Source organism: Acinetobacter shaoyimingii, from assembly GCF_011578045.1.
GTDB lineage: Bacteria > Pseudomonadota > Gammaproteobacteria > Pseudomonadales > Moraxellaceae > Acinetobacter > Acinetobacter shaoyimingii.
In genome coordinates, this window is the sequence record NZ_CP049801.1 from 2018498 (window position 1) to 2076168 (window position 57671).

The window sequence follows — 57671 nt, forward strand, 5'->3', positions numbered from 1 at the left end:
TGAATATCATTAAATACAAAATCAGCAATTTTTTGCACTGATATATTGGGATGAGGCGTCGAAAACTCGATTAAATGTGGATTTTCCTCAGCAATATTGACTTGCACTAAACCATCGGCAATCGTGATTTTCTGTTGTTCTTCATGCACGACAAATAGATTATCAGGCGTCAATGACCAGACATAAAACCACTGATCTTGAAAAATTTGCTTCAGTGTTGGTGAAAGCTCCAGCAATTTTTGAGCTGTTTGCTGATGATTCTGTATCTGAATTTTTTCTACATCCAAATCCATACTCGAGCCTTAACATAAATCATTGATTTAAAAATTAACTTAAGAATAGACCTAAAGCTAATTCACCACAAACAAAAGCTTGCAAGCATATCCCATTTCAGCACATCTAAATCATTGAGATTGATTGAGTACATAGCTTTATCTACGTTCTGCATCTACTGTAAAATTTGGCATTATAAAATGGTTCTACAATATTTTAGATTAAATTTGACAATTTACATTGTCCAGATTACAAATAAGCATGAATCACAAGGATAATCATAAAAATGAAAACCATCGTTATAACAGGTGCAAATACAGGTATTGGTTTTGCAACCGCTAAAAAATGTGTTCAAAGTGGTCATCATGTGATCTTAGCTTGTCGTAACCTTGAAAAAGCTAAACAAGCAAAACAGCAATTAGACACCCTTGCACAGCAACATCAGGCCAAAGTTGAGATTGTCCAACTTGAATTGAACAGTCTACAAAACGTGAATGATACTGCAAATGACATTTTATCTCGTTTCCACAAAATTGATGTTCTCGTCAATAATGCAGGATTACTTACACCTCAGCTTGAAAGCACACAGGATGGTTTTGAAAAACAAATCGGTGTGAATTATCTAGCTCACTATTTATGGACACTTAAGCTGTTACCTTTACTGAAAAAATCAGATGCCGGACGTATTATTCATCTTGCTTCACTTATGCATTTGGCAGGTTCTATTCAATTTGATCAATTCAAAGCAGATGATGTCACGCGATACAATGGTGTGAAGCGTTATGGCAATAGCAAATTAGCTAATCTTCTGATGAGTAATGTATTGGCAGAAAAGTTGAAAGATACACCAATAACCAGTAATGCAATTCATCCAGGTGGAGTCGATTCAGAAATCTATCGTGATTTACCCAAATACCAATATGCCGTGATTAAACTTTTTCTGATTCCCCCTGCAAAACCAGCACAGTTGATTCATGACATTGCGTTTGATCCTGCATGGGCAAATCGTTCTGGTGAATATATCAGTTTACAAACGCCTGCATTTAAATCAAGAAATGCCAAAGATATACAACTTGCAAGAAAGCTTTATGATGTATCTTATGACTATGTAAAACAGTATCTTGAATAATCTTTTTATCAAAGGATATTTGTATTTCCGATATGCGTTGCATTATTAAAAGCTTTGATGTTTCAACCGCTACGAAAAACAAACTCCTCCTGATCAAAAATCAAATAAGAATGATTTAAATTTAATGACATGGAGTCTTTATGAATCACGTTTTCAATCAATATCAAGCAGATATTTTAGGTCCAGGTTATGAATGCATGACCTTATCTTTCCCTGATGATTATGAAGGCTCTGTAGTTGCCAATTTGGTTCGTAAAAAAGCCAATGCGAAAACCTCAAAAGCGGTGCTCTATGTGCATGGCTTTATTGATTATTTTTTTCAAACTGAAATGGCAGAACAATTTAACCAACACGGTTATGATTTTTATGCGCTTGATTTAAGAAAATACGGTCGTTCCTTATTGCCTCATCAAAAACCTTATTTTGTTTTAAACCTTCGAGAATATGATGCTGAAATTACAGCTGCCTTAGAGATTATTGGCCAAGAAGAACATGAGCATGTGTTATTAAGTGGACACTCAACGGGCGGTTTAACCACTACACTATATGCAGCACATTATCCAGATCATCCATTGATCAAAGGTCTATGGCTCAACAGTCCTTTCTATGACTTCAATATGAATATCATTAAGAAAAAAATTGCCTTACCGCAACTGAGTCGCCTTGGCGCTAAATTTCCAAATCTCAAATTTCCGAGTGAATTAAACAAATGGTATGTACAAAGTTTACACCGTGATTTTTTTGGAGAATGGGAGTTCAATCTCAATTGGAAACCTAAAAAGTATCCAAAGGTATATATCAGTTTTGTACATGCTATTTATGAAGCGCAGAAAGAGATTCATCAAGGGATAAAATTAAATATTCCTGTACTTGTTATGCATTCAGACAAGACCAGAAATCCAAGATTATTCAACCGTGATGCACGTACCAGTGATGTGATTTTAGATGTTAAAACCATCCAAACCTACGCAAACAAGATACAAAGTGATGTCAATGTCATTACAATTAAAGACGGTTTGCACGATTTAGTGCTTTCAGCTGCCAATGTTCGTGAAAAAGTGTACACACAGCTTTTTGCATTTTTGAAAGATAAAAACCTCTAAGTATACTTTGGGGAGTAGCCCATTTTGAACACGAACATTGTTCAGTTTTAAAATGAGCGTTCTTTTATAAATCGTTTTTTAAAAGCATCTTTTAAAAAATCAAAGTTCATTGGCACTAGGCTCAATGGTCAATAAAAGCGCTTAAGTTGCACCATATTTAAATCTGCAAAATTGATCATATAAGGGAGAATTGAACAATAACGTCTCCTCTTACAACGCTTTTTCTCATCTGTTGAGTAACGAGTGAACACTGATCATCAATGTTTAATAATTGAATAATGTCTTAATAAAAGAAGTGTGCCCAAACCAATATATTAAAAGCGCAGGTCAACGTTTATTCTGAAAGCACATGATGATCATGACGAACTTTTTTTAATTTGAAATCCTCAGTAAAAAATTATCGTTCATCAATATAACGAATAAGCTTTTGGTATATTGGATTATCTGTTGGGATCAGTTCAATCAACCGTTCAATTGCGTCAAAAGCCTCGGGGGAATGCGCCAAATGTTTAAATAAGATGTCGGCATCTTTGGCTTTAAAAATAGCATCGCTCAGTCTAGATTCTAAACAATCCCGCCAAGCCATTAAAAATGGACTTTCTGTACGGGTTAAGAATACCCCTTTACATAAGTTGAGTGCCGTTTCGGTATACCCAGCATCGAGTGCTTGCTCAACTTGTAAAAAATCACCTTCAACTTGAGCATTGAGGCGGTAAGGACGTGAACTAAGCAGATTGCCTAAAATTTCACGTAAATGTGACATTTCGGCCTTTAAAGTCCCCATACTAATTTTACGCTCACCATATAAGGCTTGGTGTAATGCTTCTAAATTCAAGCCTTGCGGACATAATGCAAGGATAGTCAAAATTTCAATCTGACGTGGTGTGAGTACTACAATTTTGCCATTAAACAAAACTTGAGGGATGGAAAAAGCACGAATGAATAAGTGATGTTGTTGTGTTTCGATTAAAGCTGTTTGAATAATCGAGGCACAGCGTTCAGCAGCCAATAAGCCCAAACTGTTGTGATGATTCCAAGTGGTAGACAAGTCAATCACGCCCACAATTTGTTTAGAATAAGGATCGACAATGGGTGCTGCATAACATACCCAATCTTGCACAGAGGACATGAAATGTTCATTTGAAAACACACAACATGATTGCTTTGTTTTTAATGATAGTGCTAAAGCATTTGTACCCACCAATTCTTCACGCCACTGCCCACCTTGAATAAAATGAACACGCTCAGCTGCACTTTGCATTTGTCCACTTGATGCAGTCCAAACAATAGTGCTTCCAACATCACCTATAGCGACCACCATTGAAGATTGTTGGGCTAAACGTTTTAACTCATCTTGGCACATGGTCACTGCATGATGAAGTGCTGTTTGTTCAGTGCTTTTTTGTTTAGCTAAAGGTGCGGCATAACGATCTGTGGGTATAGATGCCATTTCTGAGCGTTGCCAAGAACTGACGATGCTTTGCCCAAGTTGATGTGCTTGACGTGATGACAGGCTGGTATTTTGTCTTAAGCGCTCAATCTGATCCCGTTGTTGAATTAAAGCTTGGGTATTGATCATAGAAACATCCTTTTATTTGTGCTTTGCCGATCACTGGCTTATTTTCTGAGCATTTCATTGCATCATCATGACATTTGCTAGCTGTTCAATTTATCTTAACGCAATCTCGTTATAAATAAGAAACAATTCACATTTAGAAATGATTTTGTGCATTTCATAAAGATCGAATATGTTAACTTTTTTATAGGCTTATGCCGATAACTAAAATGACCAACCTTTTTCCAACCTTAGCTTGCCTATGCTCAAATTGAATATAGGTGTAAAGCATCAAGACTGAAATCTTGGTTCAGCATCATCATGGATAATAACTGAATAGGGATAAGATTATGCGCTACGCAGACCCAAATACTGATGGCTCAAAAGTACAATTTAAATCACAATACGAAAACTTTATTGGTGGCAAATGGGTAGCACCCGTCAAAGGTCAATATTTTGACAATGTCTCTCCTGTCAATGGTCACCCTTTTACTAAAATACCGCGTTCGAGTGTTGAAGATATCGAATTAGCATTAGATGCTGCACATGCAGCGAAAGACAAATGGGGCAAAACCTCTGCAACCGATCGTTCAAATCTACTTTTAAAAATAGCAGATCGTTTAGAAGCAAACTTAGAATTACTTGCTGTTGCTGAAACATGGGATAACGGTAAGCCTATTCGTGAAACGCTTGCAGCAGATATTCCACTGTGTATCGATCATTTCCGTTATTTTGCAGGTTGTATCCGTGCCCAAGAAGGCGGAATCTCTGAAATTGATGAAGATACCATTGCCTACCATTTCCACGAGCCTTTAGGCGTAGTCGGTCAAATCATTCCTTGGAACTTCCCTATTTTAATGGCGGCTTGGAAACTTGCACCAGCTTTGGCTGCAGGCAACTGTATTGTTTTAAAACCAGCTGAACAAACACCAGTCAGCATTTTAGTTTTAGCTGAATTGATTCAAGATTTACTACCACCAGGTGTACTCAATATTGTCAATGGCTACGGCGTTGAAGTCGGTCGCCCATTAGCAACCAATCCACGTATCGCAAAAATTGCATTTACAGGCTCAACTGCTGTCGGACAGCTGATTATGCAATATGCGACTGAAAACATTATTCCAGTCACTTTAGAGCTTGGTGGTAAATCTCCAAATATCTTCTTTGAAGATATTATGGATAAAGACGATGAATTCTTGGATAAAACCCTTGAAGGCTTTGCTATGTTCGCTTTAAACCAAGGTGAAATTTGTACTTGTCCTTCTCGCGCATTAGTACAAGAAAGTATTGCAGATAAATTCTTGGAAATGGCAGTTGAACGTGTAAAACGTATTAAGACGGGTCACCCATTAGACACTGATACCATGATTGGTGCTCAAGCTTCACAAGAGCAACAAGACAAAATCTTGGGATGTATTGCCACTGGCCGTGAAGAAGGTGCGCAAGTGTTAACTGGTGGTGGAGAACGTCACGAAGTCGGCGAAGGTTTCTATATTGAACCGACCATCTTTAAAGGCAACAACAGCATGAAAACTTTCCAAGAAGAAATTTTTGGACCGGTACTCGCAGTGACCACTTTTAAAGATTTTGATGATGCAATCAAAATTGCCAATGATACGATTTACGGTCTAGGTGCAGGTGTTTGGTCACGTTCAGCACATACGTCTTATCGTGCAGGTCGTGCAGTTCAAGCAGGTCGTGTTTGGACCAATTGTTACCATATCTACCCTGCACATGCTGCGTTTGGTGGTTATAAAAAATCAGGAATTGGACGTGAAAACCACAAGATGATGCTCGATCATTATCAACAAACCAAAAACTTGTTGGTGAGTTACTCAACCAAAGCCATGGGCTTCTTCTAATTTAGAAATGAAGGAATTACGGTGGCAAGGCGTTGCCGTAATTCTCCTTATCTATTGAAAAATCGTAGTGATTACGTTCTAAGCCAGATAAATCCGTTTAATGATAAAAATATATGCATTCATACCGTGACAAAAAAACGTCATAGGATGTGGTATTGAAATTGCATTGATTGATGGATCAAACATAACAATATTAGGAGTTTATCATGTCTGATATCGACGCTGGACATTCAGCACCTCTCCCTCCCTCTGAAACACAACAAGAATACTTTGAAAAACGTCAACTCAAACAAGGCGCTGTCGGCTGGTTACTCCTAGTCGGTTTAGGTGTTGCCTATGTCATTTCTGGTGACTTTGCAGGATGGAATTTTGGTCTTGCGCAAGGTGGCTGGGGTGGTATGTTTATTGCCACGGTCGTGGTTGCCATCATGTATCTGTGCATGTGTTTATCCATGTCAGAAATGTCGACCATGCTCCCGACCGCTGGTGGTGGATATAGTTTTGCCCGTACAGCATTTGGCCCTTTTGGTGGGTACCTGACAGGAACAGCCATTCTCATTGAATATGCCATCGCACCTGCAGCCATTGCTTGTTTTATTGGTGCATATTGTGAATCACTTTTTGGCGTGGGTGGTTGGATCATTTATCTGATCTGTTATTTAGTCTTCATGGGCATTCATTTAAAAGGTGCTGGTGAAGCCTTAAAAATCATGTTTGTGATTACCGCTATAGCTGCAGTTGCTTTGTTTGTTTTTATCATTTCGATGATTCCGCATTTTAATAGTGCAAATCTATTTAACATTGCTGTAAGTGATAAAGCTGGCGCGAGCACCTTCTTGCCATTTGGCTATATGGGTATTTGGGCTGCTGTACCCTATGCCATTTGGTTCTTCCTTGCTGTTGAAGGTGTACCACTGGCAGCAGAAGAAGCCAAAAATCCTACTAAATCGCTCCCACGTGGTTTAATCGGTTCAATGTTAATTCTTGCTTCATTTGCCCTGTTAATTTTGTTCTTAGGCGCAGGTGCTGCAGGTGCAGATTTACTCAAAGATTCAGGCGCACCATTGGTCGATGCTTTGGTTGCGGTATATGGACAAAATACATGGCTTGCAAGCTTTGTGAACTTTGTAGGTCTGGCGGGTCTCATCGCAAGTTTCTTCTCGATTATTTATGCTTACTCTAGACAAATTTTTGCTTTGTCTCGTGCAGGTTATTTACCGACATCGTTATCGCTCACCAATAAAAATAAAGCGCCTTACTTAGCGATCATTATCCCAGGCATTATCGGTTTCTTGCTGTCGCTCACTGGTGAAGGTGATCTACTGATTTTAATGGCTGTTTTTGGTGCAACGATTTCTTATGTATTGATGATGCTCTCTCACATCAAACTTCGTATGAGCCGTCCAGATATGCATCGTCCATATAAAACACCAGGTGGCATTGTAACTTCTAGCATTGCATTGGTTTTAGCAGCAATCGCTGTAGTGGCGGGTTTCTTGGTCGATCCTAAAGTCTGGTTTATGGCAGCTGGGATTTATGTTGCATTTATCGCCTACTTTGTCTTCTACAGTCGTCATAAACTGGTGAAAGGTACACCTGAAGAAGAATTTGAAAATATTCGCAAAGCCGAACAAGAGCTTTAAAAGGATTGAGCTATGTCTTACAAAACATTAATTGCCCATCAGAATTATGTCTTTGCTGATTTAAAAACCCTGATGGCCAAAGCAACACCACTACGTTCGGGGGACGAACTGGCGGGGGTTGCTGCAAGCAATGCAACCGAACGAGTGGCTGCACAAATGGCGCTTGCCGATGTACCACTCAAGAATTTCCTCAATGAAGTTTTGGTCGATTACGAATCTGATGAAATTACTCGCCTGATCATTGATGAACATCGTGCCGATTTATTTGCCCCGATTACTCATTTTACCGTGGGTGATTTCCGTAATTGGCTGTTAAGTGAAGATGCCACCACAGAAAAATTACAACAACTGGCGATGGGACTTACACCTGAAATGGTCGCTGCGGTCAGTAAAATCATGCGTAATCAGGACCTGATTTATGTGGCGAGTAAATGCGAAGTCGTGACTCAGTTTCGTAATACCATTGGCTTAAAAGGTCATTTATCAACTCGACTACAGCCAAACCATCCAACTGATGACTTACTCGGGATTTCTGCCAGTATTTTAGATGGTCTCATGTACGGCAATGGTGATGCTGTGATTGGCATTAACCCTGCGACGGATAATCTGCATAACCTGTCTGAACTACTCAAATTGATGGATCATATTATTCATCAGCATCAAATTCCGACTCAGTCTTGCGTGCTGACCCATATCAGTTCAGGCATTCAACTGGCTGAAAAAAACGTTCCGATTGATTTAATGTTTCAATCCATTGCTGGGACGCAATTGGCCAATGAAGGTTTTGGCATTAGCCTAGATCTCTTACAGGAAGGTTATGAAGCTACACTGGCTTTAAAACGCGGAACTGTGGGACAGAACGTGATGTATTTCGAAACAGGTCAAGGCAGTGCCTTATCGAGCAATGCCCATCACGGGGTCGATCAGCAAACCATTGAAGCACGTGCTTATGCCGTCGCTCGTAAATATAAACCATTATTGGTCAATACCGTGGTTGGCTTTATTGGACCTGAGTATTTATATGACGGCAAACAGATTATCCGTGCAGGTTTAGAGGATCATTTCTGTGGAAAATTACTCGGCTTACCCATGGGCTGTGATATTTGCTATACCAACCATGCCGACGCTGACCAAAATGATATGGATGTCTTACTCACCTTGTTTGGTGCTGCGGGACTGAACTTTATTATGGGCATTCCGGGTTCAGATGATGTAATGCTGAATTATCAGACCACCTCTTTTCATGATGCGTTGTATTTAAGACAGTTAATGGGACTTAAACCTGCACCTGAATTTGATGCATGGCTTTCTGAGCAAGGCATTTTCAAACAGCAACAAGGTCAAATTCAATGGGCGGACAGCATGCCAAGTCAATTCTCAAAGTTATTGGCATAAGGGGATCAGTATGACTTTATTACCAAGTGAACAGTATCAACCTGATCATCATGCTGATCCGTGGGAAAAACTCAAACAATTTACCGATGCTCGAATTGCACTTGGTCGTGCAGGTTGCAGTATTCCCACCCAAGCGATGCTTGAATTTCAATTGGCACATGCCCAAGCACGTGACGCAGTTTATCAAGCTTTAGATGTTGCACAATTACAACAGGCTTTTAGTGCGATGAGCTTAACTTCATTACATGTACAAAGCCAAGCGATAGATAAAGAAACCTATTTAAAACGCCCAGATTTAGGACGTATATTGGATGATGATTCCAAACAAATTTTAAAAGATGATCGTCAAAATAATACAGGTGAATACGATGTCTGTATCGTGGTGGGCGATGGCTTATCTGCCCTTGCCATCGAGGAAAATGCTGTTGCCTTTGTTCAAAATTTAAAAGAACAGATTGATCTTGAAGGTTGGACACTTGCACCCATTGTCATTGCAACAGGTAGTCGTGTTGCTTTAGGCGATCAGGTTGCTGAAATCTTGAATGCTAAAATGTTGGTGATGCTGATTGGTGAACGTCCAGGACTCAGCTCGCCTGACAGTATGGGCATTTATTATACGTGGGATGCAAAAACAGGTTATCTGGACTCTAAACGCAATTGTATTTCCAATGTTCGACCTGCAGGACTGCCCATTGCTATCGCGACACAGCGATTAATGAATTTGATGCGAAATTCAAAAAAACTAGGACTCTCTGGTGTGAACTTAAAAGATGAGCATCAGATTCAGAACATCGAAAGTGATACACCATCAAGATTGTTGTTCTAATGCAGATGGGTAAATCCATTTTAGTGTTTTGAAATATTATTTTTTGAAATAATGCAAAGGGATCACGTTATTTAATTTCATTGATCATGGATACGCGTCCTTTTGCATTATTTGAAGATATATCAATACAGCCATACTCGCATATTTAGACTTTTTAACGCTAAAAACTAAATTAAGATTGATTAAAATCAAAGATATTTAATATTTACTTATATTTTTTAAGTGAAATATAAACTAATAATCAAATTAAAAACCAACATCCCATCAAAAAAAGCAATCTTCTTTAGATTAAAAAAATCATATTTCTAATATTTATAGTCTATTGATTAAATAGATTATTTCTAAATCATATTTATTCATAATATTATTCAATACATAGAAATATTTTAAAAATAACAGCTTATTAAGTACTTTACTTTCCATGTTATTGAATTGTAAAAAAGCTATAAAAAAAGCATAACCATGTTATTAATAAAAGCGGTTAAATAATCCTCTTTTATTTAGCCATTCATAATAAAGGAGTTTAATTATGAAAAATCGTAAAAAGAATGCAGAGTATCTAGGTACTCTATTGGGATAATATAAACATTTAAGTTTATATATAACACCTTAAAATCAGGAGCAATGATCATGAAGAATCGTAAAAAAAATGCTGAATATTTAGGCACCCTACTCGGCTAATCCATTATCCCTCCAAACTTACCATTAGCACATCAATACTGATGTGCTAATGCTTATTTTACTTTGTGACATTTTAATTTTTGCGGTAATGTTAATTTTAAGGTGAAAGATATGGACGTTTTAAATATTAGACCCAATTTTATTAAGACCTTTACCCAACCTGAGCAAGATTATTTTTGTGTAATAACCAATGAATCTCTAAAAGATCAAATTAAAATTACAGATGACTCGAATTATATTGAAAGTCAAATCATCCTCTATCGAAATGAGGATAAATTTGAACACATATTACAGCATAAAGTCCCTGAAAATGCGCATGTGTTGGTGATATCACCCGATGTATTCTTTCAATCTCCTGAACAGAAATATATTGGTGCTCACCGTAAACTAATCGCAATGGCATGTAATTCCACCCCAACCAATCATCATTCCATTCAGCATTTTCTCAAAATTATTGAAAATACAGATCCTGATGCACAACAACAATTTGCAGATCAGTTTTTTGAGATCGGTGAAAATTCTGAATATTTTGAGTTTATAGATCCTGTAAATAACACCCATGCAAAGTTTAATCATCTAGATGAGAGCTATTTATGGAGTGAGCAGGCAGGACATCTTGGTTATGGTGAACAACAACTGGCTCCAGCTGGAGAAATCAGTGTTTTACCCCTAAGGATTCAAGAGTTTGATGAAAATCTACGGCTAGATTTTAATGGCACCATCGCTTTTCAAGGCTCAGCTATTCTACATAATGGCACACCCAGTTTTTTAAGAGCTGATCAGAAAAGATTGCATGATGCATTAAGTGAAATACAGCATCATCCGCTCATTGCCCGAGTTGAACATGGCACTATTGTAGAATTAACAGATCCTTCAGGAAAATGCCCCAATGCTTTTCGTACATTGAAGAGCATGTTTGAAGTTGATTCGCGTTATCGGATTCTTTGGGAAATCGGTTTTGGTGTGAATACTTTTAACGAAATTTTAGCAGGTAATCACGCCATGAATGAGACCTATGGAGCAACACATGGTGCCATTCACTTTGGCTTAGGTTTAACCCCTTATACCCAATATCATCTTGATATTATTTGCCCAAATACAATCGTGAAAAACAACCAAGGTGAATATCTTATTGGTAAAAACACCAGCAAAATGCAAAGAAACAAAACTATTGGTTGCCCTTGTATCGAGTAACGAGTAACTGGCTTTGAGTAACGATTACATGCATACAAGTTATGAACATCATATTTTTCAACGCACCTTCCCTGTATGTTTAGCATTAATACCAATAGGATTTCTCTTCGGCATTCTTGCTGGACAGCAGGGCTTAAATCTAATATCCGTTTTGTTGCTCAGTATCTTTGGATTTACTGGCAGTGGACAATTTATTTTTTTAGGCTTTTATCAGGATCATTTCCTGAAAATCGGTTACTTCACTGCTTTTCTAATTATTTTGAGTATGAACATCCGCTATATTCCAATGACTTTAACGACTATTCCCGCAAAAGCTTACCCTAAAAGTCTTATGCTCTACTCTCATCTTTTATCGGATGAATCTTTTGCAGTAGAAAAAATCACAGATGATTACGCCACTCATTTTAAAATTCGGATTTATGTTTTTCTAACATGGGTTTTATCGACTATAGCTGGCCAAATGTTATCAGCATTCATCCCCAAAGAGATTATCGGTTTACTCAACATTTCATTTCCCATTGCAGCGACTTTGTTTACTTTAAGTCTGCTGAATATCCAATCGAAATATATCAATCGAAAATCAATAAAATTACTTATTCTTTTTTTACTCAACTTATTACTTTTTATGATTATTGGTGCAAATTTATTTTGGCTTCCCGCCATTATTGTTAATTATTTCTTTTTAAAGAGTTTCAAATGAACCAACAAATCATATTCGGTATCATCGGATTATTTTTGATTAGCATATTGGTGAGGATTATTCCTGCATTTTTAAAAAATAAAATAAAGATCGAAACCATTCAAAACATCGAAGAGCATTTACCAATATCTGTATTTATTACCATGGCAACATATCTGTTTATTACTGAATTTCAAAAAAATTCAATTGCTGCTATTACTGGTTTTATGGTGATTGTCATTATGATTTTTTTCAAAATCCAAAATATTATCGTTATTGTAATTACATCTATACTGGTGTATTTAATGATGAATTATTATTTTCCACAACACCTATAATTTAAATAAATTGAGTGGAGCGTTTTTATACAGCAACTCCCCACTCGTTTTCATCACTCTTTATTCTAATGTGATGATTTTCACCACATCAAAACTTCAGTTAAGCATTTTTAAGTGACTGCATATCAATGACGAAACGATACTTCACATCACTTTTCAGCATACGTTCATAGGCTTCATTAATGTTTTGCATATTAATGATTTCAACATCGGATACAATATTATGTTCACCACAGAAATCCAATAATTCTTGGGTTTCTTGAATTCCACCAATCAATGAACCTGCAATGGATTTACGCCCCATTATCATCGGCACAGAATTAGCACTGATTTCACCCAAATACCCCACCAAAACGATAGTGCCATTCAAAGCCAAAGTTGGAATATAAGGCTTAAGATCATGATCATAAGGCACAGTATCGATAATCAAATCAAATTGATTTTTCGCAGCTTTCATCTGCTGTTCATCTGTTGATAATACGATTCGATCTGCACCTAAATCACGTGCATCTTGTTCTTTACTTGGTGAACGGGTAAATAAAGTCACATCAGCACCTAAAGCATGTGCCAATTTAATCGCCATATGACCCAAACCACCTAGCCCTACAACAGCAACTTTTGATTCAGGGCCTACATTCCAATGTCGTAATGGCGACCATGTGGTAATACCAGCACAAAGTAATGGCGCAACTGCTTGTGTATCTAAATTTTCTGGAACTTTGAGCACGAAATCTTGACTACAAATAATCGTTTGTGAATAGCCGCCATAAGTCACACTCTGATCATGACGATCTAGACTTCCATAAGTGCCCGTATTGCCCTGTTCGCAATATTGCTCTAAACCATCATGACACGCTGAGCAGGTACGGCACGAATCCACCATACAGCCAATACCGACCAAGTCACCAACTTTGTATTTTGTCACTGCAGAGCCAATACTTTTCACTCGACCAATGACTTCATGACCAGGAACAATCGGATAACGACTAAAGCCCCAGTCATTGCGTGCTTGATGTAAGTCTGAGTGACAAACGCCACAATATTCAATATCAATAATGACATCATCTGGGCGACTACGGCGCTGTTCAAATTTAAAAGGCACCAATGGACTTTTCGAATCTAAAGCAGCATATGCCAATACTTGCTGAGTCATACCTTATTTCCTTTATTTCACTGCATTGATTGTGTGAATAAAAAATCAAATCACCACAACCATCATACCTCTAAAAGCGACATAATGATGTTTTGTAAGGTGAAGATATATTCAAGCTTTGTGCAAATCTGAAAGAAGTGCTGATATTTCAGCGAATCTTTGATAAGTTTCGGTGTATTTAATTTTACTCAAGTGCCATTTCAACAAAATGTAGACGATCAATCCCCCAAAACAACTCATCCTTTACGAAGAAACTTGGTGCGCCAAATACGCCCCGTTCAACCGCTTCATCAGTGACAAATTTAAGTTCAGATTTAACTTTTTCATCTTCAAGCCATGTTCTAACTTGACTTGCTTCCAATCCCAATTCATCTAACACTTGGATCAAATCTTTTTGATCATTTAAATTACGTGGCGTTCTAAACATCGCATTAAATATGCCTGTCAATATTTCCATAAATCGTTCTGGTAAAAACAATTGCACAGCAGTGACTAGACGCATTAAAGGCAAAGTATTAATGGGAAAATTTGGATTCATTTTCATAGGAATATTCCAAAATTCTGACCAACGTTGCAGATCAATCATGGAATACTGTCCCTTAGCGGGAATCATAATTGGACTACTGTTGCCCGTCGCTTTGAATACGCCACCCAATAGCATAGGTTTATAAATAATTTCTGCATGATGCTTTTCAGCGATTTTTTGTAGCTGATAAAACCCCAAATAACTAAATGGACTACCTAAATCAAAATAAAACTCAATCATATTCATATTCCTTTACTCCTTTTTAGATCACCATTGTTCCATCCAAGGTCTTAAATCCATTTCATGCGTCCAAGCATCTCGCGGTTGATGTGCAATATGCCAATAATTTTCCGCAATATGCACGGGATTTAAAATACCATCCTGATCTTTCTTTTCATACATCGCAGGAAATGAGCTTCGAATAAATTCTGTATCAATTGCACCATCGACCACCACATGCGCTACATGAATATTCCGAGGACCAAGCTCTCGTGCCATACTTTGGGCCAAAGCACGCAGTGCATGTTTCGCACCTGCAAATGCTGCAAAATATGCAGAGCCTCTTAAACCTGCGGTAGCACCTGTGAAAATAATCGTGCCTCGCTCTCGTTGCACCATTCGTTTTGCCACTTCACGGCCATTCAGAAATGCAGAAAAAGTGGCCATTTCCCAAATTTTGAAATATTTACGAGCAGTTTCTTCCAAAATACTGCAAGGCACATTGGCACCAATATTAAAGATCATGACTTCAATAGGACCGATGGTGGATTCAATCTGCTCGATCAATTCGATCACTTGTTCTTCTTTACGAGCATCGGAAGAAAAGCCAAATGCACGGCCACCATCAGCTTCAATTTCAGCAATTAATGGTGCTAATTTTCCGGCGTTACGACGCGTCATACAGCTAATATAACCACCTTGTGCAAAGCGTTTGGCAATTGCACCACCTGTGGCATCACCAGCACCAATGACCAAAGCAACACGATTTTCCTTCATACGTTGTGCTTCCTTTTTCTTTTGATTTTTAACTTAACATCTCAAATATGCAAAGAACAACATGTCATCAGTTTCATCAGCAGTTTTTTATTATCTGTATCGATTGATGATCAATGCGTTCTATAGCGCAAAATTAAAACGCGCTTTCCAGTCAAGGACAGATAGAGTCATCAACCTGATGATTAAAGTATCCTCAACCTGATGATAAAAGTATCATCGATCCGATGAAAAAAGTATCATCAACCCAGTGATAAAAGCGTCATCAAACTGATAATAAAAATTGATAGAGCGAGTCATCAACCTGATAAATAATAAAAAGCATCAAGTTAATAAGTTAATAAGTTAATAAGTTAATAAATCATCAAACCAATCATATAAATAGAAATGATCAAATCAATGATAAGTATCAATCTTCAACAATAACCAGTGGATGCAGCTATTATGATCATAACTGAAGTTCATATGCCTACGATGATTAATTTTTACTTTAACATCATGACAAAAATATGAGATACACGCTAAAAAGCCAATCCGTGGACTGGCTTCTGCATTTTATCATTTACATTCACATGCACTTATAAAGCACCATGACCCAAAACTAAACCTTCACGTCGTGGATCAACTCCGCCTATATATTTGACCTGATTATTGATTGCTTTACGCATGATCGTTGAGACACCACTGGTTTGTGCAGCTTGATTCACTTTATGATCTTTTGCTTGTAACTCAGTGACCAGATCGCCTAGATTAAGCTGTGGGTTGGAGCTGTCGACATTGGTATTTTCGGTATTTGTTGCACCAAAATTCACTAAAGATGTTGCCTGTTGAGCATCCATATTCCAATCTAAAATACCCACCAAGGTTTTCACTACAAATTGAATAATCGTACCACCACCGGGTGAACCTGTTGCTACGTAGACATCACCCAGATCTGTACCTTTAAAGACAATCGTTGGTGCCATGGTACTTCTTGGACGCTTATTCGCTTCTACACGATTGGCAACCCATTGCCCCTGTTCATTTTGAGGATTTGCTGAAAAGTCAGTGAGTTGATTGGAAAGTAAGAAACCATCAACCATATGGAAAGATCCCATGCTCGATTCTACCGTTGAGGTGACGGATGCTACATTGCCATAAGCATCTACAATGGTGAACTGAGTTGTGCCATGTTCAACGGTTTTATCTTTGGCTGTATTTAGATTGAAATCACCAGCGGGGGCAACACCCATCGATTTGTTCAGATTGATCAGTGCTGCACGTTGTTTTAAATAATTTTTATCAATTAAGCTTGGAATTCCTTGTGCGGGTAAAGACACAAAGTCAGTATCTGCGACATATTGATCACGGTCAGCATAGGCTAAGCGTTCAGCTTCTGAGACTAAATGCACCGCCATGGCATGTGGAATGCCACCTTCATTTTCAATATTGGTGGGCGGATATTGGCTTAAATCAAAATTTTCTAAAATACCCAAGGTTTGAGCCACAGCAATCCCACCTGAAGATGGTGGTGGCATGGTACATACATAGTATTGGCTCCGATAAGTGGTACAAATGGCTTGTCTCTTCACCGCCTTATAATTTTTTAAATCATTTAAAGTCATTAAGCTTGGCGTGATGGGTGTTTTTGCTTCATCATCACCAATGCTTTGTGCTGCTTTAGCAACAATATTTTTTGCCATTTGTCCTGAATACATCGCTTCTGCACCATAATTTGCAATGCTTTTTAAGGTTTCAGCATAGGCAGGATTTTTCAAAGTCTCACCTACAGTATAAGGTGTGCCATCGGCTTTAAAGTAAGTCCGCACTGCATTTTGATCCAAGGCTAAATTTGCTTTATTGATTGCAATTGCATCGGCTAAACGCCCTGGTACAGCAAAACCATTGCTTGACCATTGAATCGCATGATCAAACAATTGATTCCATTTTAATTTTCCATATTCATCATGTGCCATTTCAAACATACGTAACACACCCGGCACACCAATTGAACGCCCACTGCGACGCGCTGTAGGTACAGGTACTGTAGAATTTTCATCTGCTTGATTCACACGGGTCAAATAATATGGTGTCGCGGCTGCGGGTGCAGTTTCACGTCCATCATAGGCTGTTATGGTTTTATTCTTCGCATCGTAATACAACATAAATGCACTGCCTGCAATGGTACTGGATTGAGGTTCAACCAAGCCTAAAACTGCTTGTACTGCAATTGCTGCATCTATCGCAGAACCACCAGATTTTAAGACATCACAGCCTGCTTTAGTGGCCAGTGGTGTATTGGCAACCACCATATATTGATCTGCAGTTTTGGCTTTTAAACCTAAACGGTATCCTGAAGCGGGTTCTGGAAAAGCTGGATCACCTGCTTGATTTGACCCAACGACAACGTTTGAACCATCTGCACTTAAAGATGTACAACTATTAGGGTTATTATCGATAATCAGTTGTTGATGCGCATTATGGTGATTATCCTGATCATCATGACAGCCATAAAGCATAAATACTGAAAATACGCATGTAGTAGTCAATATTATTTTTTTTTGCATAGATTGAGCTCCATTCAATATTTAGGCAAAATATCAATCCAACATAGCGCTAGATTTTTTATATTGTTTCGACTGTTAAATTATTTTAATCATTCAATGTTGTTTACATACTAGATCAGTTGCTTAGAGCACACCAATCAAGAATGGAAATATTAAATTAATTAAGATAATCTAAACTGTATGACTCACTTAACATCCTTAATATCCACTCAAATAATCAGACCCAACTATGCAAAGTTCCTTTCCAAAAACGATTTATGCAATCCAACATTTAGCATTTGAAGACTTAGGCTCACTTGAAGAAACCTTTTATCAACTTGGTTTTCGGGTTCGTTATTTTGAAGCTGGGGTCGAAGACTTAACTAAAGCGTTAGAATATGAAGGTTTGACCATTATTTTAGGGGGACCAATTGGCGTTTATGAGACAGATGATTATCCATATCTACAAAAAGAAATAGACTTACTAAAAGTTCGTTTAGAAAAAAACTTACCCACTGTTGGAATTTGTTTAGGTGCTCAACTCATTGCACATGCCTTAGGCGCACGTGTTTATGCAGGCCATCAGAAAGAGATTGGTTGGAGTCCACTCGAAATTCGCTATGCCACAGATAATCTCCTATTGCCATTGAAAGACACTCATGTACTGCATTGGCATGGAGACACCTTTGATTTACCAGAACAAGCCACTTTATTGGCGAGCTCAAGTGTATATAGCAATCAAGCCTTCCAAGTCGGTGAACATATTCTCGCATTACAGTTTCATATCGAAGTGGCTGAAGAAACCTTAGAGAAATGGTTGATTGGACATACATGTGAACTTCGTCATGCACAGATATCAATTCAACAATTACGTGAAGACAACCATCGGTATGCTCAAAACCTTGCTGAAACAACAGCACAGATTATGCAAACATTTATGAAAAAATTCATATAAAAGTATGATGTACATTGATGGTCGCAATACGATATAACTTAATCTACATTTATTAAGAATAATGAAGACATGACAGCATTATTGAGTATTGCGCTCATCCACTTTTTTGCGTTAATTAGCCCAGGTCCAGATTTTTTCTTTGTGACACAAAGTGCCATTCGTCAATCTAGAATGCATGCTTTATTTGCCGCATTAGGTATTTCACTCAGCATTTTAGTCTGGGCAATTTGTGCAATCAGCGGTCTGCATTATCTTTTTCAAAAAATAGCATGGTTACAACAGGTATTGATGATTTTAGGTGGCATTTATCTGATTTATCTTGGATATCTGATGTTGAAATCTGCTTTAAATAGAAATAAATCCAATACTCTCGAAAAAGATGAAGTGAGTTATCAATCAAAATCTCATATCAAATTACTTTTACAAGGCTTTTTCACAAATATGGCAAATCCTAAAGCATTGGTTTACTTTAGTAGTGTATTTGCTTTAGCCATCAATACCGATACACCTTTAAGTGCACAAAGTTCATTGCTACTTTTGGTATGGCTTGAAAGCTTGATTTGGTTCTCGATCGTAGCTTACATCTTTTCATGGGATAAAATAACCAATTACTATCAACGCTTTACAAAATGGATAGATGGTATAACTGGTGGCATATTTATCAGTTTTGGTTGTTTTTTAATTTTCAACAAGGATTAATTTTATAATAAACAAAAGCACCCAAAAGGGTGCTTTTTTTACTTAACAATGATCTGTAGATCAAATTATTTCGCAGCTGGAACAGATGCTTCAGTGGTAATATTTACTGTGATTTTATCACCCACGTTAGGTACATAAGCCCCTACTCCAAATGCTGAACGATCAAATGAAGTCGTCGCATTAAAACCAATCGATTGCGCTTTGGTCATTGGATGCTCACCTTGTTTGTTTAACACAGCATCTAATACCACAGGTTTAGTCACATTTTTAATCGTTAAATTACCTGTGATTTTGTACTTCGAGTTAGTCAATTTTTGAACTTTAGTACTTTTAAAAGTAATGTTTGGGTATTTTTCAGCATCAAAGAAATCAGCTTTTAATAAATGCTCATCTAATGCTTTTACATTGGTATTTAAGCTCGATAATGGAATCTTAACATCAACCGATGAATTAGCAGGTTTTGCATTATCTACGTTGATAGTTCCTTGAATATCACTAAAATTTGCTGAAGGTGTTGAGAAACCAAAGTGATTCCAGGTAAATACAGTTGCTGTATGTGTTGGATCAATGGTATATGCTACAGGTTTTGCAAATGATAATGTTGCAACTGAAGCAACTGCGAGTCCAATCGTTAATGTTTTTAAGTTCATCGTATTTTATCTCTAAATGATTTATGTATCGATTACTAACTAGTGTACCTTTTTTTTAATCTAATTCACTGCAATTGATAAGACGATATGTTTCAAAAATGCAACGTCGATCCATTCATTCTAAAAAACACGTCTAAACTATAGATCATCACTGCAATAGCATTGTTTATCATAGGCTTTAAAATTTTGTACTCTTTCTTTTTTTATTTCATGATTTTAATCATGGGAATGACATTTTTTTGATGTCTCGATTAAAAAAACAAGATATTTTCAATTAAATAATTAATTTAATGATTACTAGTTACTTGATCATTCATTGAAATATTTACATTTTTGTAAATTGATGTTGCCTTTTAAATATAAAAAATTAATTGATTTACCAAATTAAACTCTATTCCTCATATGTCCAACAAAATCAGACATGAATTCCTACACGGTTATTTTATCTATCATTTAAGCTAAATATTCATGATGTCCATGACGATTTAAAATGGATGAATACACTTTTATATTCAGTCAATTTTTATATCTTACTTCATTGCTTAGGAGCAACATCTGAATGAATCTTTCTAAAATTTATAATGCTTTGCAAAATGTTCATGCTCAACCAGCTGTAAGTATTTTCGTACCGAGTCATCGTACTTCCCCAGATAATCAACAAGATGGTATTGCACTAAAAAATGCGCTTTCAGAATTGGAGGATCGCTTAAATGAAAACTATGATAAACGTGAAGCACAAGCAATTTTAGATCAAATTGATCTGTCACTTAAATCTCATGATCATAACTATAATCTAGATACTATTGCGATTTTTGCTACCGCTGAAGAAGCACACGTATTTAGATTCCCGTTTCAAACCGTGGCTCGAATTGTTGTAAATGATCAGTTTGCACTGCGTGAAATACAACGTGAAATTAATAATGGTGTAGATTATTATGCATTGGTTATTTCACGAGATAATGCACGTTTAATAGAGGCTTATAATGATACAGCCGTACATGAATTTGATCATAATGATGAGATCCAAAATTTAGCCTTTCCTATTAAAAACGATGTCAGCGGGGCTGGTGATCGTAGTGATGATCGTGCCGAAGAGAATGCATTTAAAGAATTTTTGAATCGTGTCGATAAAAGTGTTCAGGAAATTTATCATCAATCCCCACTGCCAGTGTTTATTGTCGGGGATACGCGTACTGTTTCCATCTATGAACAAGTCTGTGACAACACTCAAATTATTGCTGGAAAAGTAACAAACAGCAGTGATTTAGATGCTGAAGCACGTATTCTGATTGAAGAAATTCAACAAGATGTCCATGATTATCGCAATGAACAGCAAAAAATTGCACTGGAAAAAGTAGGTCAAGCCAAAGGCCAAGACTTATTACTCAATGACATTCAAACGATCTACGCAGGTGCAGTTGAAGGTCGTATTAGTGATTTATTTATTCGTAAAGGTTATGTTCAACCCGCTCAAGTCAATACTGAAACTTTAAATGTGCTCATCACTGATGACGAAGCAAAAATGACGACAGATGATATAGTTGCGGATATTATTGATCTGACGATTCAAAATGGTGGTCAAACACATTTTATTTCTCCAGAACTTTTTCCAGAAGAGGAAAATCTACTGGCGGTCGCACGTTACTGATTAAGTAAATTTCAGCTCATCATGAAAAAAGCCCCGATCATGGGGCTTTTTTTCATTTTTTAAAACTTAAAGTTTTTCAACCAACACACGATCAACCAATTTCTCACCCGTATGCTTTTCATGGTTTTGGCGACGAATCTTAATGATTTTATCTTCTGCCATATCTTTAAGCAGTAAAACCACAGCCATCATCGATTCCAAAGGTAGATCTTGCCCGATCCACTTTTGCTCACCAGAATCCATTAATGTGATTTCATCACTGATTTGGTTATATAGGCTCATATTTTCCTCACTTATGCTGAAATGCAGTTCATTTCAAATGAATACTCAATGAATGGCGACACTATATACCTATTTTTAGAAAGTTCAATTATTATACGTAGAAATTATTATAAATTTTTATTAATTTTATGTTTTTGAAATATATTTAGATTAAATTAATCGTTTATTCATCTCAATTTGAATAAATTTATGCTGTAGATGCTTTTCAATATGCCTTTTCAATATGACGATTCTATTCAAATAAATTAAAAAGCGATGTAGATACAACATAAGTATTACGATTCTCATAAAAAAACGCCCCAAATGGAGCGTTTTTTATCACAATTTAATTTTAAAAATTAAGCTGTAATTTCTTTCACTGCTGCAACAACCGCATCAGTGGTAATACCGAAGAATTGGAACAAGTCTTTTGCAGGTGCAGATTCACCATAAGTCGTCATGCCAATCACACGACCGTCAAGACCCACAAACTTCCACCAGTAATCGACATGTGCAGCTTCAACAGCAACACGAGCACGAATGTGTGAAGGAAGAACTGCTTCACGATATGCCGCATCTTGTTTCATGAATTCTTCAGCACATGGCATTGACACTACACGCACACCTTCAAGTTGTGCATATGCTTCCATTGCCAAAGATACTTCTGAACCTGTTGCAATGATGATTGCTTTCAATTCACCTTTTTCTTCAGCCAATACATAACCACCTTTTGCAACATCAGCAATTTGAGCTGCTGTACGTGTTTGGAATGGTAAGTTTTGACGAGAGAAGATCAACGCAGATGGACCTTCTGAACGTAAAAGTGCAGATTTCCAAGACACCGCTGCTTCAACCGTGTCACATGGACGCCATGTATTTAAGTTTGGTGTACCACGTAGTGAGGCAATTTGCTCGATCGGTTGATGCGTAGGACCATCTTCACCCAAACCGATTGAATCATGGGTATACACATGAATCACACGTTGTTTCATGAGTGCAGACATACGTACTGCATTACGTGCATATTCCATGAACATTAAGAATGTTGCAACGTAAGGAATGAAACCACCGTGAAGCGCCACACCGTTGGCAATGGCAGTCATACCAAACTCACGTACGCCATAGTGTACGTAGTTACCCGCAGGATTGTCTTGAACGCCTTGCGCACCTTTCCAAAGGGTAAGGTTTGAACCTGCCAAGTCAGCAGAGCCACCTAAAATTTCTGGAAGTTGTGGCGCAAATGCTTGAATTGTATTTTGGCTGGCTTTACGTGTCGCAATGGTTTCAGCTTTTGCATTGACTTCTGCAATGTAAGCATCTGCATTTGCAACGAATTCTGCTGGTAAATCGCCAGATAAACGACGTTTAAGTTCAGCTGCTTCAGTTGGATATTTTGCAGCATATGCAGCAAATGTTTCATTCCAAGCTGCTTCAGATGCAGAACCTTTTGCTTTTGCGTCCCAAGCTGCATAAACATCAGCAGGAATTTCAAATGCACCTTCAGTCCAGCCCAAAGCTTCACGAGTCAATGTAATTTCATCATTACCTAAAGGTGCACCATGGCAATCTTCTTTACCTTGTTTGTTTGGTGAACCTAAACCAATAATCGTTTTACAGATAATAAGGGTCGGTTTATTGGTTTCAGCTTTTGCTTGCAAGGTTGCTGCACGTAATGCATCGCTGTCATGACCATCAACTTTAAGTACTTGCCAGCCATAAGCTTGGAAACGTTGTTCTGTATCGTCAGAGAACCAACCTTCTACTTCACCATCAATAGAAATGCCATTGTCATCGTAGTAAGCAACTAACTTACCAAGACCCAAAGTACCTGCCAATGAACATGCTTCGTGTGAAACACCTTCCATTAAGCAGCCATCACCCAAGAAACAGTAAGTGAAATGATCTACAACTTTGATGTCGTCTTTGTTGAACTGCGCCGCTAACGTTTTTTCTGCCAAAGCAAAACCAACTGCATTGGCAATACCCTGACCTAATGGACCTGTAGTTGTTTCAATACCTGGTGCATATCCTAATTCAGGATGACCAGGCGTTTTAGAATGTAATTGACGGAATGACTTCAAATCTTCAATAGAAAGATCATAACCAGTCAAATGCAACAATGCGTATTGAAGCATAGAGCCATGACCATTAGATAAAACAAAACGGTCACGGTTCGCCCATTGTGGGTTTGCCGGATTGTGATTTAGGAATTCACGCCAAACAACATCAGCGATATCAGCCATCCCCATAGGCGCACCTGGATGTCCAGAGTTTGCTTTTTGTACAGCATCCATTGCCAATACACGAATTGCGTTTGCAACACGACGTTCATTTAGCGGGGTTGTCATAGATCAGAGTCCGATAGATAAAAGATAAGAAGATGAATTAAATTCAAAACTAAGGCGTATTGTCTTAAAAAAACATTACAGCGTAAAGTCCACAATGACATATTTAGCTTTTCAGTATTTAACTGCATAAAAAAACAGCAATATTCAAGCATAATAAATCATAACAGGGAGATACAAGAATGAATCAAACAACAATAGCAACAGATTTCAACATACTCAGCGCCGAATAATTATACTACAACTCTAAGATGTTTTTTAGTTTGAGACACCTTGTTTTTATGGTGTTGAATGAATCAAAAACAAGGACTTCATCTAAGCTTGAAACGTTAATATAGCCCTAGCCAAAGCAAATTTGATTACGACCGTTGGCTTTTGCCTTATACAGCGCAAGATCGGCAGCATGCACCGCTTGCATCGCACTCATATTTTGTTCTACATAAGCAATCCCGATACTACTGGTAACACTTATTTTTTGATCTTTATTTTGCCCTTGATAAACCACATGTTCGTAGTTTTCTAAAGCTTGACGACACCGCTCAGCCAATCGCAATATTTCTTCTTTTTTGGTATTGGTAATGATGATTAGAAATTCCTCTCCCCCATAACGACCAAGAAAGTCTGTTGCACGTAATGACGATCTTAAAATTTCGGCAGTTTTAACCAGCACCCGATCACCCATAAGATGGCCATAAGTGTCATTCACCTTTTTAAAATAATCCAGATCCATCAAAATAATCGCAAATGATTGAATATCATTTGAGTTTCTATCTAAAGCCAGTAAGTGTTTGGTCAGAACTCTGCGATTATAAATACCAGTAAGTGAATCCATTTCACTGAGTTCAGTGATATAGGTTTCTCGTTGATGCCACTGTTTTAAAATCGTTGCGAAAATAAATAACCCTATTGCTAAAGGTGGAACACTAAAAAAAATGGTACTGCTGAGCCAAAAATGATTTAAAAAGTTTGGATAACCAATGTTGGCTAAGTTGAAAATAGGTGCATATTGAAATTCACCTGTGACCATGCCACTACGGATGAAAAAAAAGAAAATGCAGAATGAATAACAGAAAGCAAAAAACAATACTCTCTTCTCGAACAGCACCACAATCAAATAGATAAAGCTCATGGCATTGACAATCGTACCTGTTGCCAAAAGTCCCGAGGAATAACTATCAAAAACCAAACTTGTCGTTGAAAAAATCATACACACATAGGGTAAAAACTGTTGCGCATGTTGATCGTTTCGTGAAGAATTAAAGTATTGAATGAGAAATACAAAAACGAAAAGTTCAATAATTTCAAGTTTCAAATGAAAACGTAAAGCTTCAAGATTTACAAAGGGATAAAATTCAGGCGTGCTTAATGTATAGATGTGCCAAGAGACCCACAGAACTTTAATAAATAGAAAAAAAACAAAAATGAGAATACATTTTTGAATTTCACTCCAATTCAATATCACAGGATCACCAATCGCTTTAATCACCCAGCGTCGGGATCTTGATTTCATTGAATTTATGAGAGCTATCATGCTGTTAGCATCAATACATTAGAATAATTAAAATATATCTTAATTTTTTGTAATAAATATATAACTTTTAAAACGGAGAAACAAAAACATATTTAACATTTATAATCCAGTATAAAAAAATAACAAATATACACATAGAAAAGATATGGATATTTACAAAAAAAGATGGCTGTACACTTTACAATATAAAAGGCTTATTGGAATGATAAAAATTCTAATTTATATCCAATAAAATTGATTAATCATCAAGCGCTTTGCATGAAATTCAATCCATTTTCATCCAGTATATTTCAGTTATATTATATGATGAGTTTAGAATATTTTACAGTGGGATTACACGTTCATCCGATTATTAATCAAAATAACCCCACTTAAACAGCTTACTTATCAATTTTTCAGATGTGCTTATCAAATAAAAACGCATTAATTTGAAATATTTTCATGCTTTTTGTGTGTGTTAAGCTAGTCCTAAAGTCTAAGTCGATGTACCATATTGCGTCTTTTGAAATAACTGTGATAGGTCTTATGCGCGAGTACGCTGTATTTACTTCAGAATCTGTAAGCGAAGGCCATCCGGATAAAATGGCTGATCAAATCAGTGATGCTATCTTGGATGCGATCTTAAAAGAAGACCCATATGCTCGGGTTGCTTGTGAAACGCTTGTAAAAACAGGTGCTGTAGTTCTTGCAGGTGAAATTACTACAACTGCAAATGTCGATTTTGAAGCAATTGTTCGTCAAACCGTGAATGGTATTGGCTATCACCATTCTGATTTAGGCTTCGATGGTTCAACCTGTGCAATCATTAACATGATTGGTAAACAATCACCTGAAATTGCTCAAGGTGTTGATCGTCAAAAACCTGAAGATCAAGGTGCAGGCGACCAAGGTTTGATGTTTGGCTATGCAAGTCGTGAAACTGACGTTCTCATGCCTGCTCCAATTTCATATGCACATCGTTTAATGGAAAAACAAGCTGAGCTTCGTCGTAGTGGTGCTCTACCTTGGTTACGTCCAGATGCAAAAAGTCAGGTGACTTTTGCTTATGAAAATGGCATGCCTGTACGCTTAGATGCAGTTGTACTCTCAACTCAACATGATCCAGAAATCACGCAAGCTGCATTAAAAGAAGCGGTGATTGAAGAAATTGTTAAAAAAGTAATTCCTGCTGAAATGTTCCATGCAGACACCAAGTTCCACATTAACCCTACAGGCATGTTTGTAATTGGTGGACCTGTAGGTGACTGTGGTTTAACAGGTCGTAAAATCATTGTGGATACATACGGTGGTATGGCACGTCACGGCGGTGGTGCATTCTCTGGTAAAGATCCATCTAAAGTTGACCGTTCTGCTGCATATGCGGGTCGTTATGTTGCGAAAAACATCGTAGCTGCTGGTCTTGCAGACAAATGTGAAATTCAGGTGTCTTATGCAATTGGGGTAGCTGAGCCGACTTCGATTTCAATCAATACGTTCAATACAGCTAAAGTAGCTGATGAACTTATTGTTCAATTGGTTCGAGAGCATTTTGACCTACGCCCTTATGGTATTACGCGTATGCTAGACCTTATTCAACCTATGTATAAGCAAACTGCTGCTTATGGTCATTTTGGTCGTGAAGGTTCTGATACTGCATTCACTTGGGAAAAAACAGACAAAGTTGAAGCATTGAAAGCCTCTGCTGGTCTATAAACTCAAAACGATCTGCTGTTTCATAAAAAAAAGCTCACTTTATGTGAGCTTTTTTTATGTATTTGATATTACTTAAAAGATTCAACATGCTTAAGAACCATTCATAGACTTATCATTTTTGTGTAAAACATCTAATAAGGTCTGTTGCACCGGATCTGTTTGATGTGTATTCACCAAATGCGCCATTTGGAAAATAATCGCAACCGCTAAACACGCAAATACACAGAATAACCACAAGCTATAAGGAGATTTAATATTTTGTGATCCGCATTCCGAGCAGACTTTGTCCGTAGACATAACAACCTTGTTACAACATCCACAATGATATTGATACATCATAATACCACCCTCCATTTTTACTATTGCCACGTTTTTATTATCAGTTAATATTGTTATGCGTTTTAACCTACAACATGTAAATAATACGTGATGCAGTTAACACTTTCAAGCGCATAAAATAAACTTTATTTAAAATATCTTCACTGATAATTAAATTTATTTAAATTTAATAGCAACTTACTTATTATTATAAGTCTATTACATTCTGATACCGTGTAATAATATGTAACATATGGATTATTCATTGTAATTCCTCATTCAATTGATGATTGTAGTACAAACCAATGAATCGTTTCATTGCTCGTTTTTTTAGTTAAAATGCTTCATGTTATTTGGAGAGCAAGATGGTTCAGTTAATTAAAAAAGGTGGTTTACGTGAACGTGCTAATCGGAGTCGTGCCTATCAGGGCTCTGAAAATACTGAAACGACGTTGGCTCCGCATGGTTATCAACATCCTCATCTGGTTAATCGCCCCTGCTCGACACAACATGGCGAACAGGAAACAACAATCGACACAAATACTAAAGATTTAGATACACACAAAAAATGAGGGGACATACCCTCATTTTTGGTTTACTTGCATCGATAATGTCGAAGACGATGAAAATATTTTAAAGGATAAATTTAAAGTAAAAAGAGAGCATCAAACCAGAGCCAAATCGCAAACAATAAAAATAAAGCTCCAGAGAAAATATCAATATAACTTCCAGCACGTTGATACAAAGTTTTGACTTTTGGTAGCGATAAAATCAGCATCAACAATGCAAACACTAGAAATGTTTGAATAGGGATAATAAATGCCAATTGGGTTTTTAAATGTGTAGACGCTGAAGTACTGAGCGCTAAAGAAAACACACTACTAAAATAGATGAGTGTCTTTGGATTGGATAAATTGGTAAACAATCCCAATAAGAAATAGTTTTGAGATTTCTCTGATTTGTTTTGTTGATCCTCCAAATCAAATGTCTGATTTAAAGAATGAATGCCACCTTTGAGCATTGCCCATCCCATTCGAGCAAGAAAAAAACCACCAAGTAGCATTAATCCTTGTTGAATCCAAGGAAATTGTTGAACAAGAACTGTAAATCCCAATAATGTGAGCACAACCCAAACCACAATGCCCACTGAAATCCCTGAAATGATTTTTAATGTGTTAGAACGTGTGGTTGATGCAGCACTTTTAGCAATGAGGAGTACGTCGGGACCAGGACTGAGTTGAGCGACAAAATGCAGAAGACAAATCGTAAAAAGCAAAGACATAAAATCAAAAATTAGAAAAACCAGTATGAAATTATATCGTGTATAGCATGAAAAATACTGCTATTCGATGCATAAAAAAACCGAATCAACATGATTCGGCTGTTTAATCTGATTCAGATCAATTATTTTTGATTAACATCTTTCATTTCAATTTTTTTGGCTTCAGGGGTAATTTCACGTGCTTCGCCATCAATGATTGTAGAATCACGACCACCTTGTTGCTGTTGTGCATCTTGCATTTGACGCATTAGATCAGCAAATGGATTTTGACCTTGGGCACCGCCCATATCGCCCATCATACCACCCATCATTTTTTCCATCATGGCTTGCTGACGTTTCAACATCGTTTTCATCATAATAGCTTTCAATGCTTGTTGTACTGGTGGAATCAAAATCAAGACTGCAATCACATCAGTGATTAAACCAGGAATGGCAAGCAGCAACCCTGCAATGATTTTAGGTAAGTTATTCGCTAGGTTAGGATCTTGACTCATTTGTCCTTGTTGCATTTGTTGCATCTGAGGCATAAGACCAACAGAGTTAGCACGCATCATATTTAAACCGATAAAAAATGCAGCAACAAACCAGAAGAATACATACCACATACTTCCGACGAGGTCACCTACTCCGATCCACACAAAGATCTCAAGAACCAAACCAATTAAAACAATAAGTGCAATTTTCATGAAAAGTAGTCTAATCTCAACAGAAGAAAAATATTAAGCTGAAAACATAATATATTAATGATGAATACAGCTCCTATTATTGATAAGGGCATTCCCTATTTTTTAAAGGCTAAAAAGTGATTTTTTTATTTATTTCACAGTTAATGTGGGATATTTCAGCATGATTAGGATCTCTTGATACTTCAGTCCTGCGTTGTGTTATAGACTAAACCAACACAAATAAGGCATGAATTGATGACAAAGGCTATTTCATAGACTTTTATTCAATGATTCTTCTATTTCCATCTTCAAAAGAAATTCAATAGATCATTATCACGCATTTTGATGCAACATTTTCCAAACGATCAAAAAAAAGCTACCCGTAGAGCTACGTATGCCCTTAAAATGAATTTGTTTATTATTCCATAGAATTGATATGTCTCTGATTATTGGTATAGATCCCGGTTCACGCTTAACAGGCTATGGCATCATACAAAAAGAAGGCCAAAAACTTATTTTTGTTGATGCAGGCACGATTCGTACCGAAACTCCTGATATGCCTGAACGTTTAAAACGAATCTTTGCAGGTATTGAGCGTATTGTGAAATTTCATGGTCCAACGGAAGCTGCTGTTGAACAAGTGTTTATGGCGGTAAACCCTGACTCTGCACTTAAATTAGGTCAAGCACGTGGCGCTGCAATTGCGGCTTTGGTCAATTTAGATTTACAAGTGGCTGAATATACCGCTCGTCAAATTAAACAATCTGTGGTTGGGTACGGTGCAGCCGACAAAGAACAAGTACAAATGATGGTGATGCGTATTTTAAATTTAAGTATTAAACCACAAGCGGATGCTGCCGATGCACTTGCCGCTGCTATATGTCATGCCCATGCTTCAGGTAGTATGTCCAAAATGGCAGTACTGAATGCTTTGGGTGGTATGGCACGTGGTCGAAGCCGAACCAGCTCACGTCGTCGTTAACATTTAAAAATCGAATATCGTTAAGCATTGTATTGAAGATGTATTTAGAAACACTTCTTCAATACATAAGAAATCAACTCAACTTTATTTTAAATAGGGCGCAGCATCTTTTTTGATTTCACCCATTGAAGGCTGTTTTGGATAGGTTAATGTGACGCGTCGTCCAAAGGTTCGAATATTTTTCTTTTGGTTTTCATCAAAGCGAATAATGACGAGCTCTTCTGGCTCATTGCGATGATTGATTTCACAAATCATATAGCTACCAAATTTCTCAATAATCATATATTGAGGAAAGGTACTTTTCAGTTTTCCAAGAAATGTGCCTTGTTTTGAATTTGAATCAGCATTGATTTGTGTATAGGCAATGAGCACTATGAGCGCTGCTACAACTGCGATCACCACTAGATATTTTTCCATTTTCTCTCTAATCTTTGAAATTACTGAACACGAATATAACTTTGTTTTTTATCATCATATTGATAAATATGGGTCTCTTTTTTAGGCATAATTTTAGATCCAGTCTGACTATACAGACGTTCAGTGCCTGTATATTTGATTTCAAGGTCGTACAATCCATTGTGCACACTATTTAGAAATTTATACTTTCCATGATAACCCCAGACTTTATCATCACCTGTCGCTTCATTATCGGAATCTAAAACTGCAATCTCAATCATTTTGAATGTTACTAACTCATTCATCGGGGCTATATAAAGTATTTTGGAACTATAACCTTGACGACTCACGTCAACAGTTTCAACAACCCCTTTGATATTGGGTCCAACATTAACCAAGTTTGATAATATTCTATTGGGATTATACGTATCATCATTCATCCCCATTCCGACCCAAGCATCCTCATCAGTTGCTTTACTTACAAGTTCAAACTGCTGATTGGTATTTTTTTTAAATATATAAACATCACTATAACTTGAACACGCAAAGCAGTAATTAATTTTTTTATTTTCTTCATCAACTACAACACGCGACACAGTGAGTAAAAATCTCTGTTGTTTGGATGAGTTTAGATAAGCAACAGGTTCCCCATAAATCAGCGCTTTTATTTGATCATTTTTTTCTTGATACCTCACATATTGTGTTTTGGTCTTATCTAATTCTGGAATGACAATATGTTTAAGCTGGTTTCCATAGAAAGTCGTTATCACAGTTTTAAAATTTAAATCCTTCAGTATGATGGTTTTTTTTGCAATTACTGGAGAGGATGCCCTATTTTCAGCATATACTGGTGTGATCATCATGAGTGGTGCACAAAGTAAATACCCAAAAAAAATTGTTGTTTTCATTTTTGAATTTCCTGTTTTTATCATGAGAATCTATTTTTGCTTAGGCTATTTATCGAATCATAACAAAATCATCATATTGAAGTTCATTCTCATGGAGCTTTTCTTGCTGAATTTTAGACACTTTTGATCGCAAAGGTCCAATTAAACTACATTTTAAAATGTCTTGTATGGCCTGTTCATCCCCTATGACCACAGCCTCAACGTCGCCTGTTTCTAAATTTTTAACATATCCTTTTAAGTTTAAATCATTCGCCTGTTTCTCAAACCAACGACGATACCCGACGCCTTGTACAATGCCTGAAATTGTGAGTTTTAACGCTTGCATATCAACAACCTATCAAATAACTTTTTTTCATATTTCAAGAGCGTGATTTACAACATGATACACCGCTTCATTCATATGATGTGCTTGTACTCCTCGCATTCCAGATTTTGCCAAATGATCACCCGCCAAAGCATGTAAAGTCACAATTTGATGCAATTCAATCTGTTCGTGAAATTGTGCTTTCAAACTGGCGATCATGCCTGCTAAAACATCTCCCATGCCACCCGTTGCCATCCCAGCATTACCTGCGGTACACATCCATAACTTATCCTGTAAAATTAAACTTCCTGCGCCTTTTAACACCCACTCACCAGCATAGCGTTGTTGTAAATCATAAATGGCTTGAATACGATCTGACTCAACATCAGATGTTTGCTTATCTAAAAGTTTTGCTGCTTCACCAGGATGTGGGGTTGCATAGGTATGTGTTTTTAACTGAACTGGGTGTAAAGCCAAGAACCATAATGCATCTGCATCAAGCACCAATTCAACTTTGGACTGATTCAAATGAGGAAACCAATTTAAAAACTGTTGTTCTGACCATGCATCCCGACCTAAGCCCATACCAAAACTGACCGCATCAACTTGATTAATTAATTGTTGAATCATGTAATGATCAAGCGCATTGATATCTCGAAGCATAATATTAGGTGAACGTGCCAAAGTAGCCATATGGTGTTTAGCATCACAAACAATACTGACCTTACCTGCACCTGCTGAAAAAGCGGCCTCAGCTGCCATCATCACAGCGCCACCCATGTCTGCATGACCGCCGACAATCAGTACATGACCATAACTACCTTTATGCCCAAAAGCTTCACGTTTAGGTAATTGAATGCTTTTCGGTGATAGATATGCCAATGTTTTAAGCTCATCATCGATAGGAATTAAAGGAATGACTTCTACTTGACTTGCATATTCTTTCCCTTGACCTGTCAATAATCCTGCTTTCAGCCCCAATACGGTATATGTTATATCGGCTTTTACTGCACAAGGTAAAACCTGTCCTGTGTTGGCATGTAGCCCACTGGGAATATCAATGGCAACTTTAAAACCAGATTGTCGGTTTATGGAATGAATAATGGTTTGCCAATCTTCATCTAAGGTTCGATTGAGTCCAATACCAAACAAAGCATCAATATACACATCATAAGCATGATGAAATTCAAAAGCTGAAAATATATCTATACCGCTTGTATTTGCCTCGCGATACGCTTTGACCAACGAAGCTGAATCTCCAAGTTCGGTACTGTAGACATCAACGCAATATCCTGCTTGGTGCAAATACTTCGCCACCAAATATCCATCACCTGCATTATTTCCTGCGCCACAGCAGACAGCAATGCAGATTGAATGCTTAAACTGTTGTTGCAATAACACCATGAGCCGTTGACTGATTGCCCAAGCTGCTTGTTGCATTAAGCCATAATCACTATTTTGCTGATTAAACCAACGTTGCTCCCATGCTTGAACTTCACGGCTATGGTAAACTGGCTGTTGCATCATTATTCCCTTTTATTTGCTTATGACTCAATCCACACTTTCAAAAAAAATCCCATTAGATCAGTATGATCCTATCGCTTTAAAAGCATGGATTAAAGCACAAGCTTTTGATCTGGGTTTTGCTGATTGTGTCATTGCCAAACCCGATGCTCAAGCAGAATTGGTGCGTTTTCAAGAATATTTAGACCGTGGTTATCACGGCGATATGAAGTTTTTAGAAGAAAACTTAGAAAAGCGTGCTGATCCTAAACTGCTGGTGCCTGGCACAAAAAGTGTTATTTGTGTACGAATGGATTATTTGGTGGAAACACCAAAACCGCGTTATGTGCCCGATGAACCCAACTCGGCGATCATAGCTCGTTATGCACGTGGACGTGATTATCATAAAGTGATGCGTGGTCGCTTGAAAACCCTAGCTACACGTATACGTGAAAAAATAGGTGATTTTGAATCGCGTCCATTTGCCGACTCTGCACCAATTTTTGAAAAATCTTTAGCTGAAAATGCGGGGATGGGCTGGACAGGAAAACATACCCTACTCATTCATAAAAAATCAGGTTCATTTTTTGTGTTGGGAGAACTCTTCACTTCACTTGAACTTCCATTTGACACCCCTGCGACAAAACATTGTGGCTCATGTACCGCATGTATCGACATTTGCCCAACCCAAGCCATTGTAGAACCCTATATACTGGATGCCCGCAAATGTATTGCGTATTTGACCATTGAATATCAAGGCATCATTCCAGAAGAGTTACGTGCAGGTATTGGTAATCGTGTCTTTGGTTGTGATGACTGTCAGTTAATCTGTCCATGGAATGGATTTGCCAAAACTGCAACCATTGAAGATTTTAATCCCCGTCATGGTTTAGACGATGTGAGTCTGCTTGATTTATGGCAATGGGATGAAGCAACTTTTTTGGAGAAAACAGAAGGAAGCCCACTACGCCGAACAGGTTATCAAAGCTTCATGCGTAACATTGCCATTGGATTAGGCAATGCTCCATTTTCTGACAAAATTATTCATGAACTCAAAATAAAACATCAACAGCATGATGATATTGTGCAAGTCCACATTGATTGGGCAATTGAGCAACAAATGCAAAAATCAGGCATGATTGCCTTTTAAAAATTCATTTTCAAACGTGAAACATCCATTTTCTATATGTGCATGTTACCAACATGATTATTATTATAGGAAAATTTTAGCGACACATTCACGTTATTTCTAAATATCTGCATTAAAACTTTGCAGGTATTTTTCAACAATAAAGCCCAACTTTGCAACCATCTCAAAATGCAAGACAATTTTCATCAAATAGCAAAAAACATAATAACGACCAACTTAATTTGTCATATTTTATGATTTTGCAATTAAAATGTTTCACGTATGATGAATCCAATCGATCAATAAAGTAACGGAGTACTTATGCAAGTACGCAATGATTGGACGCGAGAAGAAATACAACAACTGTACGCATTACCTTTTTTAGATTTGCTCTTTGAAGCGCAAGGTATTCATCGTCAACATTTTGATGCCAATACCATTCAAGTCAGTACATTGCTTTCAATCAAAACAGGAAAATGCCCTGAGGATTGTAAATATTGCTCGCAATCTGCTCGTTACGATTCAAAACTTGAAGCTGAAAAACGTATCGCAGTCGAAAAAGTGATTCAAGAGGCCAAAGAAGCACTTGCTTCTGGCTCTTCTCGTTTTTGTATGGGTGCTGCTTGGCGCAACCCACATGAACGCGACATGCCCTATGTCATTGAGATGGTCAAGGAAGTGAAAGCCTTAGGCCTTGAAACCTGTATGACCTTGGGTATGCTCAATGAGTCTCAAGCATTACGATTAAAAGATGCAGGACTGGATTATTATAATCATAACTTAGACACCTCTCGTGAATACTATCCGAACGTGATTACAACACGAAGCTATGATGATCGTTTGAATACACTCGACTTTGTTCGTCAAGCAGGTATGAAAGTCTGTAGTGGCGGTATTGTTGGACTGGGAGAAAATAGTAACGATCGTATAGGCTTACTGCATGAATTAGCGACATTGCCGATACATCCAGAATCTGTACCAATTAATATGCTCGTGCCTATAGAAGGTACACCTTTGGCTGATGTCGAAAAACTGGATGTGACAGAGTGGATTCGTACAATTGCAGTTGCCCGTATTATTATGCCTAAAAGCTATATTCGTCTTTCAGCAGGTCGTGAGTCTTTGTCTGATTCTGATCAGGCTTTGGCTTTTATGGCTGGTGCAAATTCGCTTTTTTCAGGTGAAAAATTACTCACCACCCCAAATGCAGGTGAAGGTCGAGATAAGCAATTGTTTGATAAACTTGGTCTCGTTGCTGAGAAAGCCAAACCATCAATTTTAGAGTTAACTGTTGATGCAATGGCAAGTTAATAAAATATTTAAAATCATACTACTATAAAAAATGATTAGCCCCTCTTTTGGGGCTTTATTGTTTTGAATGATATAACTTAGAGTGAGGTGATCAGAATGCCATAATTGGCATTGAGATATTGCCCGACTTTAATCTGATCGCTGCCGTTCGCATGATGCACAACAAGAGTTTTTGTAAATGCATCATATTCAAACGAATCATAGCAATCTTGATGTTCGACTAACCAAGTCAATGTATCAGCCAATTGCTCATCCACCACATATGTTTTGGCTTTAAAATCCTTCATCATACAAAAAATAGCCTTTAAACAGAATTTTTATATTTGAATAATAATAACCCGAATCGCGGATAAGAAATTGACTTGAAAAATAGAAGGACTAGAGCCATCAGTTGAGTTACCACACCAAACTCACAACCCTAGTCCTAATGTTCAATAGTACCGAATTATTCTGCTTAATTGATGACTTTTTTCTACAATTTGAAGCAACTTATTGGAAATTTCTCAAGCAAGATGGCAAACTTTCAAGAATCCGAGTTGCTCAACTCAGTCTTTCAGAAATTATCTTTATTGCTATTTGGTATAAATCCTCTCATTTCACTAATTTCAAAGCCTTTTTCACTTGGTTAAAAGAAGATAAAAGCTATTTATTTAAATACTTGCCTTGCTATCAAAGGATGATTCATCTGATCAATATGCACCAATTGGCTCTACACGCTTTGCATGTGGCGCTGATGAAAGGTCAAGAAACACAATATTTATGGATTGATTCAACAACTCTGCCAGTTTGTAAAAATCAACGTATTCAACGCCATAAATCATTAGTCCAAATTGCATCACGCGGTAGAAGCTCAATGGGTTGGTTCTATGGCTGTAAATTACATATTGCGATGAATCAATTTGGTGAAATTACCTGTTCTGCTTTATCGAATGGACATGTTGCTGACATAAAAATGGTTGAGCAATTAGTTGATGGCCTAAAAGGAAAAATTTACGGGGATCGAGGCTACATCAGCCAAGAATTAAAGCGCAGGCTGCAAGTTCAAGGTATTGATTTAATTACTTATCATCGGAGGAACATGGAATCTGTTCAACTCAGTGCATCAGATGAATATCACCTAAGGCAACGCAATAAGATAGAAACATTATTCAGCTTATTGAAAGGGCAATATCATTTAGTGACGAGTAAAGCACGTAGTACTTATGGATTTCTCAGCGGAATTTATGCTTCGTTATGTGCATATCAATTAACCCATCGAAATAAGCCAACGATTCAAATTATGGAGTCATCGGCTTAAGCAGGATTCGGGTTAATAATACTTTATTTCATTTTTTATTAATATTACTAAATAATAATGACAATAAATTTATACAACTGTACTGAAATAAAAATTAAACCCATTTAAATTATTGACTACACCGTCGGTTGATGAATACTCACCTCTATTATCCCTATTAATTTAGGCTACACAATTTATTTTCTATGTACAAAAATGCCAATAAATGTTTATATTTTGTAAACAAAAGCATATAATAAATTTTTAAATTTTATTTTTTATAAATTTTATAAGGGGTTACGTATGTGGGCAGTACTATCTATTTTATTTTCAGTGTTGTTTTTTATCATAGGATTGATCACGCTAGTAATCTCATTTATCAATTTTGACATTTTCCTTGTGCTCATCAGTGTGTTATTTTTTACTGCAACAATTATTGCTTTTCTTGAGTACAGACAAAGCGCTTATAAAATTTGAAACTCTGCAATATTTTAATCTCAAGCTCAAATAACATTTTCAAACAAGATTGGAAGAATAGAAAAATACTAAAGATATGTGCTTTTTAAATGAAATTTTACTCCATAAAATAACCAATAATTAAAATTGAAATAAAAAAAGGAAGCTGAGCTTCCTTTTTTTATCGGTGTTAGATTAATGCAATATGATTTGCTGATTACTCAGTAAAAGATCTAGAATTTGCTGTTCATTACTAGACGTAAACGAAGCATGATTTGCAACGCCTGTTAGCTTGACCAAATCAGTCTGTGCATAATCTTGACCAACACCATCGCGATCGATAGAGATGATCAGATCCGCTCCACTCTTGTAGACATAAACATAATCATAGATATTTTTTGAAGTATCATAATTGGTTAACAAACCTGATATATCGACTTTATCTGAGTTTGCACCAACATTAAAATCAGTCCATGTATCAAAGCCATTGCCCCCATTTTCATGTGATCGATTGAGAATATCAAAGATCACAGTGTCTGAACCTGCTCCCATGGTGTAGGTATCATTAGCAGCACCACTTTCAATACTGTCGTTACCTTCACTACCTGTGACCACTTTCCCGATATTAAATTCGATAGTACTACGGTCAGTTTCACCTGTTGGAGAAATGATTTCGTATTCAAAAACATCACGTCCACCACCTTTACCATTCGGTGTATACGTATAACTACCATCTGATTTGACGATCAGATTTCCATACTTTCCTGTCAATTGAATGGTTTGTGTGGCTTTACTTGGATCTAATGATAAATAATTAAAGCCAAACTTAATCATTGACTGATTTTTCAAACCATCTGAGAAATGATCATTAGTCAGGAAATTCCCTGTAACTGTCTCCGTGTTATAGTTGGTGCCACTTATTGGTGTCCACTGATCTAAATACACCTGATGAATATCTAAGTCGTAACTATATTTAGTATTTGACCAATCATATCCATTGACCTTCAATTCAATGACATAGTTTCCAGGAATGAGATCACCACTGTTAATGGTAGTTGATAATGTGGTCAGATTTTTCACAGCATTGGATGTTTTTTGATCAAAAAGTACTCTTGTGATCGAACCATTAGATTCATCAAGACGATAAATCTGATACTCCATACTGGTATTATAATTATTTAGCTTAACAGTAAGTTCGCCATTTAACGTAAAGTTTAAGGTTTGTAATGCATTTAAGTCAGTTACTGTAAAATGAATATTTTTAGTAAAACTTTGCCCCCAATTTAATGTTTTTGATGCATCCTCAATGTGAAGTGTTTCTGTTTTATTAGTCATTACTGCAGCGATGAGATGCTCTCCACCACCATCAAGAATCAAATCTTTATTGGCATCCACAGTTGAGATTTTGATATTCAACGCATGAGTCGTCAGTTGATTTGCGCTATTTTTAGAGACATAACTAAAAGTATCGATTTTACCGAATGGCGGTTGTGTCAGCGAAGGATCCACTTGATAAGTATACGTACCATTACCTTGCACAATTAATGTGCCGTATTTACCTACAATCACTACAGGATCAGTACCACTAAAATCACGACCATTCACAGAATGAAGCGTCTCTGTACCTAAGTCTATTTGACCTTCTAGATCTCCTTGATAAATGGCAGGTGTATTAAAATCTTGAACCTGAATATCACTCACAGAAAGTGTTGCACCCCCAATAATACCGACTCCAGAAGCAGACGTTAAATAAGCGTAATACTCACCTTCAGTAAAGGTCATATTTATTGGTGTGTTATAGATCCCACCGATTGGAATGAGCAATGACAATGGAATGGTTAAAAATTGACTTTTGTTGTAATAAAGTTCTAACTGCCCATGTTCATTCTTTTTGTAGATATGTAGATCATAACTTCCACCGATTGAGATCGTTTCATAACCCGTTGCTTTAAACTTCATGGAAACTAACTCACCCGTATCTACTTTAATTGCAATCGAGTTTGTGCTTGAAATTAAATCTGTATCTATGACTTGTCCTAAATTAATGGCTGCCACACCAAAAGCGGTTGCTGCACTTTTACCCATGGTCACATCGTTTTTAACAGCATTGTTTAAATCGACATTGGCAATGTTTTTCTGTAAAGGCAAAATATTCAACATTACAGATTCTGTTTGAATATCTTGATAAGCCGCGATGTAGTTTAAAACGATTGATAATTGAGCCTGACTACTTTGTCCTGAAACAGGGTCATAGATGGTATAGCTAAATTGATCTACATCACCATAGTTAAAGGTTTTGCTATTGGAAGCAGTGTAAATATAGTCTCCATTTCCAAAAATGGTCAAAGTTCCATAATGACCTTCAATAGTCGTTCCTTCATCAACTGCATTATTTTCAACCTGTAATGTTACGCCATTTGCAGTAACTTCGGTTACATAAACACCTGTTGCTGGAATGCTATCTGCACCATGTTGAACATCAATATCCGTGATAACATTGCCTTCAGCTTTACCTTGAACAGAAACTGGATTTGCATAATCAAGCAACTGATCTTTAGTAGTTTTTAATGTATAACCAAATGCGACATTTATACCCGTGGTTGGTTCTAACAATGCTAAATATTGACCACTTTCAAAATCTAAAGTTAGACCTTGATTGGTTTTTCCACCGAATAATCCCACCCCAAACCATTTTTCTTGTTTCATAAACAATTCATAATGATTGGTATTGGTATTCAGTTTATAGATAAATAAATCATAGTCTGTAAGAATCTGAATTCCACCTGACTCAGCTTCAAAAGTGATTTTTCGTTCTGTTTGATTGGCTACATTTATACTGAGAACTCGATTAACATTGAGTGCAGTTAAATCAAGTACACTTCCTAAACCTATATATGCCAAACCACCTGCTGTAGTCGTTTGATTGGCTAAATCAATGACATTCGGTGTGACATCTAAAGTTAACCCAACTTGATTATCAATGGCATCGATTTCTTGATTGGTACCACCATTGATGTTGATGGTAATGTTCGCTGAATATTGAGTTGTTTCACCTGGGAATGATGCAAAATAGGTGAACACATCTGTCATACCTGCTTTAGGCGTCAAGGTTGGATAAAGGGTATAACTGTAATCACCATTGGATGCTATGGTTAACTTGCCATATTGGCCATGAACAACCACTGGTTCATTGGTATCTAGCACATCGACCGCTGCATTCGTTTGGTTTTTTATGCCTGTCAAAATCAAACCAGGTGAGTCATCTGCAAGTGCATTTAATCTTATATCATCGTCACCAGTTAAAAATTCTGCTTGATTGAAAAATGCTTCCGTAGCAGTAATCGTGATTTCAGTTGCTTCAAATAAAGTAACTGTATTTGACAATAATTCAGTTAATACTGCATCTAATGCTTGATCGAGAATCGTAAATAATGGTTGTAATAATGGTTCATTGACCAATCTGTAGATCAAATTGCTTAACGGTGATGTCAATGCATTGACAACATTAAGAATACCAGTTAAGAGGTTAATTAACTCGGTTACAGCTGGACTTGGTTCACCTTGTTGTAGCACATCAATTACCGCATCTATAATGGCATTTTGATTTTCCTTACCCAACAAATAACCACCGCTACCCAAGTTCCTAAGCTCAACTGATTCGATCAGCTCACTTAACTCACTCATTGAGCCATAGGTTTTAACGCGATAGGTTCCTTCAGGCAATCCATTAAAACTCAGGGTATATTGCTGTTGATCACTACCAATTGCACCCAAAGCATATTGAGAACCAATTGATGCAACTATACCTTTATCCCCCACAGGTGCTGACATATAGTCAACCCAATCCCCATTGATGTCTTGTTTTTGTAATATCACACCAAAAGATTTAGCGACAGTAAGGAGTGAGTTAACTTGCATGGTGAGTTCTATTTTACCAATTGAATCTCCGTTGGCTTGATTGCCAATATTAAACTCATGTCCAGGTAAACCTCGAGCATTTGCACCTTCAAGCAATCCTAAAACCGTGAATGATGAGAATGTTTCAGTCTCACTATTTTCATCATAATTGGTTGTATCATTGGTTAAATCGATGTTGAGTTGATTATCGTTAACAATCCCAATATTAACTTCAAAATCCTGAGAAGCTGGTAAATTTCGAGTATTTCCTGCTTCATCTTTCAAGACAATGACTGCTTGTAAACTTGCAAGACCATCACTAAAGTTCATAGAAGATGGTATGAGAACGCTCCAAGTTCCATCATTATTGACCACCCAATCAATACCATCTACTGCAGTATCCTCACTGTATTTTATAACAGTGCTAACTTCATTCGGTGTTCCTGGGTTTTTAACAATATTGAGTTGAATATCACCAATAAACTCATCTTCTTCTAATGAGCTCACTTGACCGGTAATCTCAACTTTACCACCGACTAAATCTCCCCCTTCCACAATAAAGTCATTACCACCGATACCAGTTATGCTTGCTGTAGGGTTAGAAATAAATGTGTCAACAGTAAACGACTGAGTTACTTCTTTAGTGGTACTATTTCCAGCAGGATCACGAATCGTTGCAACAGCCTTCACTTCTGGTTGATCGCGATGTTGGAGATTTAATCCTGCATGTGTAAGATCGACACTCCATACACCATTTACGATGGTTGGGTTTAGAAGTACAACTTCAATATAAACTGGCTGACCACCTTCAATTTTAGTAATAGTGACCGTCAATTGGCTAACATAGTCAGGAGAGGTTACACCCGTAATTTTCCCTGAAACTGTAATTTTTCCATCTGCGAGCTCGTTTTGATTAACAAAGAACTCCCCTTCAACAGTGTCTACACCATCAATTTCATCAATGGTAATTGAAGCAGTATCTTCAGAGTCTAATACGACATCGACTTTATACTCCTGAGTAACTTCAACATCTTTAGTATTTCCAGAAGAATCTTTCACCGTTGCGGTCGCTTTAATCTGATGATCAGGATACGCACTAAAATCAAATGTTGACTCTGAAACAGAGATTGACCAACTCAATCCATTCTTTGTAATGAGATTGTCTACAAAAGTATGTACAACACTTTGGTCCTCAGGATCTATAATTTCAACTAACACTGAAACAAGTTCAATTGTTTCAGCAGAAGTTACTTGACCTGATAACACCACTACGCCATCGCTCAACTCTTCTGCATTGAGTATGTAATCATTTCCACCATCTATTGGATGAATGACATGAGTGACTTGTTGAGTAAAATCAGTATCAACTGTAAATGTTTTTTCATCTTCAACTTGAGCTTTAACTTGAATCTCATCTAAATGATCAACAACTTTGACATCAACTTTGACAGATTCGATCGATCCGTTAGAAAGATTTAGACCTGTCGTAGGAATACGAGTACTCCAAGCACTCGGATCTATTTGAGTCAGATCAACATCAAAAACTCGACCTTGGATGGTCAGCTTAATTGAATAAATTTTTTCATCCACTGCAAGTCCAGTCACCACACCAGAAATTTCAATATAGCCTAATCCAAGTTCAGTTCCATTTAAGACAAAGTCATCACCTGCTATTTTGGTAATTTCAACTTTGACAGAGGTATTGACCACGCTGGTAACAAAACTACCAACATCATTACCACTCAAATCTTGTAGTGCATTGGTATCATTTGCTGTGGTCGGATCGGCATATATGATTTGAACATTTGCATTTAAAGGAATTTCATCTGCCATGATTAAATGTGCTTGATTTCCTGCGACATCAAGTCCGAGAACAGAGACCACTGTACCATTCACAATAATGGTGAAATTTGAGATTTGAGGTAAATTTATCTCATCCAAGCTTTCATCAAAGATAAGCTCAATGCCTGTATCACCTATAATTTGTACCTTCACCAGCTGTGGTGGTGTTTTATCTGGTAATGGGACTTGAGATAAATTATCTGCTGAGTGAACAAACGTATCGACATCATTACCATTTAAATCTTGTAGTGCATTGTCATCATCTCCAGTGGTTGGATCTTTATAGATAACATTGACAACTTGTCCCACACTAATCACTGGATCAGTGCCTACATAAACTATAGAAGCATCACTTGGATCGACTGAAATGGATTGAACTGGTACAACCACACCGTCTACAGTAATAATAAAATCATCTAGCGCAGGTAAATTGTCGGCATCGATGTCTTCATTAAAAACTAATTCAATAACACCATCCACATTGACTTCTAGGCGAATAAGCTCTGGTGCTGTATCCAGTACAATGCCTTGTTCAGAGTTATTGACAGCTTCAACGGTAAAACTCTCAGCATCCTGCTCATCGTAGTTCTGTATCGCATCAAGATCATCATCTTCTGTAGGATCTGTATACGTAACAATCACGACTTTTCCAGCATGAATTACTGGTGATGTGACAAGGACCACTTTATACCAGTCAACCACAGATACCGATACAACATTGACTACAACACTATCCACTTTGACCACAAAATCAGATAATTTAGGTGGTCGCGGTGCATAAATATCTTGGTCAAAAGACAGTATGATTAAACCATCTGCATTGACTTCTGCAGCGACTAATTCTGGCGCAGGATCTACTGGAGCCGCAGCTACAGTTACCTCAAATTCAAAACCTTGGGCATCTCGTCCATTCAAATCTTGTATAGCATATTCATCATCATCTTGTGTTGGATCTTGATAAATCACTTCAGCAGTATATAAAGGTGATAAATAATTATTTCCTTGCATATCTTCACTGAAAGTGAGGATCAGTGTACTTGGATCCTCTGGGTCTAATGCAATATTAATAATGTTAATTTGACGTGGTGCTGGATCCCCATTGCCATCAGTTTGATCATAGGTATTGACGATAAAATGTTCTGGCAGTGGTAAATGATCAGGATCCAATTCTTTGTCAAAATAAAGTGTCATGTCCAGATAACCGTTAATGAAATCTAGTAACTCAGGTCCTGCATCTGGATCTATTTCTGAATTATTTTCAACACCAATACCGGCTGATGTATCAAAGTCTTCAACATCATTGCCGGCTTCATCTTGTAAAGCTTTTGGATCATCCTCTGGTGATGGATCTGTGTATTGCACCACCACATCTTGACCTGCCGTGATCACAGGTGCTGTGGTGATGATCACTTTGGATGGATCAGTACTATCCAACTCAATTGACGTCACAACGACAGGTTCGTCATCCACAATAATCGCAAAGTCTTCAAGATCTGGAAGGTTGTCACCATCGAGGTCTTCACTAAAGGTCAGTTCGATAATACCGTCCGTATTTACCTCTGCCGATTCCAACGTCGGTGGATCTGTATCCGCAGGCTCAACTTCAGAATTGTTTTCTACAGGTACACCACCTGTTGCCGATGTATCAAAGTCTTCAACGTCGTTGCCTGCTTCATCTTGTAAGGCTTTTGGATCATTACCTGCTGATGGATCTGTGTATTGCACCACCACATCTTGACCTGCGGTGATCACTGGTGCTGTGGTGATGATCACTTTGGATGGATCAGTACTATCCAACTCAATTGCGGTCACAACGACAGGTTCGTCATCCACAGTAATCACAAAGTCTTCAAGATCTGGAAGGTTGTCACCATCGAGGTCTTCACTGAAGGTCAGTTCGATAATACCGTCAGTATTTACCTCTGCCGTGACTAAAGTCGGTGGATCTGTATCCACAGGCTCAACTTCAGAATTGTTTTCTACAGGCACACCACCTGTTGCCGATGTATCAAAGTCTTGAACATCATTGCCTGCTTCATCTTGTAAGGCTTTTGGATCATTGCCTGCTGATGGATCTGTGTATTGCACCACCACATCTTGGCCAGCGGTGATCACAGGTGCTGTGGTGATGATCACTTTCGTTGGATCAGTACTATCCAACTCAATTGCGGTCACAACGACAGGTTCGTCATCCACAATAATCGCAAAGTCTTCAAGATCTGGAAGGTTGTCACCATCGAGGTCTTCACTAAAGGTCAGTTCGATAATACCGTCCGTATTTACCTCTGCCGATTCCAACGTAGGTGGATCTGTATCCGCAGGCTCAACTTCAGAATTGTTTTCTACAGGTACACCACCTGTTGCCGATGTATCAAAGTCTTCAACGTCGTTGCCTGCTTCATCTTGTAAGGCTTTTGGATCATTACCTGCTGATGGATCTGTGTATTGCACCACCACATCTTGGCCAGCGGTGATCACAGGTGCTGTGGTGATGATCACTTTGGATGGATCAGTACTATCCAACTCAATTGCGGTCACAACGACAGGTTCGTCATCCACAATAATCGCAAAGTCTTCAAGATCTGGAAGGTTGTCACCATCGAGGTCTTCACTAAAGGTCAGTTCGATAATACCGTCAGTATTCACCTCTGCCGATTCCAACGTCGGTGGATCTGTATCCGCAGGCTCAACTTCAGAATTGTTTTCTACAGGTACACCACCTGTTGCCGATGTATCAAAGTCTTCAACGTCGTTGCCTGCTTCATCTTGTAAGGCTTTTGGATCATTACCTGCTGATGGATCTGTGTATTGCACCACCACATCTTGGCCAGCGGTGATCACAGGTGCTGTGGTGATGATCACTTTCGTTGGATCAGTACTATCCAACTCAATTGACGTCACAACGACAGGTTCGTCATCCACAATAATCACAAAGTCTTCAAGATCTGGAAGGTTGTCACCATCGAGGTCTTCACTAAAGGTCAGTTCGATAATACCGTCCGTATTTACCTCTGCCGATTCCAACGTAGGTGGATCTGTATCCGCAGGCTCAACTTCAGAATTGTTTTCTACAGGTACACCACCTGTTGCCGATGTATCAAAGTCTTCAACGTCGTTGCCTGCTTCATCTTGTAAGGCTTTTGGATCATTACCTGCTGATGGATCTGTGTATTGCACCACCACATCTTGGCCAGCGGTGATCACAGGTGCTGTGGTGATGATCACTTTGGATGGATCAGTACTATCCAACTCAATTGCGGTCACAACGACAGGTTCGTCATCCACAGTAATCACAAAGTCTTCAAGATCTGGAAGGTTGTCACCATCGAGGTCTTCACTGAAGGTCAGTTCGATAATACCGTCAGTATTTACCTCTGCCGTGACTAAAGTCGGTGGATCTGTATCCACAGGCTCAACTTCAGAATTGTTTTCTACAGGCACACCACCTGTTGCCGATGTATCAAAGTCTTCAACGTCGTTGCCTGCTTCATCTTGTAAGGCTTTTGGATCATTGCCTGCTGATGGATCTGTGTATTGCACCACCACATCTTGGCCAGCGGTGATCACAGGTGCTGTGGTGATGATCACTTTCGTTGGATCAGTACTATCCAACTCAATTGCGGTCACAACGACAGGTTCGTCATCCACAATAATCGCAAAGTCTTCAAGATCTGGAAGGTTGTCACCATCGAGGTCTTCACTAAAGGTCAGTTCGATAATACCGTCAGTATTCACCTCTGCCGATTCCAACGTCGGTGGATCTGTATCCGCAGGCTCAACTTCAGAATTGTTTTCTACAGGTACACCACCTGTTGCCGATGTATCAAAGTCTTCAACGTCGTTGCCTGCTTCATCTTGTAAGGCTTTTGGATCATTACCTGCTGATGGATCTGTGTATTGCACCACCACATCTTGACCTGCGGTGATCACTGGTGCTGTGGTGATGATCACTTTGGATGGATCAGTACTATCCAACTCAATTGCGGTCACAACGACAGGTTCGTCATCCACAGTAATCACAAAGTCTTCAAGATCTGGAAGGTTGTCACCATCGAGGTCTTCACTGAAGGTCAGTTCGATAATACCGTCAGTATTTACCTCTGCCGTGACTAAAGTCGGTGGATCTGTATCCACAGGCTCAACTTCAGAATTGTTTTCTACAGGCACACCACCTGTTGCCGATGTATCAAAGTCTTGAACATCATTGCCTGCTTCATCTTGTAAGGCTTTTGGATCATTGCCTGCTGATGGATCTGTGTATTGCACCACCACATCTTGGCCAGCGGTGATCACTGGTGCTGTGGTGATGATCACTTTGTATGGATCAGTACTATCCAACTCAATTGCGGTCACAACGACAGGTTCGTCATCCACAGTAATCACAAAGTCTTCAAGATCTGGAAGGTTGTCACCATCGAGGTCTTCACTAAAGGTCAGTTCGATAATACCGTCCGTATTTACCTCTGCCGATTCCAACGTAGGTGGATCTGTATCCGCAGGCTCAACTTCAGAATTGTTTTCTACAGGTACACCACCTGTTGCCGATGTATCAAAGTCTTCAACGTCGTTGCCTGCTTCATCTTGTAAGGCTTTTGGATCATTACCTGCTGATGGATCTGTGTATTGCACCACCACATCTTGGCCAGCGGTGATCACAGGTGCTGTGGTGATGATCACTTTGGATGGATCAGTACTATCCAACTCAATTGACGTCACAACGACAGGTTCGTCATCCACAATAATCACAAAGTCTTCAAGATCTGGAAGGTTGTCACCATCGAGGTCTTCACTAAAGGTCAGTTCGATAATACCGTCAGTATTCACCTCTGCCGATTCCAACGTCGGTGGATCTGTATCCACAGGCTCAACTTCAGAATTGTTTTCTACAGGTACACCACCTGTTGCCGATGTATCAAAGTCTTCTACATCCTGACCTGTTGTACCTTGTAATGCATAAATATCATCACCATCGCTTGGGTCTTCATAAACAACTACGACAGACTGTCCAACTGTAATTGTAGGACTTGTGGTAATACTCACTAATGAGGCATTCACAGGATCGATCGTAATAGACGTAATCACAACCAATTGGTTTCCAACCAGAATCGTAAAATCATTCGCCACAGGCAAATATTGATCATCCAAATCCTCATTGAAAGTCAGCTCAATGACACCTTCAGCATTCACTTCAGCAGCAATTAAATAGGGTGCATCACTATCATCTGGATTGCCTGTATAGGTAGATTGGTTAGTGACTATGGTTTGGAAAGAATCTGTATCTACACCCGTCGTACTCTGAATTGCATTTTCATCATCAACTGATGTTGGATCTGTATATTCGATAATGACATCACGACCAGCTTTGATTTTAGGTGCGACATGTAAAATCAATGTATTCGTCGTTGTCTCGCCATTTACAGTTTCGGGCACAATTTCGAAAGATGTTACTGGAATATTTTGCCCATTTGCTCGAACAACAAATGTATTTAAATCAGGTAAATTCGTACTATCTAAATCTTTATCGAAGGTTAGTACAATACGATCGCCATCGCTGTTTACCACAGCCGTTTCTATAACAGGTGCATCATCATTATTGTTATTGTCATCTTCCAGTTCAGATTGATTCATTAAAGTTCGAGTAAATGATGCAGCATCAGCACCTGATTCACTTTGAATTGCAAATTCATCATTTCCAGTTGTAGGGTCGGTGTATTTTAGCGTGACGACCGAGTTTTCATAAATTGGAGGGTCTGTTTTAATTATGAGTTTTTTCGGATTGCTCGGGTCAATTCCAATTGCAGTAATGGTTGCGATGACAGAATCGACAGTAATTTCAAAGTATGTATTCAGTGGTAAATGATCATCATCTAAATTTTTATCAAAGGTTAATTCAATCACACCTTCTTCATTGACGATGTAGGTTTGTAATACTGGAGCATCATTCGAACCACCTCCACCACCATTGTCATCATCATCGTCGTCTGGATTAGATGAAGAATTATCTTTATCTGAATCTATAAGTGACCTGATCAACCAATGTGCAATTCCACCCGCAATAATCGGCGCCAGCACCATCAAACCTGAACTTCCTGCTTCCTCATCTAGAGCTTCTATATTTTCAATCGGTTCATATTCAACTGGGTCAATAAAATTACCTTCAGCATCAGTAAATTTGACCCACAAGAGAGATTCATTTTGTCCATTAATAACCAAATGATTAGCCTGACTAAAAAAGTTATCTAAAACCAATTGCTTACCATCAGCAAGCTGAATAACAACGTCATTATTCAACTTAGAAATAGACCTAATGTTTTCTAAAGTATTTTCAAACTTAATTATCGATGGATGATTTGCAAGTTTAACTTTTTGGATACCATTTGGAACGGCCGCATTCAATCCACTATTACTATCTAATAATAATATTTTATTCATTTTATCCACCAATTTTATTGTTTTTTAAATAATATCACCATTATTTAAATCATACTATTTTACTCAGTTATTTTTTTAAACAAATTAATCACTTATATTTGAATTAATTTATGTATTAATTATTTTATGTGATGAAATCTACATTTAATTATCAAAAGTTTTAGCACGTTTATTATTTTAGTTATGCTAAATTATTTATGAATAAACAGTTAAATTTTTATGTTTTTAATAAAAATAATATAAAAATAATATTATTTAAATTAAATTACGTACAATTGTTTTGTTTAAAAACAAATAATTAAAGTGGTTTTATTCATATTTTTGGATAATCCAAATATTAGCTTTTTTTAGCTTAAAATGATGAAATCCTCTTAAGATTGAGGATTGCAATTCCTTAAGCAGGATTCGGTTTATTTAAATTTTATATTCTATAAAAAATAGAATTTATTCTAAAAATACATTTTTTAAATAAATTTTAATTTTTTAAAGCCAAAAAAATACAAACAATAAAATTTATCACTTTAATTAAGTAATGAGCACCAGACCACATAATATAAATTAACCATGATTGATTTTATATTATTAAAAAAACAAATCTAAATCATTTTAAAAATTAGCATTAAATTATCAAATAGAAATTTAATAGTTGTTTTAATCTATTGTCACAAATGCAATGCTATGATGGTGTATAGAACGATTGAATATGCGAAATTTGCAAAAAAAAATTAAAAATGAATTTAATCCAACCTATTCCTTTGTATCTAAATTTATCCAATGTTGTACTTTTTAAATTCTTATTCCAATGAATCATTGTGTTATTTGATTGGGCTTTTTGGATAAAGTTTGCATATAGCTATGGCTAAAACACTATTCACCTAGGTCATTGAGCGATAAAACAACTAAGGACAACAAATACTGCAACATGACTGAACGTCCTTACATTTGAACTTTGAAGCTTAAAAATAAATAACAACTGGGTTATAGCTTACCCAGTTGTGAAGTATTCCCTTTCTGGTTCAGAACGACATTTAGGGTAGTCTTAGCCATAACCCTGAGCAAAACAAAGTATGCTTTGTTTGCTGCGCAAGATGCAGCGAGCGGCGACATCATCTTTTAAATATCAATATCCCCTAATTTAAAATCTTTTCAATCCATGCCTGCAAATTTGGTTCTTCTGCCAATCCTTCAAAGCTCACATTGCTCCCTTGTTCTTGCCAAATTCCCACCAGAGTCATTAAGCGAACAGAGTCTAGACCCAACAATAATAAATCATCATCCATTTGAATGTCTTCAGCAGGAATTTCCAGCTCAGCACTCACCAATTGAATAATAGAATCCTTCGAGAGTAGATACTGTTGTTCAGTTAAGTCTTTCATTTATGCTTTACCCACTGTTGAATAATTTGATCGGTAGACATGACTTGAGCACAACGTGTGCTGGAATATTTCAACGCCATTTCATGCTCATCTAAACTAAAATCTGCCAAAGCATCAGCGGCCATAAAAGGCTGAATATTTAACATAAAGGCTTCTGCAGCACTCATCAAACAACCAATATGTGCATACACACCACATATAACCAGTTGATTGCGTTTCCACGATGTCATTCGCTCTTCTAAATTTGAAAATTTAAACGCACTGTAGCGCCATTTTTCCAGCACAATATCTTCAGAATCAGGCTTCAGCTCATCATGAATTTTGGTCATTTCAGGATCTGCTTTTAAACCTTTACCCCAAAAATCAGTTAACAGTTGACGATGTTCTGGCGTTTGATCGCCAGATTGAGCCGTATAAACGATAGGTATTCCAAGCTTCCTCGCAGTTTGGATTAACTGTCTACTATGCTCAATTAATGTTGGAATCGGTGCAGCTTGAGTGTCATAAAAATCCAGAAAATATTGCTGCATGTCATGCACCAATAAAACTGATTTTTCGGGATTTAAGCTCCAGCAGGTTTTATTTAAAGGATAGCTGTCATATCGTGGCATCGGGTATGACGCAATTTTAGGAATACTCATTTTTTAATCCGTTTAACTGACCTGTTGAATTTCAAATTTTTTGACCAATGATTTTTTATCAATTTTGCCAAAAGCGGTATATGGGAAGTGATCAAGAAACTCGATTCGATCTGGTATTTTGTAAGTCGCCAAACCAACATTTTGGATATACTGTTTTAAAATTAATCCGCGTCTAAACTCACTTGGATCATCAGGCTGAGATTGCCATAAAACAAATGCACAGCTCTTTTCCCCCAATACCTCATCAGGCATGGCGACCAAGGCGACAAGTTTGACTTGAGGATGGGTAATGAGGGCTTGTTCCACTTCTTCAGTGGCAATTTTTTCACCGCCACGATTAATTTGATCTTTTGCACGTCCTTCAACCACAATACAGCCATCTTCTCGAAGCCGGACTAAATCTCCAGTTCGATAAAAACCATCTGTAGTGAAAGAACGTAGATTATGCTCTGGAGCATTATAGTAACCACGAATCGTATATGGTCCCCGCGTCAACAGATGACCGACGTCTCCTTGTGGTACAGGCTGATCCTCATCATTTACAATCAGTATTTCATCATCTATGCAGAGTTTTCGCCCTTGTGTATGAACAATCTGCTCTTTGGTCATGTCAAAACGGGTGTAATTGACCAAACCTTCTGCCATGCCAAAAACTTGCTGTAGTTTCACTTGGAATTCATCAATTAAGCGTAAGGCAACCACATCTGCTAAGCGTGCTCCGCCCACTTGTAAGCATCTTAAGCTTGATAAAATATCATCTTTATCTTTGGCTGCTTTATCCATCCATGGACGTACCAAAGCTGGGACGAGACACACGTCCGTGACCTGATGTTTTCGGATGAGTTCAAAGGCTTGCGCTGGACTAGGATCAGTACCCAATACAACTGCCCCACCGCTATAGAAAATGCCCAATGCTCCTGCAGAACTCATCGAAAAGTTATGTGCAGCAGGCAAAACCATTAACAGCTTTGATGTTTCATCTAAACAGCAAATTTTGCTACTTTCACGAACACTATATAAATAGTCATCATGGGTTCTTGGAATCAGTTTAGGTATACCAGTACTACCGCCAGACAGCTGTAAAAAAGCCACTTGTTCTGGCGAGCTTGCGCTATATTGAGATGGTTGGAACAGTTCTGGGGTTTCTAATAATGCCGCTACAGCGTGAAACTCCTGCGACTCACCAAGTACAAAAACATGTTCCAAAGCATGATGCATGCTCTTCAGCTTTCGAGCTAATTCTCGATAATCAAATTTTTGCGCACCGACATCTGCACAGAAATAAGCTTTGGCTTGCGTTTGCTCCACAAAACTATTGAGTTCTGAAAAACGATGTGCTGGTAAGGACATGACGGGTAATGCACCCAATCGAATCAAAGCAAAAAATATGATGTAAAAAGCATGATGATTCGGTAACTGTACAATGGCTTTATCACCAGATCGCAAGCCTAATTGATACAGATTTTCAGCACAATCACTGACCAGCAGGTTAAATGTCTTATAAGAGATCTGCTGATCTTCACAATAAATAGCAATATGATGGGGATATTTTTCTGCACATTCCTGTAAAAAATCACTCAGATTCTGTCCAATCCAATAACCTTTCTCCCGATACAAACGAGCAAATTCTTCAGGATATGGAACAGCACCTGCTAAATAATGACTTTGCATTTTATTTCCTTTGCTTAAATTTGGTCAGCCGATAGACCGAAGCCATCAAGTACAGTTCTGAATTTTGCAGCAGTTTCTAAACGTTCAGCATTGGGATTTGAGGAAGATACAATGCCTGCACCTGCAAATAGACGAGCTGTTGCTGCCTGAACCCGCGCGCAACGTACAGTGACAGACCACTCGCCATCTCCTTGCGCATTGGCCCAACCCATGGTCCCTGCAAATAATTCGCGATTAAAACGTTCTACTGTGGAAATTTTTTCACGTGCAAGTGAGGTCGGCTGTCCACAAATGGCAGGTGTTGGATGTAATTTTTCCAACAGATCAAGGACATGCATATCCTGTTTCAACTCGCCTTCTATAAAGCTGGCTAAATGCCAAAGCCGTTTGGTGCTAATCAAAGTCGGAATTTTGGGAATCGTCAACGAAGAGCATAATGGAGATAAAATATCGCCTATCATTTCAATCACTAAAGCATGCTCATAATGATCTTTTTCTGATTTTAATAATTGCTGTGCCATGAGCTGATCCTGCTGTGGATCGTCAATACGAGGGATAGTTCCTGCAACTGGTCGACTACGGATTTTCCGGCCTTGTTTCGCAATGAGTTGTTCAGGACTTGCTCCCACAAACCAGCCATTTTGTGACGCATGTGTAGCTACAGCATAGTTATAGCCATGTTGGTTATATTTAGCTAAGTTATAAAATAACTGCGAAATATCAATATTTTCCGCAAAATTTAACTCTAAACTTCGTGCCAGTACGACTTTATTTAATGCTGTATTTTTGAGATCTTGAATAACCGCATGAACCTGTTGTTGAAATTCCTCTGGGCTTGGTACATATCGTGTGTCGCCACCTTTGAGCTGAGGAAGCTTATAGTCTGGGTGCAGGTATAAAACATTTTGATAAATGTTGCTTTGATCCATCAACATCAATTGTAGATCGTTCACATGCCCAAAGGGAATTCCACCCATTAAAATGGCTTCTTTATGTCCATCGTTTAGCGCTTGATTCAACTGCATTTTCGCAATATTTAATGCTTCAGCAATACTTTTACAATCCTGTGTCGCTACATCTTTAATTTTATTTTCCCCTTTTAAAACATACTCGGGGGTTGTAAAAATGAATCCAGATTCACGATCACATTGGAATACTTCTTCAGCCAATGCGATATACATTTCTGTATAATTTTCTTTATGTATTAAATATGGAATTTGTACTGACATATTTGATTTCCTGATATTTTTATCGGCTTTAACCTAGACACCCAAGGTGGCACCACCATCAATCACCAGTTCTTGCATGGTGATTTGTGAGGCTTGATCAGAAAGTAGAAAATATACAGCTTCTGCAATATCTTCTGGTTCGGCGAGTTTTTTAAGTGGAATTCCAGTACGGAATTGGGCGAGATCGCCTTCAAGTACACTGGCTGGAGGTTGATCATCTGTCCAAAGCTGTTTTTGCATTTGGGTCAGTGTAGACCCTGGAGATACGATATTGACGCGCACATTATAGGGTGCAACTTCGAGTCCTAAGTTCCGACAAAAATGACTCAGTGCAGCCTTTGTTGTCGCATAAAGTCCCAACTGTGTTCTAGGCATTCGCGCACTGTTCGAGCTCACGGTCACGATACTTCCTTTGCCTTTTTGAACAAAATGTTTGGCTACCAACTGACTGATCAGAATGGGACCTTGAACGTTGACGGCCCAACTGTGTTGCCAATCTTGAAGTTTGGCGTCCAATAATGAAGTCATGATAAGAATACCTGCCACATTGACCAAGCCAATCACTTCATTGCGCTTCATGCACTTTTCAATTAATTTCTGCGTATTTTGAAAATCTGATATGTCCTGAACAATCGTCTCTACAGCATGTGCATGATTAGCATCAATCCGTTGCCATAATTCCCATTGTTGCGGATCTGGCTGCTGATCAATGGCAAGCACATGGTAGCCCTGAATCAGCAATTTATGGGTGATAGCAGCCCCCATGCCTTGTGCAGCCCCTGTCACGATGATTGTTTGTTGCATGTTTAGATCCAGTATTATTCAAGCGTCTAAAACATAATTGCAAATAATTATCATTATTATCAATAGCAGTATTTTTTAGTTTGTCTTAATTCAGCACAATCTGTTTATTAAATAATCAATTTTTAAAGCTAAGTTTTTGAATTCTATTTATTTCGTGAAAAAGGCAGTTTTTTAATTAAATTTACTGATAATCATTTTCATTTACGAATAAGAATCATTTTGTTAGTGTGACTTAAATTTTGCTATACCAATAAGTCAGACTTTATGGATAACAATGAGCCTATTCATCCACTGTTGCAATGCAGTGACAGAGGAAGTCCGGCATGGTGGGAACAGATTCTACAGTTTGGAAATCCGCTTATTACCATACGGAATGGAAAGTCTGTCTGTACCTTTGTCTGGCAAAAAACCAGTGCTGAAGTGAGGTATGTGCTGATCGATATTTATTCTCAGTCTCCCTCTATTTATGAACAGTGGAATATCTTGGATGAAATTGAGGGCACAGATATTTGTACCTATACTATTGAATTACCTAAAGATTGGTTTGGCAGTTATGTGATTATAGAAACAGCAGAGCAACCTCCCGCTGTGACAGCTGCCTCAATTAGACGGCAATGGTGGATTGCGCAACTTCAGCAATTTGCCCAAAAGGACCCCTTAAATCCTTATCCAGCATACAGCGGGCAAATCGCACGCTTTATTAATCAAATTCACAGCCATGCTATAGATGACTCTACTGCACCTTTACACAGTATAAAAACAATGAATTGGCACAGTTCATTGTTGCATAACCAAATAGCTGTTGAATGGCTGTCTATAGCAGAGGACAAAGTCAGTGAAGCATCCACAGCAAAGTTGATCTTGTGTTTAGATGGCAATCTCTGGTCGCAACTACAGCTTTTTCAAAAAAAGATGATCGAATCCCATCAACAGGGATCAATCCATAATTGTCTTGTCGTATTTATTGCCTGTACTACTGAAACGCGTGCTCTGCACTATGGTTGTCACGATCTGTTTTGCCATGCTTTGGTACAAGAACTTATTCCACTGATTCATCAGCATTTTCAATATTTAAGTTTTGACGAAACGATGCTCTGTGGGCAAAGCATGGGAGGGCTATGTGCAGTTTATTGCTGCCTACTCTATCCAAATCAATTTGATCATGTGATTAGCCAATCAGGCTCCTATTGGTGGTCTGATTTTTCCAATAGTCAATTTCATCCGCTCAAGTCTAATTCTTTTTTGCATTTAATGGATACCTTGCTGCAAGACAAATCACAGCCACTCTTGAATATTCAGACAAAAATTCATATCAGTGCGGGACATTGTGAAACCGATATGAAACAACACAGCGAAGACTTACATCAGCTCCTAAGCAGTCACCAATTAAGTTCCTCTCATCATCTATTTTACGGCGGCCATGATCCCATTCACTGGCAGGCTGACCTATTGACAACACTAGAGAAATTACTCTCAAAAACAACTGAGCTTTAACAAAGGACCTTGAAAATGTGCAACTTACAAGAAAGTTATATCAATCCATTTGATAACGAAAATTTGAGTTTTCATGTACTCCAAAATCAACAAGGTGAA

At 37.8% G+C, this 57671-nt stretch carries 44 protein-coding genes (2 of these 44 running past the window's edge); 20 read left to right on the forward strand and 24 right to left on the reverse strand.

What is annotated here, in order from left to right; all coding sequences use genetic code 11:
- Window positions 1–293, reverse strand: partial view of a hypothetical protein gene (locus tag G8E00_RS09080; protein WP_166223872.1) — the beginning only. 1768 nt of this gene lie to the left of the window's left edge; the window shows 293 of its 2061 coding nt (coding positions 1–293); the start codon lies at window positions 291–293; its stop codon lies off the left edge, out of view.
- 266 nt (window positions 294–559) lie between these two features.
- On the opposite strand from G8E00_RS09080, the gene G8E00_RS09085 reads away from it, so the two are divergent.
- Window positions 560–1402 (forward strand): SDR family NAD(P)-dependent oxidoreductase, encoded by an 843-nt coding sequence (locus tag G8E00_RS09085; protein ID WP_166223875.1) that lies wholly within the window; start codon window positions 560–562, stop codon window positions 1400–1402.
- A gap of 140 nt (window positions 1403–1542) precedes the next feature.
- Window positions 1543–2505: an alpha/beta hydrolase gene (locus tag G8E00_RS09090; protein WP_166223878.1), complete on the forward strand. Its 963-nt coding sequence runs from the start codon at window positions 1543–1545 to the stop codon at window positions 2503–2505.
- 397 nt (window positions 2506–2902) lie between these two features.
- Here G8E00_RS09090 and G8E00_RS09095 read toward each other — a convergent pair whose 3' ends face one another.
- On the reverse strand, window positions 2903–4084 hold the full coding sequence (locus G8E00_RS09095; RefSeq protein WP_166223881.1) for a helix-turn-helix domain-containing protein: 1182 nt from the start codon (window positions 4082–4084) through the stop codon (window positions 2903–2905).
- Window positions 4085–4410: 326 nt separating this feature from the next.
- On the opposite strand from G8E00_RS09095, the gene exaC reads away from it, so the two are divergent.
- The 7 genes from exaC (at window position 4411) to G8E00_RS09130 (ending at window position 12678) form a co-directional block, all read left to right on the forward strand.
- Window positions 4411–5922: an acetaldehyde dehydrogenase ExaC gene (exaC, locus tag G8E00_RS09100; RefSeq protein WP_166223885.1), complete on the forward strand. Its 1512-nt coding sequence runs from the start codon at window positions 4411–4413 to the stop codon at window positions 5920–5922.
- Between the two features lie 206 nt (window positions 5923–6128).
- Window positions 6129–7565, forward strand: coding sequence for an ethanolamine permease (gene eat / locus G8E00_RS09105; RefSeq protein ID WP_166223888.1), 1437 nt, complete (start codon window positions 6129–6131; stop codon window positions 7563–7565).
- 12 nt (window positions 7566–7577) lie between these two features.
- The gene (locus G8E00_RS09110; protein WP_166223891.1) at window positions 7578–8960 is read left to right on the forward strand and encodes an ethanolamine ammonia-lyase subunit EutB; all 1383 of its coding nucleotides are present in this window, start codon (window positions 7578–7580) and stop codon (window positions 8958–8960) included.
- Between the two features lie 10 nt (window positions 8961–8970).
- Window positions 8971–9786 carry an ethanolamine ammonia-lyase subunit EutC gene (gene eutC / locus G8E00_RS09115; RefSeq protein ID WP_166223893.1) on the forward strand — a complete coding sequence of 272 codons (816 nt, stop codon included), beginning with the start codon at window positions 8971–8973 and terminating at the stop codon, window positions 9784–9786.
- A gap of 792 nt (window positions 9787–10578) precedes the next feature.
- Window positions 10579–11661 carry a hypothetical protein gene (locus G8E00_RS09120; RefSeq protein ID WP_166223896.1) on the forward strand — a complete coding sequence of 361 codons (1083 nt, stop codon included), beginning with the start codon at window positions 10579–10581 and terminating at the stop codon, window positions 11659–11661.
- 28 nt (window positions 11662–11689) lie between these two features.
- Entirely contained in the window at window positions 11690–12361 is a 672-nt protein-coding gene (locus G8E00_RS09125; RefSeq protein ID WP_166223899.1) for an AzlC family ABC transporter permease, read from the forward strand.
- On the forward strand, window positions 12358–12678 hold the full coding sequence (locus tag G8E00_RS09130) for an AzlD domain-containing protein (protein ID WP_166223902.1): 321 nt from the start codon (window positions 12358–12360) through the stop codon (window positions 12676–12678). The genes G8E00_RS09125 and G8E00_RS09130 overlap by 4 nt, the downstream gene beginning before the upstream one ends.
- 100 nt (window positions 12679–12778) lie before the next feature.
- Here the strand turns inward: G8E00_RS09130 and G8E00_RS09135 are convergent, their stop codons facing one another.
- The 4 genes from G8E00_RS09135 to ggt all read right to left on the reverse strand — a co-directional run bounded on the left by G8E00_RS09135 (window position 12779) and on the right by ggt (window position 17848).
- Complete coding sequence (locus G8E00_RS09135) at window positions 12779–13831, reverse strand: NAD(P)-dependent alcohol dehydrogenase (protein ID WP_166009621.1); 1053 nt, start codon at window positions 13829–13831, stop codon at window positions 12779–12781.
- 184 nt (window positions 13832–14015) lie between these two features.
- The gene (locus tag G8E00_RS09140; RefSeq protein ID WP_166223905.1) at window positions 14016–14603 is read right to left on the reverse strand and encodes a 2-hydroxychromene-2-carboxylate isomerase; all 588 of its coding nucleotides are present in this window, start codon (window positions 14601–14603) and stop codon (window positions 14016–14018) included.
- A 21-nt stretch (window positions 14604–14624) separates the two neighbouring features.
- Window positions 14625–15353, reverse strand: a complete 729-nt coding sequence (locus tag G8E00_RS09145) for an SDR family oxidoreductase (protein WP_166223908.1) — start codon at window positions 15351–15353, stop codon at window positions 14625–14627.
- A 575-nt stretch (window positions 15354–15928) separates the two neighbouring features.
- Window positions 15929–17848: a gamma-glutamyltransferase gene (ggt, locus tag G8E00_RS09150; protein WP_227591415.1), complete on the reverse strand. Its 1920-nt coding sequence runs from the start codon at window positions 17846–17848 to the stop codon at window positions 15929–15931.
- 277 nt (window positions 17849–18125) lie between these two features.
- On the opposite strand from ggt, the gene G8E00_RS09155 reads away from it, so the two are divergent.
- Together G8E00_RS09155 and G8E00_RS09160 are read left to right on the forward strand one after the other, a co-directional pair.
- Entirely contained in the window at window positions 18126–18830 is a 705-nt protein-coding gene (locus G8E00_RS09155) for a glutamine amidotransferase (protein ID WP_166223914.1), read from the forward strand.
- A gap of 69 nt (window positions 18831–18899) precedes the next feature.
- Window positions 18900–19529, forward strand: coding sequence for a LysE family transporter (locus tag G8E00_RS09160; protein ID WP_166009616.1), 630 nt, complete (start codon window positions 18900–18902; stop codon window positions 19527–19529).
- 65 nt (window positions 19530–19594) lie between these two features.
- On the opposite strand, the gene G8E00_RS09165 is transcribed toward G8E00_RS09160, so the two are convergent.
- Window positions 19595–20179, reverse strand: a complete 585-nt coding sequence (locus tag G8E00_RS09165; RefSeq protein ID WP_166009615.1) for a YceI family protein — start codon at window positions 20177–20179, stop codon at window positions 19595–19597.
- Window positions 20180–20738: 559 nt separating this feature from the next.
- On the opposite strand from G8E00_RS09165, the gene G8E00_RS09170 reads away from it, so the two are divergent.
- Window positions 20739–21827 (forward strand): AOC03_06830 family ribosome hibernation factor, encoded by a 1089-nt coding sequence (locus tag G8E00_RS09170; protein ID WP_166223917.1) that lies wholly within the window; start codon window positions 20739–20741, stop codon window positions 21825–21827.
- A 66-nt stretch (window positions 21828–21893) separates the two neighbouring features.
- Here the strand turns inward: G8E00_RS09170 and G8E00_RS09175 are convergent, their stop codons facing one another.
- The 3 genes from G8E00_RS09175 to G8E00_RS09185 form a co-directional block, all read right to left on the reverse strand.
- Window positions 21894–22109, reverse strand: coding sequence for a hypothetical protein (locus tag G8E00_RS09175; RefSeq protein WP_166009613.1), 216 nt, complete (start codon window positions 22107–22109; stop codon window positions 21894–21896).
- A 338-nt stretch (window positions 22110–22447) separates the two neighbouring features.
- Window positions 22448–24436 carry a transketolase gene (gene tkt / locus G8E00_RS09180; protein ID WP_166223920.1) on the reverse strand — a complete coding sequence of 663 codons (1989 nt, stop codon included), beginning with the start codon at window positions 24434–24436 and terminating at the stop codon, window positions 22448–22450.
- 337 nt (window positions 24437–24773) lie between these two features.
- Window positions 24774–25943: a GGDEF domain-containing protein gene (locus tag G8E00_RS09185; protein ID WP_166223923.1), complete on the reverse strand. Its 1170-nt coding sequence runs from the start codon at window positions 25941–25943 to the stop codon at window positions 24774–24776.
- A 546-nt stretch (window positions 25944–26489) separates the two neighbouring features.
- Here G8E00_RS09185 and metK point away from each other — a divergent pair.
- Window positions 26490–27656 carry a methionine adenosyltransferase gene (gene metK / locus G8E00_RS09190; RefSeq protein WP_166009610.1) on the forward strand — a complete coding sequence of 389 codons (1167 nt, stop codon included), beginning with the start codon at window positions 26490–26492 and terminating at the stop codon, window positions 27654–27656.
- Window positions 27657–27746: 90 nt separating this feature from the next.
- Here the strand turns inward: metK and G8E00_RS09195 are convergent, their stop codons facing one another.
- Window positions 27747–27995, reverse strand: coding sequence for a hypothetical protein (locus G8E00_RS09195; RefSeq protein ID WP_166009609.1), 249 nt, complete (start codon window positions 27993–27995; stop codon window positions 27747–27749).
- A gap of 344 nt (window positions 27996–28339) precedes the next feature.
- Between G8E00_RS09195 and G8E00_RS09200 the strand changes: the two genes are divergently transcribed.
- Window positions 28340–28546, forward strand: coding sequence for a hypothetical protein (locus tag G8E00_RS09200; RefSeq protein WP_166009031.1), 207 nt, complete (start codon window positions 28340–28342; stop codon window positions 28544–28546).
- Between the two features lie 74 nt (window positions 28547–28620).
- Here G8E00_RS09200 and G8E00_RS09205 read toward each other — a convergent pair whose 3' ends face one another.
- The gene (locus G8E00_RS09205; RefSeq protein ID WP_166009608.1) at window positions 28621–29256 is read right to left on the reverse strand and encodes a LysE family transporter; all 636 of its coding nucleotides are present in this window, start codon (window positions 29254–29256) and stop codon (window positions 28621–28623) included.
- A 122-nt stretch (window positions 29257–29378) separates the two neighbouring features.
- Entirely contained in the window at window positions 29379–29942 is a 564-nt protein-coding gene (locus G8E00_RS09210; RefSeq protein WP_166223926.1) for an FxsA family protein, read from the reverse strand.
- A gap of 415 nt (window positions 29943–30357) precedes the next feature.
- Here G8E00_RS09210 and ruvC point away from each other — a divergent pair, with 415 nt between their 5' ends.
- Entirely contained in the window at window positions 30358–30903 is a 546-nt protein-coding gene (gene ruvC, locus G8E00_RS09215) for a crossover junction endodeoxyribonuclease RuvC (RefSeq protein ID WP_166009602.1), read from the forward strand.
- A gap of 84 nt (window positions 30904–30987) precedes the next feature.
- Here ruvC and G8E00_RS09220 read toward each other — a convergent pair whose 3' ends face one another.
- The 4 genes from G8E00_RS09220 to G8E00_RS09235 are packed head-to-tail and all read right to left on the reverse strand — an operon-like array spanning window position 30988 to window position 34035.
- Window positions 30988–31320 carry a hypothetical protein gene (locus tag G8E00_RS09220; protein WP_166223929.1) on the reverse strand — a complete coding sequence of 111 codons (333 nt, stop codon included), beginning with the start codon at window positions 31318–31320 and terminating at the stop codon, window positions 30988–30990.
- Window positions 31321–31340: 20 nt separating this feature from the next.
- A complete protein-coding gene (locus G8E00_RS09225; RefSeq protein WP_166223932.1) occupies window positions 31341–32207 on the reverse strand; it encodes a hypothetical protein in 867 nt (288 codons plus the stop codon).
- Window positions 32208–32256: 49 nt separating this feature from the next.
- Window positions 32257–32532: an acylphosphatase gene (locus G8E00_RS09230; RefSeq protein WP_166009596.1), complete on the reverse strand. Its 276-nt coding sequence runs from the start codon at window positions 32530–32532 to the stop codon at window positions 32257–32259.
- Between the two features lie 27 nt (window positions 32533–32559).
- Window positions 32560–34035 carry an NAD(P)H-hydrate dehydratase gene (locus G8E00_RS09235; protein WP_166223934.1) on the reverse strand — a complete coding sequence of 492 codons (1476 nt, stop codon included), beginning with the start codon at window positions 34033–34035 and terminating at the stop codon, window positions 32560–32562.
- Between the two features lie 22 nt (window positions 34036–34057).
- On the opposite strand from G8E00_RS09235, the gene queG reads away from it, so the two are divergent.
- Window positions 34058–35164 (forward strand): tRNA epoxyqueuosine(34) reductase QueG, encoded by a 1107-nt coding sequence (gene queG / locus G8E00_RS09240; protein ID WP_166223937.1) that lies wholly within the window; start codon window positions 34058–34060, stop codon window positions 35162–35164.
- Window positions 35165–35464: 300 nt separating this feature from the next.
- Window positions 35465–36454, forward strand: coding sequence for a biotin synthase BioB (gene bioB / locus G8E00_RS09245; RefSeq protein WP_166223940.1), 990 nt, complete (start codon window positions 35465–35467; stop codon window positions 36452–36454).
- Window positions 36455–36531: 77 nt separating this feature from the next.
- On the opposite strand, the gene G8E00_RS09250 is transcribed toward bioB, so the two are convergent.
- Window positions 36532–36744: a hypothetical protein gene (locus tag G8E00_RS09250; protein ID WP_166223943.1), complete on the reverse strand. Its 213-nt coding sequence runs from the start codon at window positions 36742–36744 to the stop codon at window positions 36532–36534.
- A 137-nt stretch (window positions 36745–36881) separates the two neighbouring features.
- Here G8E00_RS09250 and G8E00_RS09255 point away from each other — a divergent pair, with 137 nt between their 5' ends.
- Window positions 36882–37751, forward strand: a complete 870-nt coding sequence (locus G8E00_RS09255) for an IS982 family transposase (RefSeq protein WP_166221390.1) — start codon at window positions 36882–36884, stop codon at window positions 37749–37751.
- Between the two features lie 630 nt (window positions 37752–38381).
- On the opposite strand, the gene G8E00_RS09260 is transcribed toward G8E00_RS09255, so the two are convergent.
- The 6 genes from G8E00_RS09260 to G8E00_RS09285 form a co-directional block, all read right to left on the reverse strand.
- On the reverse strand, window positions 38382–50357 hold the full coding sequence (locus tag G8E00_RS09260; RefSeq protein ID WP_166223946.1) for a BapA/Bap/LapF family large adhesin: 11976 nt from the start codon (window positions 50355–50357) through the stop codon (window positions 38382–38384).
- A gap of 1130 nt (window positions 50358–51487) precedes the next feature.
- A complete protein-coding gene (locus tag G8E00_RS16410) occupies window positions 51488–51733 on the reverse strand; it encodes a phosphopantetheine-binding protein (protein WP_166223949.1) in 246 nt (81 codons plus the stop codon).
- Complete coding sequence (locus tag G8E00_RS09270) at window positions 51730–52374, reverse strand: isochorismatase family protein (RefSeq protein WP_166223953.1); 645 nt, start codon at window positions 52372–52374, stop codon at window positions 51730–51732. The genes G8E00_RS16410 and G8E00_RS09270 overlap by 4 nt, the downstream gene beginning before the upstream one ends.
- A 12-nt stretch (window positions 52375–52386) precedes the next feature.
- Window positions 52387–54045: a (2,3-dihydroxybenzoyl)adenylate synthase gene (locus G8E00_RS09275; RefSeq protein WP_166223956.1), complete on the reverse strand. Its 1659-nt coding sequence runs from the start codon at window positions 54043–54045 to the stop codon at window positions 52387–52389.
- Window positions 54046–54059: 14 nt separating this feature from the next.
- Window positions 54060–55274 carry an isochorismate synthase gene (locus tag G8E00_RS09280; RefSeq protein ID WP_166223959.1) on the reverse strand — a complete coding sequence of 405 codons (1215 nt, stop codon included), beginning with the start codon at window positions 55272–55274 and terminating at the stop codon, window positions 54060–54062.
- Between the two features lie 33 nt (window positions 55275–55307).
- A complete protein-coding gene (locus G8E00_RS09285; protein WP_166223962.1) occupies window positions 55308–56078 on the reverse strand; it encodes an SDR family oxidoreductase in 771 nt (256 codons plus the stop codon).
- Between the two features lie 264 nt (window positions 56079–56342).
- Here G8E00_RS09285 and G8E00_RS09290 point away from each other — a divergent pair, with 264 nt between their 5' ends.
- Together G8E00_RS09290 and G8E00_RS09295 are read left to right on the forward strand one after the other, a co-directional pair.
- A complete protein-coding gene (locus tag G8E00_RS09290) occupies window positions 56343–57572 on the forward strand; it encodes an alpha/beta hydrolase-fold protein (RefSeq protein ID WP_166223965.1) in 1230 nt (409 codons plus the stop codon).
- A gap of 15 nt (window positions 57573–57587) precedes the next feature.
- Window positions 57588–57671 carry the beginning of an MbtH family protein gene (locus tag G8E00_RS09295; protein ID WP_166223970.1) on the forward strand. Its footprint extends 141 nt past the window's final position, so only the first 84 of its 225 coding nucleotides appear in the window; the start codon lies at window positions 57588–57590; its stop codon lies beyond the right edge, outside the window.

Coding starts and splice junctions, on each gene's coding strand:
- G8E00_RS09175 (WP_166009613.1), bottom strand. CDS start 22,109: ATGAGCCTATATAACCAAATCAGTGATGAAATCACATTAATGGATTCT.
- G8E00_RS09135 (WP_166009621.1), bottom strand. CDS start 13,831: ATGACTCAGCAAGTATTGGCATATGCTGCTTTAGATTCGAAAAGTCCA.
- G8E00_RS09085 (WP_166223875.1), top strand. CDS start 560: ATGAAAACCATCGTTATAACAGGTGCAAATACAGGTATTGGTTTTGCA.
- G8E00_RS16410 (WP_166223949.1), bottom strand. CDS start 51,733: ATGAAAGACTTAACTGAACAACAGTATCTACTCTCGAAGGATTCTATT.
- G8E00_RS09120 (WP_166223896.1), top strand. CDS start 10,579: ATGGACGTTTTAAATATTAGACCCAATTTTATTAAGACCTTTACCCAA.
- G8E00_RS09205 (WP_166009608.1), bottom strand. CDS start 29,256: ATGTCTTTGCTTTTTACGATTTGTCTTCTGCATTTTGTCGCTCAACTC.
- G8E00_RS09260 (WP_166223946.1), bottom strand. CDS start 50,357: ATGAATAAAATATTATTATTAGATAGTAATAGTGGATTGAATGCGGCC.
- G8E00_RS09225 (WP_166223932.1), bottom strand. CDS start 32,207: ATGAAAACAACAATTTTTTTTGGGTATTTACTTTGTGCACCACTCATG.
- G8E00_RS09125 (WP_166223899.1), top strand. CDS start 11,690: ATGCATACAAGTTATGAACATCATATTTTTCAACGCACCTTCCCTGTA.
- exaC (WP_166223885.1), top strand. CDS start 4,411: ATGCGCTACGCAGACCCAAATACTGATGGCTCAAAAGTACAATTTAAA.
- bioB (WP_166223940.1), top strand. CDS start 35,465: ATGCAAGTACGCAATGATTGGACGCGAGAAGAAATACAACAACTGTAC.
- G8E00_RS09160 (WP_166009616.1), top strand. CDS start 18,900: ATGACAGCATTATTGAGTATTGCGCTCATCCACTTTTTTGCGTTAATT.
- G8E00_RS09250 (WP_166223943.1), bottom strand. CDS start 36,744: ATGATGAAGGATTTTAAAGCCAAAACATATGTGGTGGATGAGCAATTG.
- tkt (WP_166223920.1), bottom strand. CDS start 24,436: ATGACAACCCCGCTAAATGAACGTCGTGTTGCAAACGCAATTCGTGTA.
- G8E00_RS09255 (WP_166221390.1), top strand. CDS start 36,882: ATGTTCAATAGTACCGAATTATTCTGCTTAATTGATGACTTTTTTCTA.
- G8E00_RS09230 (WP_166009596.1), bottom strand. CDS start 32,532: ATGCAAGCGTTAAAACTCACAATTTCAGGCATTGTACAAGGCGTCGGG.
- G8E00_RS09235 (WP_166223934.1), bottom strand. CDS start 34,035: ATGCAACAGCCAGTTTACCATAGCCGTGAAGTTCAAGCATGGGAGCAA.
- queG (WP_166223937.1), top strand. CDS start 34,058: ATGACTCAATCCACACTTTCAAAAAAAATCCCATTAGATCAGTATGAT.
- G8E00_RS09090 (WP_166223878.1), top strand. CDS start 1,543: ATGAATCACGTTTTCAATCAATATCAAGCAGATATTTTAGGTCCAGGT.
- G8E00_RS09165 (WP_166009615.1), bottom strand. CDS start 20,179: ATGAACTTAAAAACATTAACGATTGGACTCGCAGTTGCTTCAGTTGCA.
- ruvC (WP_166009602.1), top strand. CDS start 30,358: ATGTCTCTGATTATTGGTATAGATCCCGGTTCACGCTTAACAGGCTAT.
- G8E00_RS09155 (WP_166223914.1), top strand. CDS start 18,126: ATGCAAAGTTCCTTTCCAAAAACGATTTATGCAATCCAACATTTAGCA.
- G8E00_RS09270 (WP_166223953.1), bottom strand. CDS start 52,374: ATGAGTATTCCTAAAATTGCGTCATACCCGATGCCACGATATGACAGC.
- G8E00_RS09290 (WP_166223965.1), top strand. CDS start 56,343: ATGGATAACAATGAGCCTATTCATCCACTGTTGCAATGCAGTGACAGA.
- ggt (WP_227591415.1), bottom strand. CDS start 17,848: ATGCTTTATGGCTGTCATGATGATCAGGATAATCACCATAATGCGCAT.
- G8E00_RS09275 (WP_166223956.1), bottom strand. CDS start 54,045: ATGCAAAGTCATTATTTAGCAGGTGCTGTTCCATATCCTGAAGAATTT.
- metK (WP_166009610.1), top strand. CDS start 26,490: ATGCGCGAGTACGCTGTATTTACTTCAGAATCTGTAAGCGAAGGCCAT.
- G8E00_RS09145 (WP_166223908.1), bottom strand. CDS start 15,353: ATGAAGGAAAATCGTGTTGCTTTGGTCATTGGTGCTGGTGATGCCACA.
- G8E00_RS09110 (WP_166223891.1), top strand. CDS start 7,578: ATGTCTTACAAAACATTAATTGCCCATCAGAATTATGTCTTTGCTGAT.
- G8E00_RS09185 (WP_166223923.1), bottom strand. CDS start 25,943: ATGAAATCAAGATCCCGACGCTGGGTGATTAAAGCGATTGGTGATCCT.
- G8E00_RS09280 (WP_166223959.1), bottom strand. CDS start 55,274: ATGTCAGTACAAATTCCATATTTAATACATAAAGAAAATTATACAGAA.
- G8E00_RS09140 (WP_166223905.1), bottom strand. CDS start 14,603: ATGAATATGATTGAGTTTTATTTTGATTTAGGTAGTCCATTTAGTTAT.
- eat (WP_166223888.1), top strand. CDS start 6,129: ATGTCTGATATCGACGCTGGACATTCAGCACCTCTCCCTCCCTCTGAA.
- G8E00_RS09195 (WP_166009609.1), bottom strand. CDS start 27,995: ATGATGTATCAATATCATTGTGGATGTTGTAACAAGGTTGTTATGTCT.
- G8E00_RS09285 (WP_166223962.1), bottom strand. CDS start 56,078: ATGCAACAAACAATCATCGTGACAGGGGCTGCACAAGGCATGGGGGCT.
- G8E00_RS09220 (WP_166223929.1), bottom strand. CDS start 31,320: ATGGAAAAATATCTAGTGGTGATCGCAGTTGTAGCAGCGCTCATAGTG.
- G8E00_RS09200 (WP_166009031.1), top strand. CDS start 28,340: ATGGTTCAGTTAATTAAAAAAGGTGGTTTACGTGAACGTGCTAATCGG.
- G8E00_RS09210 (WP_166223926.1), bottom strand. CDS start 29,942: ATGAAAATTGCACTTATTGTTTTAATTGGTTTGGTTCTTGAGATCTTT.
- G8E00_RS09130 (WP_166223902.1), top strand. CDS start 12,358: ATGAACCAACAAATCATATTCGGTATCATCGGATTATTTTTGATTAGC.
- eutC (WP_166223893.1), top strand. CDS start 8,971: ATGACTTTATTACCAAGTGAACAGTATCAACCTGATCATCATGCTGAT.
- G8E00_RS09095 (WP_166223881.1), bottom strand. CDS start 4,084: ATGATCAATACCCAAGCTTTAATTCAACAACGGGATCAGATTGAGCGC.
- G8E00_RS09170 (WP_166223917.1), top strand. CDS start 20,739: ATGAATCTTTCTAAAATTTATAATGCTTTGCAAAATGTTCATGCTCAA.